Raw genomic sequence first — 55,179 nt, 5'->3', positions numbered from 1 at the left:
TTCATCGCGGGCGTTATGATGGCCGACACCGAGTATCGCCACCAGCTGGAGACCGATATCGAGCCGTTCCGCGGCCTGCTGCTCGGCCTGTTCTTCATGGGCTTCGGGATGACCGTGGACTGGCCCCTGGTGGCGCAGTGGTGGTGGCTGGTGATCGGCGGCGCTTTCGCGGTGTTCGCGCTCAAGGGCGGGATGCTCTATCTGCTGGCGCGGATCATGCGCTCCCCCCATTTCGACGCGCTGCGCATCGCGGCGACGCTGGGGCAGGGGGGCGAGTTCGCCTTCGTCATGTTCACCGCCGCCGCCGGCTCGGCCCTGCTGGACCGGCAGGAGGCGTCGCTGCTCTCGGCCGTGGTCACGGCCTCGATGGTGCTGACCCCCTTCGCGGTGAAGCTGGCCGAGCGGATGCGCCCCGCCGAGTCCGAGGACGGCGAGGACATCGAGGACGTGTCGAAGGCCGAGGGGTCGGCCCGCATCCTGGTGGCGGGCTTCGGGCGGGTCGGGCAGGTGGTGGCGCGGATCATGCGCATGCGCGGCTACGACGTGACGCTGATCGACAACTCTCCCCGCCTGATCAAGATGGGGTCGACCTTCGGCAACAAGGTCTATTACGGCGACGCCCGCCGGGTGGACGTGCTGCGCACCGCGGGCGCGGCGACGGCCGACATCATCTTCCTGTGCATCGACGATCGCGACGGGGCCAAGCACGCGGTGGAGAAGATCCGCGTGGCCTTCCCCGACGCCGGCATCTTCGCGGACACCTACGACCGGTTCTCGGAATGGGAGCTGCGGGAGGCGGGGGCGCACGAAGTGGTGCGCGAGACCTTCGAGTCGGCCGTCGAGCTGGCCCGGCGCGGCTTGCGCCGGCTGGGCGACGGCGAAGTGGCCGAGGAGCTGATCGAGGAGTTCCGGCGGCGCGACGCGGAGCTGGCGCGCTTGCAGAACAAGTACGGCGTGGCCGAGGGGCTGGAGAAGCTTCGCGAGAAATACACGCTGGATTCGCCCGGCTGAGAGGGGCGTGACGGGGTGGGCCGGGGGCGGACTCCCGTCCGCTGCGCGTCCGGATCGCCCGCCCGCCGGCCCCGCATCGGGCGGGGCGCTGCCGAAGACGCCCGCGGACCGTCTGGGTCGGCGCCGGATTTCGCCCGACATGCTCTGCGCGCCGCGCGCTCCCGCTCCATCCGAAGATCACGCCGGAGCGGTCCGCCCAAGCCCGTATCGGCGTCATCCGACCCGCGACGCGAACCCGCACATCACCAGGGGAAGCGGAACCTGCGCCGGCGCCTCGGTCAACGCGTCGATTTCGATGAGGGCGGGGGAGCCGAGGCTGGCTCTGGTCCCGAGAAACCCGAACGGCAGATCGGCGGCGCCTGACCCGAACATCCCGCCGCCGCTGTCGAAGACACGGGTCGGAACGGAGCCGGCGAAGTCTCCGCCCTCCGCGCCAAGGTCGAAGAACCCCGACCCGTTATCCCTGCTGTGTTTCTGCTCGGAGCAGGTGTCGGGGTCCGGGAGAAGCCCGGATCTCGCCAATGCCGATCCCGCCCAGGCCGTCCCCGCCCTGACGTCGGAGACGGCGCTGGCGATATTCCGGTGCAATTCGTCTTTCGGCGCTGCGCCGGTTCATGAGCTGAAACGGTTGCCGGTCCCGATTGGGATTTGAAGGCGGCACGGCGACTTGAAGATGCGGGGATTCCAGTATCACGGCGTCAATGCGCACTTCTGAGCGAAATCAGCTTGCCCGCCCGGTCCGCGGCGGCGGTTTCGGCGTGGGCCGGGCCCTGGAGCTAGGGGCTCCAGGCCCGCGCCGTCTCCGCGTAGATGCGGGCGGCGGTCGCCACGTCGGCGAGGACCACGCTCTCATCCGCCTCGCCCGAGCCGCCCAGCCGCCCCGGTCCCAGCGTCGCCGTCTCCAGCCCGAAGGCGGGGGCGAGAATGCAGGCGTCGGTGAAATAGCGCGCGCCCCGCGGGACCGCGGCCGCGCCCCGCGCCCGGCTCGCGGCGGCGAGGCAGGCGCGGGCGAGCGGGGCGTCGGGCGCCGTTTCCTGCGCCGGTTTCCAGTCGAGCCGGGTCAGCCGGATCCCCGGTCCCAGACGGGCGGCGAGCGCGGCCTCGGCCGCCTTCGCCGTCACGCCGGGGGGCAGGCGCAGGTCCAGGTCGGCGGCGCAGCGGTCGGGCATCAGGTTGATCGCCGACCCGCCCTCGATCCGGCCGATGTTCAGCGTGGCGCCGCCCAGAAGCGGATGCGTCGCGTCGGGCAGGGCGGTTTCCAGGCCGTCCAGCGCCCGGGCCAGCGCGACGATGGCGTTGACCGCCGGGCCCCCGGCCCCGCCCGCCGCGTTCGCGCCGTCCGAGCCATGCCCCACGGTTCCCCGCGCCTCGGCCCGCAGCCACAGGGCGGAGGTCGTGGCGGTCACCAGGTCGAGCGAGGTCGGCTCCCCCACCAGAATCGCGCCATGGCCGGCCAGCGCCCCGGTTTCGACCAGGCGGCGGGCGCCGATAAGGTTGGCGCTCTCCCCCCCGGTGACGGCGAGGGTGACGTCGCCGGGCGGGGGCGAGTCGCGCAGGGCGGTCAGGGCCGAGATCAGCGCCGCCAGCCCGGATTTCATGTCGCAGGCGCCGCGGCCGTGGAGGCGGGCGCCGTCGTCCTCGCCCGAGAACGGGTCGCGGCGCCACCCCGCCGGGTCGCCGGCGGGCAGGGTGTCCATATGAGCGGAGAAGACCAGGCCGGCGCGCGCGCCGGCGCCCTTGAGGCGGACCAGAAGGTTGAAGCGGCGGGGGGCGAATTCCTCGACCTCGGGGGCGAAGCCGAGGCCCCGCAGGCGGTCGGCGAGCACCGCGCAGATCTCGGCCTCGTCGCCCGGCGGGTCGGGGCTGCGGGCGCGGATCAGGTCGGAGAGCAGGGCGGACAGCGCGGCGCGGTCCAGCATGCGCGGGCTCCTTGCGGGGAGGGGGACGCCCGGGGCCGCCCGAGGGCGGGCGGGCGGGGAGGCGGGGGGCGAGCGCCTCCCGCGCGCCCCCGGGGCTCACCCGATCAAACCCGCATGGCGCTGGCAAGGAAAAGCGGCGGGCCGCCGGCCGCGCCTCGCCCCCGCCACGCCCTGCGCCGGGGCATCGGCCCACCGGCCTGCGTCGCCATTTCGGCGCGACCGGCGAAGGCGGCGGCGGCGCGGCCAGGCGCCTCCGTCGCCGGGCGCGGCGAGCGGGCGGGCGCAATCCGCGCGCGGTCCGCGCCGCGCCTGCGAAGCACCCCCTCCGCCGCGGCCCCTCCGTCGCGACCCCTCCGGCGAGGGCGGGGCGTTCAATGCGCCATCAGCACCGGGATCGGGCTGTCATCCAGCACCGTGCGCGTCACCCCGCCGACCAGGTCCTCGGAGAACTTGGAGTGCTCGTAGGCCCCCATCACCAGCAGCCCGCAGTCATTGGCCGCGGCCACGTCCAGCAGCGTCCGCCCGATCGAGCGCGCGTCCCGCGGCATGTGCCGCCATTCGGTCTGCACGCCGTGGCGGGCCAGCTGGGCCACCACGTCGCGCCCTTCATGGCGCACCGCCCTGCGGTCGTCGCCGATGGCGCAGACCAGCGCCTGGCCCTGCGCCTCCAGCAGCGGCATCGCCTCCGACAGCGCCCGGGCTGCGGCGCGCCCGCCGTCCCAGGCCACCAGCGCCTTGCGGGGCAGCGTCTCCAGCGTCACGCCCCGGGGCGCGATCAGCACCGGCTTGCCCGAACGCAGCGCCACCACGTCGGCGTTGACCGCCAGATGCGCGGTGTCGGCGGTGGAGCTTTCGCAGGCCGCCAGCACCACCATGTCGTAGACCCGCGCCGCTTCCATCAACGAGCCGTCGGCGTGCCCGCCCAGCTCCATGAAATGCACCTTGGCGGGCCGGTCCGCGGCGAGCTTGCGGCTGGCCTCGGCGAAGCTGCGGGCGACGTCCGCGCGGCGGGCGGTCTCGGCCTCCAGCGCGGCGTCGAGCATATGCGGCGTGATCCAGGGCCCAAGCGCCGCGACCGAGCGGCTGGGTCCGTAGCTGAGCAGCCCGGTGACATGGGCGTCGAAGCGCCGGGCCAGCAGGCCGGCCAGCGCCAGCGCCTCGTCCGAGCCGGGCAGGCCGTTATAGGAAAGAAGTATGTTGCGGATGGCCATGGCGTCGCCTCCTCGTGCCTGTGTCGCGGCTGTGGTGCGCCTGCGGGCCGGTCGCCGCCTTGATCCAGGTCAGCCGCGGGACGGATTCGGACGGGGCGGGGCGGGCGGGAGGGGCGGGCGGGCGGCGTTTTCAGGGGAGGCTCGGCCCGGGGATGGGGCGGCGGCGCCGCGGGTTCCGCGCGCCCGCGCTTGACAGCCGGCCCCCGCCGCGTAAAAGGCGCGGGTCCGGCGGCGGTGGCGTCGCGGGATTCCGGCGCCCATGGGCGCGCGCCTCCTCGGGGGAGCGCCCCTGTCGCCCCGAAGGCCCCTCGCCCCTGCGGCGCGGGATCCCGGCGGGAAAGGAGGGCGCCTTGTCGCGAGATCTTATGAAGGAGACGGGGCGATGACCAAGCGCACCTCCGCGAAATACAAGCTCGACCGCCGCATGGGCGAGAACATCTGGGGCCGTCCGAAGTCCCCGGTGAACCGTCGCGAATACGGCCCGGGTCAGCACGGCCAGCGCCGCAAGGGCAAGCTGTCGGATTTCGGCACCCAGCTGCGCGCCAAGCAGAAGCTCAAGGGCTACTACGGCGACATCACCGAGAAGCAGTTCCGCCGCGTCTTCGACGAGGCCGAGCGCCGCAAGGGCGACACCGGTGAGAACCTCATCGGCCTGCTGGAGCGCCGGCTGGACGCGGTCGTCTACCGCGCCAAGTTCGTGCCGACCGTCTTCGCCGCGCGCCAGTTCGTGAACCACGGCCATGTGCTGGTGAACGGCCGCCGGGTGAACATCCCCTCCTACTCGGTCAAGGAAGGCGACGTCATCACGGTCAAGGAGAAGTCCCGCCAGATCGAGCTGGTCATGGGCGCGGTCGACTCCTCCGAGCGCGACGTCCCCGACTACCTGGACGTCGACCACTCCAAGATGACCTGCACCTTCGTGCGCGCCCCCGCGCTGGGCGACGTGCCCTACCCGGTGCAGATGGAGCCGAACCTGGTCGTCGAGTTCTACGCCAAGAACTGATCCCGACCGGATCGACGCGTTTCGGAAGGGGCCGCGCCGCGAGGCGCGGCCCCTTCGCGTTTCGGGCCCCGTCCGGCGCGTCCTTCGCCCGCCGGCGACGGTTCCGCCGGGCGCCGACCTTCCCGCGCCGCGCGGGCGGACCCGTGCCACACGCGCCTTGGTCGACGCGCGGCTCCCTCCCCCCGGTCCTTCGCGCCGCCCGCCGGGGGGGAGCCGCGGCCCCGAGCGTCCGAGAGCCGCGCCCGCGCGCCCGCCGCGGCCGGCGCCGGGGATGCGCGCGGCGCCGTCTCTTCGCCCCCGCGCTCCGCTCGCCCCGCCCGGGCGAGCGCCTCCCGCGTCCTGTCGCGAATTCGTCGCCAGCGCCCTCCATGCTCGTCCGCGCGCCCATCGCGCCGCGTCGCCCTTGCGTTCGAACCCCGAACCCGCGCAGGCTGACCGTCACATAACCGACATGGAGCGTCCCATGACCACCCGCACCTTCCTCGCCGGCGCCGCCGCGCTGGCGCTCATGGCGCCGGCCGCCGCGCTCGCCGATTTCTCGATCTCGATTCTGCACACCAACGACGTGCATTCGCGGCTCGAGCCGATTTCGAAATACGACAGCGGCTGCTCCGCGGCGGACAATGCCGAGGGCAAGTGCTTCGGCGGCTCCGCCCGCCTGATCACCGCCGTGGAGGCCGCGCGCGCCGAGGCCCCGGTCAACCTGCTGGTGGACGGCGGCGACCAGTTCCAGGGCACGCTGTTCTACACCTTCTACAAGGGCAAGGCCGCGGCGGAGATGATGAACGCCATGGCCTATGACGGCATGACCGTCGGCAACCACGAATTCGACGACGGCCCCGAAGTGCTCGCCGGCTTCATGGAGGCGGTGTCCTTCCCGGTGCTGATGTCCAACGCCGACGTCTCCGCCGAGCCGGCGCTGGCCGGCAAGCTGATGCCCTCCGCCATCGTGGAGAAGGGCGGCGAGAAGATCGGCCTGATCGGCCTGACCCCCTACAACACCGATGAGCTCGCCTCGCCGGGCAAGAACATCACCTTCGAGGACCCGTCCGCCGCCGTCGCCCGCGAGGTCGAGAAGCTGACCGCCGAGGGCGTGAACAAGATCGTGGTCCTGTCCCATTCCGGCTACGGCGTCGACCAGCGGGTCGCGGCCGAGGTCGCGGGCATCGACGTGATCGTGGGCGGGCACACCAACACCCTGCTGTCCAACACCTCGGATCGGGCCGAGGGCCCCTATCCGACCATGGTCAAGGGACCGGACGGCGGCGACACGGCCATCGTCTCCGCCTATGCCTACGGCAAGTTCCTGGGCAAGCTGGACGTGGTCTTCGACGACGCGGGCAAGATCGTCACCGCCTCGGGCGAGCCGCTGCTGCTCGACGGGTCGGTCGAGGAGAACGCGCGGATCAAGGGCCGGCTGGAGGAGCTCGCCGAGCCGCTCCAGTCGATCCGCGAGGAAGTGGTCGCCGCCACCGACGCGCCGATCGGCGGCGACAAGTCCATGTGCCGCTCCGGCGTGTGCGAGATGGGCGTGCTGGTCGCCGACGCCATGCTGGACCGGGTCAAGGACCAGGGCGTGGACGTGGCGATCACCAATGGCGGGGGGCTGCGCGCCTCCATCGACGCCGGCGAAGTGACCATGGGCGAGGTGCTGACCGTGCTGCCCTTCCAGAACACGCTGGCCACCTTCAACCTGAAGGGCGCGGACCTGGTGGCGGCGCTGGAGAACGGCGTGAGCCAGGTCGAGGAAGGCGCCGGGCGCTTCCCGCAGGTCGCGGGCATGAGCTTCGTGTGGGATCCGGCCGCGGAAGCGGGCGCGCGCATCGTGTCGGTCGAGGTCGGCGGCGCGGCGCTGGACCCCGAGAAGGTCTACGGCGTGGTGTCGAACAACTACATGCGCTCGGGCGGCGACGGCTACAAGATCTTCGCCACCGCCGCCGCCGACGCCTATGACTTCGGCCCGGGGCTGGAGGAGGTGGTGGCCGATTACCTCTCGGCCAACGCCCCCTACACGCCCTATGTGGATGAGCGCATCTCGAAGAAGTGAGCCGCGCGGGGCGGGGGCGGGCCGCCGCGCCCGCGCCCCCGCCCGCTTTCGCTCCGATCCGATGCGATCCCCTTCGCCCCGTCGCGGTTCGTCCGCGGCGGGGTTTTTCGTCTCCGCCTCCGGGCGGGGACCGTGCTAGCCTTGCCCCCGATATGGGATGCAGGGAGACCGGCCATGCTGCGCGACCGCTATGACAACGCCCTGACCACCGGCTCCGCCGCGGCCCGGGACGCCTATGCGGAGGGCATGGACCTGTTCCTCGCCGCGGATGCGGGGGCGGAGACCGCTTTCACCCGCGCCGCCGGGGAGGACCCGGATTTCGCGCTCGCGCATCTGGCCCTGGCCCGCGATCGTCAGGCCCGCGGCGCGCCCGGCCCGGCGCGCGAGGCGCTGGCCGCCGCCCGCGCCGCCGCCGGGGCGCGGCCCGTCACCCCGCGCGAGGCCGGGCAGCTTCACGCGCTGGGCCTGCTGATCGAGGGTCGCGGGGCCGAGGCCATGGCCGCCATCCGCGCCCAGGCCGCCGCGCATCCGCGCGACGCGATGACCGTGCAGACCTGCACCGGGGTGTTCGGGCTGATCGGCTTTTCCGGCCAGCCGGGGCGGGAGGCGGAGCAGCTGGCCTTCACCGCCGCGCTGGCGCCGCATTACGGCGACGACTGGTGGTTTCTCGCGCAGCACGCCTTCTCGCAGATGGAATCCGGGGCGACCGGGCCGGCGGAAGCGACCATCACGCGGTCGCTGGAGGGCAATCCGCGCAACGCCAACGGGGCGCATATCCGCTCCCACCTGCATTACGAGAACGGCGAGACCGAGGCCGGCTACGCCTATCTCGACGCCTGGCGGAAGGACTATGCGCGGGGCGGCATCCTGCATTGCCACGTGAACTGGCATATCGCGCTCTGGGCGCTGGAGCGGGGGGACGAGGCGACCATGTGGGCGGTGGTGGACGCCGACATCGCGCCGGAGACCGGGGCGGGGCCGGCGCTGAACGTGCTGACCGACATGGCCGCGATCCTCTACCGGGCGGAGCTGGCGGGGGTGCGGGTGGACCCGGCGCGGTGGCGGGCGATCAGCGCCTACGCGTCGGAGCGGTTCCCGAAGCCGGGCATCGCCTTCGCCGACGTGCACGCGGCGCTGGCCCACGCCATGGCCGGGGAGGGCGAGGCGCTGGCCCGCATCCTGCGCGACGCCAGGGGGCCGGCCGGGGACCTGGTGCGGCTGCTGGCCGAGGCCTTCGGCGCCCTGGCCGAGGGCCGCTGGGCCGACGCGCTGGACCCGTTGGCGAAGGCGATGACCGATCACGCCCGGATCGGCGGCAGCCGGGCGCAGCGGGACCTGATCGAGTTCGCCATGGCGGGGGCGCTGCTGAAGCTGGGCCGGGGGGAGGAGGCGAAGCGTCTGCTCGCCATCCGTCGGCCGCTGGCGCCTGCGGGTTCGGTGAAGGGGCTGGTCTGAGGGGCGGCCCGGGACGGGACTCCCCCGCGCTGACGCGCGAGGTTCGCCCGCCCGGGCCGCCCGCCCCATTCCCTTCCCCGCCGTCGCCGCTTACAAAACCCCCATGTGCGGACGTTTCGCCCTGACCACGCCCCAGACCGCGGTGCTGGAGCATTTCTCGGCCGCCCCCAGCCCGAAGCTGGCGGAGCGGCTGGGCAATCTCGGCCCGCGCTGGAACGTCTGCCCGACCACCGACATTCCCGTGGTGCTGAACCATGACGGCGACCGGCTGCTGGCGCCCCTGCGCTGGGGCTTCATCCCGCGCTGGTACAAGGCCCCGAATGGCGGCCCCCTGCTGATCAACGCCCGCGCCGAGACGATCGCCGAGAAACCCGCCTTTCGCGACGCCGCCCGCGCCCGGCGCTGCCTGATCCCGGCCGACGGGTTCTACGAATGGCTGCGCGACGCCGAGCCCAAGCGCCCGTTCTGGCTGCGCCCTGCGGCCGGCCCGCCCGAGGGCTCGCTCTTCGCTTTCGCCGCCGTGTGGGAGATCTGGCGCGGGCCCGAGGGCGCGCCGCCCATCGCCGCCTGCGCCATGGTCACCACCGCCGCTTCCGAGACCATCGCCGGCATCCATCACCGCGAGCCGGTGACCATCGCCCCGGAGAACTACGGGTTGTGGCTGGGGGAGGAGGGCCGCGGCGCCGCGCGCCTGATGCGGGCGGCCGAACCGGGTTTCTGGGCGTTCCACGAGGTCTCGCGGCGGGTCAACGGCGTGAAGGACGACGATCCGCAGCTGATCGACCCGATCGATCTCCCCGACGCCTGACCCGAGACGCCTGACCCGAGACGCCGGAGCGCCCAGGCCTGATCGTCGCAGCCTGAGCGCCGAGGCCTGATCGCCGCGGACGGACCGACGCCGCCCGGCCCCGGTCCCGCCCTCGGCCCCGGTTCCGCGCCGCGCGGGCGCAAGGGCGCCGCTCTCGTCCGGGCGGACGCGCGGCTCCCGTCGCGCGGGGTCAGCGCCAGCGGGCGGCGGCCTCGTCGTCGGCCTCGCGGGCGTCGACCCAGCGGGCGCCCTCGGGCGTCGTCTCTTTCTTCCAGAACGGCGCGCGGGTCTTGAGGTAGTCCATCACGAACTCCGCCGCCTCGAAGGCCGCCCCGCGATGCGGCGAGGCGCAGGCCACCAGCACGATCCGCGCGGCCGGCGCCAGCGGCCCGTAGCGATGGATCACCGTCACCCCCTGCAGGGGCCAGCGCGCCCGCGCCGCGTCGGCGATGGCGCGCAGGGCGGCTTCGGTCATGCCGGGATAGTGCTCCAGCTCCATCCCCGAAATCGGAACTCCGCCGGCATGATCGCGCACCAGCCCGGTAAAGGTCGCCACGGCGCCGATATCGGCGCGGCCCGCGGTCAGCCGGTCGATCTCCGCGCCGATGTCGAAATCCGCCGCCTGGACCGAGACATGCACCACCGGCGCGGGCCCCTGCGCAGTCGGGGGCGCGGTCGGGGGCGCGGGCTCCGTCATCCGCCGGTCACCGGGGGGAAGAAGGCCAGTTCCCGCACGCCGGCCAGCGGCGCGTCGAACTCCGCCGCCTCCTGGTCCACGGCGACGCGCACGGCCGACAGGTCCTCGAAGGCGAGCGCGTAGCGTTCGTCCTTCGCCCGCAACTCCTCCACCAGCGCGGCCACGGTGGGGGCGTCGGAGGCGATCTCCTCCCGCCCCGCGCCCACCCGCTCCCGCAGCCAGGCGAAATACAGCACCTGCATCAGCGTTCTCCCGTCATCGCGTGGCTCGCGAGCCCCCGCCGGAAATAGTCCCAGCCGGTGATCAGCGTCAGCGCGCCGGCGAGCCACAGCAGCGCGATCCCCGCAGCCTCCAACGGCCCCGCCGCCGCCGGCCAGCCGCCGGCGCCCGCCCAGAAGCCGCCCATCAGCACGCCGATGGCCGCCATCTGCACCGTCGTCTTCCATTTGGCGAGCTTCGTCACCGGAATCGAGACCCGCCCCGCCAGATGTTCGCGCAGGCCCGACACCGCGGTCTCGCGCAGGAAGATCGCCGCGGCGGGCGGGATCATCCAGGGATCGGGCCCGGCCAGCATCATCACCACCGCGAGCGCGGTCATCACCATGGCCTTGTCGGCGATGGGGTCGAGCATCCGCCCGAACTCGGTCTGCTGGTTGAAGCGCCGCGCCAGCCAGCCGTCGAGGAAATCGGTGAAGGAGGCGCCGAGGAACAGCCCCAGCGCCCACAGGTCCGCCGCGGGTCGGGGCAGGGCCACGAAGACCAGCGCCACCGCAGGGGCGGCGAGCAGGCGGAACACGGTCAGCAGGTTGGGAATGGTCAACGGCATGCAGGCTGCATCCTCCGCGGAGGGCGGGACTGTCAAGGCGCCGATGGGCGCCGATGGGCGACGAGGGGCGCCCGGGGGGGGGCGTGACGAGGAGGGGCGCTCGGGTCTCGTCCCCGCGGGTTCCGCCCGAAACCGCGCCTCCGGGCGCCCAGGGAGACGCGCCGCGCCGGCGCCCGGGCGCGAATGGCGCGACGGTCGCGGCGCGGCTTTCGGTCCGGCGCGGCCGGGCGATTGACCTGCCTCAAGGCGCGCCGGTCCGCGGGGCGCGATCGTGCCGCGGATCAATCATATTCGAATGCGAGATACCGACTCATGGACTGGCCCGCCTTCCTCAACGACACCAACCGCCAGCTCGCCAAGTTCCGCGAGGCCCAGCCCGGCGCCCAGCAGGGCTTCGCCCAGCTCGCCCGGGCCGCGACCCAGCCCGGCGCGATCGACCCGATGACCAAGGAACTGATCGCGCTCGCCATCGGCATATCCGCCCATTGCGACGGCTGCATCGGCTTTCATGTCCGCGCCGCCCGCCGCCATGACGCGACCCGCGAGCAGATCGCCGAGACGGTGGCCATGTGTCTCTACATGGGCGGCGGGCCGTCGCTGATGTACGGGGCCAAGGCGCTGGACGCCTTCGACCAGTTCGAAGCCGCCGAAGCCTGAGCGCGCGCCCCTCCCCGGCGGGGACGGGCGCGCGCGCGTCCTCACTCCGCCGGGCGGGCCGCCTTCATCGTGTCCAGGTCGCCGGCCGAGGCCTTGCGCATCGCCGCCGTCGGCCGCCCGCCGGGAACGAAGGGATGGGTCGAGCTCAGCCCCCCGTCCACCGCCATCGCCTGGCCGTTGACGTAGCTCGCCAGGTCCGAGACCAGGAACAGCGCCATCCCCGCGATCTCCTCGGGCTCGCCGCCGCGCTTCATCGGGTTGAGCTGGCCGATCTTGTCCTCCCGACCCTTGGCGCGGGCGTAGTCATAGGCGTAGCGGGTCATGCCGGTCTCGATCAGGCCGGGGCAGATGGCGTTGATGCGGATGTTCTTGCCGATCAGCTCCTGCGCCGCGGTCTGCACCAGGTTGATCACCCCGGCCTTGGAGGCCGAATAGGGCGTCGGCCCCGCATTGGCCCGCAGCCCCGCCACCGAGGCCGTGGCCACGATCGCGCCGCCGCCCCGCGCCTCCATCGCCGGAACCGCGTGCTTGATGGCCAGGAACGGGCCGATCAGGTTGATGCGCAGGATCTCGGACCACTGCTCGGGCGTGTGGTCGAAGAAATCCGTCGGCCCGCCGAAATTGGAGATGCCGGCATTGGCGTAGAAGATGTCGAGCCCGCCGAAGCTGTCCGTCGCCAGCGCCACCGCGGCGGCCACGTCGGCCTCCGCGCCCGCGTCCATGGTCATCGACACGGCGCGGCCGCCGGCGGCGCGGATCTCGGCCTCGGTCTCGGCCACCGTCTCGGCCTTGTCGCAGCAGACCACCGCGGCGCCGGCGGCCGCGTAGAGCTTCGAGGTCGCCCGTCCGATGCCCGAGGCGGCGCCGGTGACGATGGCGACCTTGCCGGTCAGGTCGATGGCCGGGCTCTTGGGCGCGGGGCTCTTGGATTCGCTCATGTTCGGTCTTCCTCCCTTGGGGCGCGGCTCTGCGGCCGTCGCCATAGCTCGGTTCCGAATATCGGGTTTCGCCGCGCCCGAACAGGGCCGCGCGCCGGTCCGGGTCCGTCGCCAGGTCCGCGGGGGCGGCGCCATGTCGGCATAGCGGAAAATTTTCATCCGGATAAAAATGAGCCAAGGGGCTTCCTTGGCCGCCTGTTTGACATTACCACCGACGCGATGGCCCGGCGAACCGGGCCGCGGGGGAGGAGAGGACGACCCATGCCCAGCATCCAGGCCAACGGCATCGAGATTTTCCATGACGAAACGGGGCCCGCCGGCGGCGAACCGCTTCTTCTGATTTCCGGGGTGGGCATGCAGATGACCCGCTACTCGGACGCCTTCTGCGCGGCGCTGGCCGACAGGGGCTTCCGGGTGATCCGGATGGACAACCGCGACATCGGCCTGTCGCAGGGCTTCGACGCGGCCGGGATCCCCGACTTCAAGGCCCTGGTGGCGGAGCGGATGGCCGGCCGCACGCCCTCCGCCCCCTACACGCTGGTCGACATGGCCGACGACGCGGCGGGGCTGATCGAGGCGCTGGGGCTGGGGCCGACCCATGTGGTGGGCTCGTCCATGGGCGGGATGATCGTGCAGTTGATGGCGATCCATCACGCGGACAAGCTGCGCTCGGTCACCTCGATCATGTCGACGACCGGCCATGGCGATCTGCCCCAGGCGACGCCGGAGGCGATGGCGGTGCTGACCGGTCCGCGGATCGATCCGTTCGAGGATCGCGAGGCCTATCTGGCGCAGTCCGTGGTCTCCGCCGGCGTCATCGGCAGCCCCGGCTGGCCGGAGGACGAGGCCCTGATCCGCGCCCGCGCCGTGGCGGATGTGGAGCGCGCCTATCGTCCCGCCGGTTTCGCGCGCCAATACGGCGCCATCCTCGCCACCCCGGACCGTCGCGCGGCGCTGGGCGGCGTGGACCTGCCCTTCCTGGTGATCCACGGGACCGACGACCCGCTGGTGCGGGTGGAGGGGGGGCGCGACACCGCCGCCTCGGTCCCCGGCGCGGAGATGCTGGAGATCCCTGGCATGGGCCACAACATTCCCGCCGGCCTGATCCCGCGGATCACCGACGCCATCGCCCGCATCGCCGGGCGGATCCCCGCCTAGGGGCTCGGCGGGGCGCCTCCCCGGCCTGGGGCGGGGGGCCGATCCGCGGCTCAGTTCAGCGCCACGATCCCGCCGGGGCCTTCGATCTCGGCGCGAAGGGCGCCGCCGCCGGTCTCGCCCTCGGGCGCCAGCGCGGCCAGACCCATGGCCTCCAGCGCCGCGTCGGCCTCCGGGTCGGGGCGGCGGGCGAAACCGGTCAGGGTCAGGCCCGAGCCGGCCAGCGTGTCGGAGGGCGTGGGCCCCTCCGGCCATTCGATCACGAAGGGCAGGGCGCCGCCCATCAGCGGCACGCCGTCGGCCGGCGAGGCCAGCCGCCATTCCAGGTCTCCGCGCCGCATCGGGCGCAGGGGGCCCATCGCCGCCGGCCCGCGGGCGAGCAACGCCGCCGCGTCCGGGTCGCGCGTCACCCAGGTCAGCAGCCGGGGTCCGTCCGTCAGCCGCGCCTGCGTCGCGGGCAGGCCGAGGCCGAAGGGCGTCGGCCCCTCCGCCGGCCAGTCCTGGCCCGGATCGGGGGCGATCAGCTCCAGGTAGCAGCGCCCGCCGCCCGGCCGCGCCAGGCCCCAGAGCGCGTTATGCGTGCCCAGTCCCGCATGCGCGCCGCCGCCCTGGGCCTTCACGCCGAACGTCTCCTCCAGCCGCGGCCTCCATTCGGCCAGCGACAGGCAGCCCACGACCAGGTGATCCAGTTCCGCCATGCGATTCTCCTTCGCCTTCGCGCCGGTTGCTCCGGCTTGCCGGCGCCCCGCGCCGCGCGGCATAGAGGACCCGTCCCCGCGCCGCGGATCAAGCGAAAGCGCGGTCCCGCGGCGGCCCGTCACGCAACGCCCGAGCCCCCATGACCGACACGCCCCCCGGCCTCGCCGTCGCCCCCGCGCCTCCGGATTTCGCGGAATGGGAGGCGCTGCTCGCGCTCCTCCGCCGGGCCTTCGCCTATATGGAGGGGCGGGTGGACCCGCCGTCGTCGCTGACCCGCATGGACGCCGCCGCCCTGCGCGACAAGGCGGGGGCGGAGGCGCTGCTGCTCGCCCATGACGCGGCCGGCGGGCTGGTCGGATGCCTGTTCGCCGCGGACCGGGGGAACGCGCTGCATATCGGGAAACTGGCGGTGGAGCCGGCCCGGCAGGGCGAGCGGATCGGCGCCGCGCTGATGGCCGCGGCCGAGGCGCTGGCCCGCGGCCGCGGCCTGCCCGCGCTGGAGCTGGAGACGCGGGTGGAGCTGACCGGCAACCATCGGGCCTTCGCGCGGATGGGGTTCGAGACCGTCGGGGAAAGCGCCCATGCGGGCTATGACCGGCCCACCAGCTTCACCTTCCGGCGCGCGCTGGACTGAGCCGGCGCGTCCGCCCGCGCCCGCAACCCCGTCTCACACGTCGTCGTCGGGGGGCGTGTCGTCCTGGCTCAGCCCATGCAGCGTCGCCTGCGCGGCCCGTGCCGCGGCGCCCGTGGCCGGATCGTTGACCGGCGGGGTCTCGGGCGCCGGAGAGGACGCGATCGGCGCCGGCTGCAACGGCGGCGCAGGGGGGGCGGGCGCCGCGTCCGCGGGGTCGGGGATCAGGGCGGCGTCGCGCTCGGCCTCCAGTTCCTCCAGCGAGGCCACGTCCACCGAGACCGACAGCATCTGCCCGCCCGAGCCGACCACCAGCCCGGTCACCGGCGCGCAATCGGCGTAGTCGCGGCCCATGGCGGACATGACGTGATCCGCGCCGGGCTGCATGTCGTTGGTCGGGTCGAACTGCACCCAGCCCACCGACGGGTCCCAGACCGAGGCCCAGGCATGGGTCGCGTCCGCGCCCACCAGCCGCGCCCGTCCCGGCGGGGGCAGGGTGCGCAGGTAGCCCGAGACATAGGCGCAGGGCAGGCGCAGCGCCCGCATCGCGGCCAGCATCACATGGGCGAAGTCCTGGCAGACGCCTTCGCGCGCCGCGAAACTGGCGCCGGCCGGCGTTTCGGCGGTGGTCGAGCCGGGGAGATACTTGAAATCCTTGTGGATGCGCGCGCAAAGCTCCCGCGCCGCCTCCAGCACCGGGCGCCCGGGCTCGAAGCTTTCGCGGGCATAGGCCTCGATCTCCGCGTCGGCGTCGGTCAGCGGCGTCGGATAGGCGTAGAGCGCCGCCTCCAGCCCCGCCGGCGCCATGGCCATGCGCGCCGCCTGCTCCCACGGGGTCGAGGCGCCCAGCATCGGCTCCTCGCGCTCCAGCCGCTCGACCACGCAGCGCAGGGTGATCTCCAGCGTCTCGTGGGGCTCGGTGACGGTCGCGGTCTCCAGCGCGTTGCCGAAGGCGTCCGTATAGCCCGCCCGCTCCTGCGGGTGGGGGGAGACGGTGACCTCCGCCTCCAGCACGGTCTGCTCGGCGTTGGACGGCGGGGTCAGGCGCAGCAGGTGCTGCGAAAACGCCGCCGGCGCGCCGTAGGCGTAGCGGGTGGAATGCAGGATGCGCAGCGTGCTCATCCCTCCAGCCTCCCGCGCAGGCCCACCCGGCTGGGGGCCTGGGTATGGGCGAAGAAGGACCGCGCCAGTTCGTCCGACAGCTCCGCCAGCGCGGCGCGGACGTCGACGATCAGGGCGCTGAGCGCGGGACGGCGGCCGTCCTCGTCCTCCTCGGCCAACTGCTCGGGATCGGCGAGCCGCACGTCCATCAGCACCCGCATCGCCAGCCGCAATTCGCGGGACCGGCGCGGGCCGGGATTGGGCAGGTTGTTGAGCGCCTCCTCGATCCGCATGAGCTGATAGACCAGCGACCGCGGGTTGTGTTCGTCCAGCACCAGCAGGTCCATGCAGGGCGCGGGGGCGGGCACGGTCATGTAGCGGGTCCGGTAGGCGGTGCGGCTGTCGAGCAGGGTCAGCCAGGCGCGCAGCCAGCTTTCGTCGGGCTCGTTGCGGCGGCCGGCCAGCGCCTCGGCGGCGCGGGCGAAGGACAGGCCCCGCTCGATCGATCGGCCCAGCTCCAGGAAGCGCCAGACATGGTTGCGGGTCAGGTTCTCCTGCGTGGTGCCGGCGAAGGCGGCGAGCGCCAGCAGGCTTTCGTCGATCAGCCGCAGCAGGGCCGAGGCGTTCTGCGGCGGCGGCGGCGACCGCCAGCCGGTGTCGGTGGTCAGCCGGTCGATGGAGCGCCAGCTTTCCTCCGACAGATAGGGCCGGGCCCGCTGTCCGGTGCGGCGCAGGGCGCCCAGCAGGGGCGCGAGGCCCATCGGTTCATGGTGATCGCTGGTCAGCCGGGCGATGGCGTCGCGGACGCGGGCCATGCCGGCGCGGTTGTCGTTGGGGCCGGCCTGGATTTCGAGGATGGCGGCGAGCACTTCGGGGCTGTCGTCCTCCTCCTGCCCCGAGACCATGCGGTCGATCACGCCGCGCAGCGCGCGCAGGGTGACGTCGGCGCGCTCCGCGGTGCGGCCCAGCCAGAACAGGTCGTCGGCCACCCGGGACAGGAGATCGCCGCCGGTGCGCCGCAGGTGGGTGCGGGCGAGCCTGCGCTCCAGCGTCGGGGCCGGGCGGGCCTCCTCGGCGGTGCGGGCGGGGATCCAGACATCCTTGCCGAAACCCAGCGGCGGCGGGGCGCAGCCGGGTTCGACCAGCGTGGCGACGCCGCCGGGGGCGACGGACCAGCCGCCCGGCGTGAGGCTGGCGAAGACCCGCATCATCCATTGCCGCGGGGCCAGCGCGCCGGATCGCCAGGCCGGCGTGGTGGACAGCGGCGGCGTGGCGACGGCGGCCAGCCGTTCCCCGTGCCGGCGCAGGAAGCCGGCCAGCGCGTCGCGGTCGCTCTGGATCAGGGTCGGCGCGTCGCGGTTCTGCAGGGGACCGCGGCTGATCCGCTCCAGCCGCCACAGTTCGGGCTCGTCCATCGCCTGTTCGCGCGCCGCGGGGTCGCCCATCCACAGGCAGGGCGCATCGGCGATGCGCAGGTCCTCGTCCAGGAAGAACTGGCTGAGCGCATGGGCGAAGGGCGCCATGGCCCGGTAGGCGAAGGCCGAGGCGCCCAGCCCGTTCGCCAGCCGCAGCCGACCGGCCCGCTGGGCCAGCGACAGCGCCGGGGCGCCGACCGTGGCGGTGGCGGGCTGGAACAGCGCCTCCAGGTGATGCGAATGCACGCCGCGCAGCAGCACCGACAGGGGCTTGAGCCCCTCGACCGTCTTCACGAAGGCCCCGCCCTCGCGCACCGTCACGTCGGCGGGCTCGATCAGGGCGGCGCCCATGTAGCGGGCGAAATAGGCGTGGGAGAAATAGCGCGGATCGCGCGCCCCCCCGGACATCAGCGCCAGCCGGCCGTCGAGCCCGGTGGCCTCCTCCAGCAGTTGCTGGAGCCCCTGGTAATGCCCCGCGATGCGCCGGATGCCGCCCGAGAGGAACGGCTCGGCGAAGCTCTGCGACGAGGCCACGCGGTTGGCGACCATCCAGCCGTCGCCCAGCGGCGCGTCGACCCGGTCGGCCAGCACCATCCAGCGCCCGTCGGCGCCGCGGGCCAGATCCATTTCGTAGAGCGTCAGCCAGGGCGCGTCCTGTTCCGGCCAGCCGGTGCGCCACAGCGCGAAATCGGGGTTGCCGAAGGCCATGCCGGGGGGAAGCATCCCCTCCTTCAACGCGGTCCGGGGGCCGTAGAGGTCGGCCAGCGCGGCCTCGATCAGCCGGGCGCGCTGCATGACGCCGGCGGAGATCCCGGCCCATTCCTCGGGCGAGATCACCACCGGGAAGGCGTCGGCCGCCGCCGCGGCGACATCGGCGCCGCCGGTCGGGTCGAAAGCGACGCCGGATTCCAGCCGCAGGCGTCGGGTTTCGCCGACCACCGCCTCATAGCCGTCGGGGCCGGCGCGGCGCGCCCAGTCCATCAGGCCGCGCCAATGCGGGCGCAAGCCTCCTTCGCCGTCCAGCGCCTCGTCATGAGCGCGGTCGGTGCGATGGGCCGAATAATGGGCGAACAGGTCCCGAAGATCTTCTTCGAGACGGGCGACGGCGGGCATGAAGCTCCTTCGAAGTCCTTGAGACGCTGGCGAAGTCCTTGAGTCGCGCGGCGTTTCAAACGCGCATGCGGCCGACATCGCGGCGGCCGCGCAGCGCGGTCGCCGGTTGCGCGGCGCGCGAAGTATGACGGCGGGGGGGCGGGTTGCCAAGGCTGCGGGTCGTTCGAGCGCGACCGGGCTTTCGCCTGACGTCGCGCGCCATGGGGCGCGGGGCGCGGGACGTTTCGGCGCGGGGGCCGCGGGAAACCGCTGCGGCGCGTGGATTTCGTTGCGTTTCGCGATCATCAGCGAGGCGAAGCGGCTTCCGGCGGCCGGATCGGAGCGCGAAGGGAAACGGCGCCGACGCCGGGGAAGGCCGCGCGCCCGCGGCGCCGGGCCGCGGGTTTCGGGCGCCGGCCCCATGAAAAAGGCGCCCGGAACGGGTCCGGGCGCCTTGAGATCGGGGGTCGCGGAGGCTCAGCGCTGGCGGCGCAGGTCCAGGGTCAGCGGCTGGTCGGGGCTGATCCGCGGGGACAGCGGACGCATCCGGCCCGGCGTATGGCCGATGGTCTCGAACCGCGACAGGCGCCGGCCCTCGGCCTCCAGGTCGTTGATCGGCTGGGTGTCGAAGGCCCGCCCGCCCGGATGCGCCGAGTGCAGCACGCAGCCCCCGACCGAGCGGTCGGAGAAGCTGTCCCACAGGTCGAAGACCAGCGGCGTGTGCACCCCGATGGTCGGGTGCAGCGACTCCGCCGGCTGCCAGGCGCGGTAGCGCAGGCCCGCCACCTTCTCGTCCTTGCGGCCGGTCTCGCGCAGCGGCATCTCCCAGCCGTTGCACGACACCACGTAGCGGTCGGCCAGATCGCCCTCCACCCGCACCTGCAACCGCTCCAGCGAGCTGTCGACGTAGCGCACGGTGCCGCCGATGGCCCCGGTCTCGCCCAGCACATGCCAGGGCTCGATGGCCGAGCGCAGCTCCATCGTCACGCCCTGGTGCTTGACGTCGCCGGCGAGCGGGAAGCGGAACTCGAACTGCGCGCGGAACCATTCGGGGTCCATGCGCACGCCGAGGAACCCCTCGATGTCGGCGAGCACCTCCAGGAAGTCCTCCCAGACGTAATGGGGCAGCATGAAGCGGTCATGCAGCGCGGCGCCCCAGCGGCGCAGGGGGCGTTCATAGGGCTTCTGCCAGAACCAGGCGATCAGGGCGCGCAGGATCAGGGACTGCGCCAGCGCCATGCGCGGATGCGGCGGCATCTCGAAGGCGCGGAACTCCACCAGCCCCAGGCGGCCGGTGGGGCCGTCGGGGGAATAGAGCTTGTCGATGCAGATCTCGGCCCGGTGGGTGTTGCCCGACAGGTCGGTCAGCAGGTTGCGGAAGATCCGGTCCACCAGCCACAGCGGCATGTCCCAGCCGGGCTTGGGGGCCTGCTCCAGCGCGATCTCCATCTCGTAGAGGATGTCGTCGCGGGCCTCGTCCATGCGCGGCGCCTGGGAGGTCGGGCCGATGAACTGGCCCGAGAACAGGAAGGACAGCGCCGGATGCACCTGCCAGTAGCGCACGATGGAGGCGAGCAGGTCCGGCCGGCGCAGGAAGGGCGAGACATCGGGGCTCTCGCCCCCGACCACGATGTGGTTGCCGCCGCCCGAGCCCGCCTGCCGCCCGTCATAGAGGAACTTGGTGGTGGCGAGATGGCAGTGGCGCGCGTCCTCGTAGAGCCCTTCGGAGATCGCGACCAGCTCCTCCCAGCTTTCGGCCGGCTGGACGTTGACCTCGACCACGCCGGGGTCGGGGGTGACCATGATCTTCTGCATGCGGTGATCGGTGGGGGGGGAATAGCCCTCCATCTGCACGGGCAGGCCGGTGGCCTCCGCGGCTTCCTCGATGGCGGCGACCAGATCCACGAAGCTGTCGGCGGAGGGCAGGGGCGGCATGAAGATGTGCAGCACGCCGTCGCGCGGCTCCACCGTGATGGCGGTGCGCACCACGGAGGCGTAGATGGCGACGCCGGGATCGGGCTCCCAGGTCGTGTTCATCGCGGCTTCGGGATGCACCTCGCCGGGGACGGGCATGGGCGTGTGGCCGGGCTGGGCGGGGGAGCCGCCGGGGCCGTGACCGGGCGCCCACTGGCCGACGGCGCCGGCCTGCGGGTTCACCCCCGTGCCGCCGCGCCCCTGCATCGCCGTGCGCCGGGCCAGCGGGGCCCGCGCGGCGAAGGGGTCGAGCGGGTGCATGTAGGGGCGGTCCTCCTCCAGCAGCCAGCGCAGGGAGGACAGCGGCAGCCGGTAGCCCGCCGCCGAGTCGCCCGGCGTCAGGTAAAGCTTGCCGCGCCGGGTCTTCCACCGCTCCGAAGCCCAGAAGAACCGCCGCCGGTCGGCCCGCGCCCGCGCCTGCTGGGCCTGGATCGGCAGCACCACGCAGGTCGGCTGGCTCAGCCCGCGCTCGAACACGCGGGCGAGCCGCTGACGCTCCATCGGATCGTCGAGCTTGTTGTCCACGGGGTCGAGATTGATCGGCAGCTCCGCCTCGCGCAGCAGGAAATGCGCCGCGTCCTCGTAGGCCGGGGCGATCATGTCCGCGTCCACGTCGAGCGCGTCGCAGAGCGCGGCGGTGAACTTGTGCGCCTCGGCGTAGCCGGCGCCGGACGAGGTTTCGGGCGCGATCAGCTCGGGATTGTACCAGAGCGGCTCCTCGTCCTTGCGCCAGTAGAGCCCGAAGGCCCAGCGGGGCAGCTGCTCGCCCGGATACCATTTGCCCTGACCGTGATGGATCAGGCCGCCCACCGGGGCGAAGCGCTGGCGCAGGCGGCGGATCAGCTTGTCGGCATAGGCCTTCTTGGTCGGGCCGACGGCGGCCTCGTTCCATTCCGGCGCGTCGCGGTCGTATTCGGCGACGAAGGTCGGCTCCCCGCCCATGGTCAGCTGCACGTTGGCGTCGCGCAGCTTCTCATCCACCAGCTTGCCGGCGGCGTCGATCTCGGCCCAGGCGGCGTCGGTGAACGGATAGGTGACGCGCGGCTCCTCGCGGACGCGGCGGATCTCCATGAAGAAGTCGAACTCCACCTCCGCCTTCTCATGCCCGCCGTTGATCGGCGCGGCGGAGCGGGGCGAGGGCGTGGCCGCCAGCGGGATATGCCCCTCGGAGGTCAGCAGACCCGAAGTGGCGTCGAGCCCGATCCACCCGGCGCCGGGCACATAGACCTCGGCCCAGGCGTGCAGGTCGGTGAAATCCGCATCTGGGCCCGAGGCGCCGTCCACCGATTTCACATCCGGGGTGAGCTGGATCAGGTAGCCCGACACGAACCGCGCCGCGAGCCCGCGGTGGCGCATCAGGTGCACCAGCAGCCAGGCGGAGTCGCGGCAGGAGCCGGAGCCGATCTCCAGCGTCTCCTCGGGCTCCTGCACGCCGGGTTCGAGGCGCACGAGGTATTCGACCGCGTTCTGCACGATCTGGTTGACCGCCACGAGGAAGTCGACCGTGTGCTCCTGCGTCTCGGGCAGGGTCTTGAGGATCTTGTCGAACAGCGGCCCCTGCGGCCCGGTTTCCAGGTAGGGGGCGAGGTCCTTCTTGTCGTCGGCGGAATATTCGAAGGGCACCGACTTGGCCGAGTCCTCGACGAAGAAGTCGAACGGGTTCACCGCGGCCATGTCGGCCACGAGGTCCACGCAGACCTCGAAATGGTCGACCTTCTCGGGGAAGACCAGCCGGGCGAGCCAGTTGCCGAAGGCGTCCTGCTGCCAGTTGATGAAATGCGGCTCGGGCGAGATCTTCTGGCTGTAGGCGAGGATCTTGGTCCGGCTGTGCGGCGCCGGGCGCAGGCGCACGACCTGGGGCCCCATGCTGATCGGTTTGTCGTACCGATAGGTGGTCCGATGCGTGATCGCCGCGTTGATGCTCATCTGATCCGCCCTTTTGCGTCGCCGGTTCGCCGGCCCCTGTGCAGCGCAGCATAGTCGCAGGCGGTTTCAAATAGAAAGGGGGGGCGGCGCGGCGTCCCCGCGCGGGCCGCTCATGCGCCCCGGGGAATGGCGCGGCGGCGCGGCCGTTTCCGGTTTCGACGCGCGTCGGCGGCGTCGCCCGGTTGCCAGCGCGCGCTTCCGCCTGTCCACTGGGCGCGCACCGTGACACCGCCCGGAGGACGCCCGCCCATGTCTGGAAACGCCTATGACGCCGGGCGGCTGAATCTGCCCTTCACCGGCATCTGCACCTTCGGCAAATACCCGTTCCGCACGCCCGACGCGCCCATCGACGCCGATGTCGCCATTCTCGGGGCGCCCTTCGACGCGGGCGCCCAGTGGCGGGCCGGCGCGCGATTCGGCCCCCGCGGCGTGCGCGAGGCCTCGACCCTCTTCGCCTTCGGCCATGGCGGCGCCTATGACCACGAGGACGGCGTGACCTACCTGGAGGGCGCCCGCATCGTCGATCTGGGCGACGCCGACATCATCCACACCGACACCCTCGGTTCGCATCGCAATATCGAGACCGACGTCCGCCGCATCCTCGCCGCCGGCGCGCTGCCGGTGGTGATCGGCGGGGACCACTCGATCAACATCCCCTGCATCGAGGCCTTCGAGGATCACGGGCCCATCCACATCCTGCAGCTCGACGCCCATCTCGATTTCGTGGACGAACGCCACGGCGTCACCCGCGGCCATGGCAACCCGATGCGCCGGGCCGCCGAAAAGCCCTGGGTGACCGGGCTGACGCAGGTCGGCATCCGCAACGTCTCCTCCACCGCGAAGGAGGGCTACGAGGCCGCGGAGGCCATGGGCTCGAAGATCGTCTCGGTCCGACAGGCGCGGGCGCTGGGGGTCGAGGGCGTGCTGGCCCTGATCCCCGAGGGCGCGCGGCTTTACGTGACCATCGACATCGACGGTTTCGACCCCTCGATCGCGCCGGGCACGGGCACGCCGAGCCATGGCGGGTTCCTGTATTACGAGGGGCTGGAACTGCTCGCCGCGGCGGCGAAGCGGCATGAGATCGTGGGACTGGACCTGGTCGAGGTCGCGCCGGATTACGACCCGACGGGCTCGACCTCGGTGCTTGCGGCGCAGCTTCTGCTGAACGTCATCGGCCGGATCCTGCACGCCCGCGGAGGCGGCTGACGCGGATGCGATGATCCCGGCGGCGTCGGCGGCGGCGGCGGCGGGGGGGGGGGGGGGCTGGCGCGGGGGGGGGCGCGGGGCCATCTGCACGCGCGCCGCGTCGGACCCGCCGGTCCCGCATCCTCCGACGCCGCAGGGCGCTCCCCATGTCCGAAATCTCCACCCTGCTCGCCGATCCCGCCGCCTGGGCGGCGCTCTCGACCCTGATCGTCATGGAACTGGCGCTGGGCGTCGACAACCTGCTGTTCCTGTCGCTGCTCACCAACCGTCTGCCGCCCGAACGGCGGGCGCAGGCGCGGCGCATCGGGCTGACGCTGGCGCTGGGCCTGCGGCTGGCGCTGCTGGCCGCGGCGGCCTGGATCATGCGGCTCGACGCGCCGCTGTTCGCGCTGGGCGGGCTCGATTTCTCCTGGAAGGACCTGCTGCTGCTGGGCGGAGGCCTGTTCCTGTGCTGGAAGGCGACGGTCGAGATCCACGACCGGGTCGCCGCCATCGCCCATGACGCCGGCGCCGCGCCGCGCCCGCATCCGGGCTTCGCCGCGGCGGTGGCGCAGATCCTGGCGCTGGACCTGGTGTTTTCGGTGGATTCGATCATCACCGCGGTCGGCATGACCCCGCATCTGCCGGTGATGAGCGTCGCCATGGTGGTCGCCGTCGCCGCCATGTTCCTCGCCGCCGGGCCGCTGGCCGGCTTCGTGGAGCGGCATCCCGGCGTCGCCATGCTGGCGCTCGCCTTCCTGCTGATGATCGGGCTGGTGCTGATCGCCGACGGGCTCGGGTTCCACGTGCCCCGCGGGTATCTCTACGCGGCGATGGGGTTCTCCATGGCGGTCGAGGCGCTCAACATCCTCGGCGCGCGGCGCAGGTCCGGCGGGGTTACGACCTGTTAACCAAAGTTTCCTAAAACTCGGGCTTTCCGGAACGGAGGCCGCGAATGAAGGCGAGGGATCCCGTCGACGCGCTCGAAGCGCGCCATCGCCGCCCGGCGGCGGTGGGGATGGGCGCGGGCGGCCTGCGGCGGTCCGCGGCGCGCCATCGGGGGGGCGCGCGTTCCCCCCGGGCGGCGTGGCGGCGACGCCGGGGGCTGATGCTGCGGGTCGGGCTCGGGGTGGCGGCGCTGATCCTGCTGGCGCTCGACCTCATCCCCGACCGCTACGCGGCCGAAACCGTGATCCTGCTGCCGTCCCCCGCGGCCGAGGCGGAGGCGAAGGCCGGCGGGGCGCCCGCCTCCCGCGCGATGGCGGAGGCGGAGATCGGTTGCCTGCTGTCCCCGGCCCTGCTGGCGCGGGTCTCGGACGGGCTGCGCCTGGAAACCACCGAGGAATTCGCCGCCCTCGCCGATCCGCTGAGGCTCGACGCGGCGCTGGCGGGGGCGACGGAGCGGGTGGCGGCCGGGCTCGGCGACGCGGCCCGCGCCGCGCTGGGCTGGTCGCCCCCGACGCCCGCCCCGGAGCCGGCGGAGGCCCTGCGCGGCCGCGCCGCCGCGCGGTTGGTCGGCCGGGTCTCGGCGGCCCCGGCGGCGGGGGGGGCGGGGGTCGCGCTGCGGGTCGAGGCGGCCGATCCCGGGCTCGCCGCGCTGATCGCCAACAGCCTCGCCGATCTCTACGCCCGCGACCGCCTGGCCGAACGCATCGCGGCCGAGGAACGCGCCGCCCGGCTGCTCGCTCATCGGCTGGAGGGGCTGACCGCCCGTCTCGCCGCCGCCGAGGCCGCGGCCGAGGCGAGACGCGCGGCGCTGCGCTCGGCCTCGGCCGCGGAGCTGGCGGAGGGCGAGCAGCGGCTGCGGGCGCATGAAAGCGCGCTCGACGCCTATCGGACCCGCGGGGTGGGCGAGCCCCTGGCCGCCGCCCGCGCCGACGAGGGTCGGGCGCGCCGCGAATGGCGGGCGGCGCAGGACCGGCTGGAGGCGATGCGCGCCGAGCTGGCCGACAGGCGCGCCGCCGCCGAAACCCGCGCCCGCGAAGACCCCGACCTGCTGGCCCGCGCCGGGGAGGCCCGCGCGCTGGGCGCCCTGCGCGACGCCACGCTGAGCCGTCTGCAGGCGGTGGCCGGCGCCGGCGCCGAGGCGCTGGGCGACGAGGCGGGGCCGGAGCGGTCCGATATCCGCCTCGCCGGCCCGGCCCTGCCCCCGGCGATGCCGGAACGCCTTCCCGCCGCCGCCGCGCTGCTTGCGGCGCTGGGCGGGGGGCTGGCCGCGGCGGGCATGGCGGGACTGGCGGCGGAGGCCTCGGACCGTGCGCTGCGCAGCCTGGAGGACGCCGCCGCCGAGGCCCGGATCCCGGCGCTGGCCGCGCTGCCCCGCACCGCCGTGACGCGGTTCGGGGGCGCGGCGCGGTCGGGACTGGCCGGGCGCGGCGGGTTCGAGGGCGATGGCGGCGCCGCGGCCGGCCTGCTCGCCCAGGTCCGCGCCCGCCCCGCCGGGCCGCTGGCCGAGGCGGTGCGCGGCCTGCGCGCGCGGCTGATCGCGCCCGTCTCCGCCGCCGCGGGCTTCGCCGAAACCGCCGCCCGCCCGCCGTTGGTGATCGCCGTGACCTCTCCGGGCCCGCGCGAAGGCCGCTCGGAAACCGCGGCGCTGCTGGCCGAGAGCTGCGCGCGCATCGGGTTGCGCACCGCGCTGGTCGACGCCGATATCCGCGCCCCGGGCCAGGCCGCCCGCTTCGGGCTGGAGGGCGCGGTGGACCTGCTGGAGACGCTGGAGGGCGCCGCCCCGCTGGATGAGGTGCTGTGGACCGACACGGCCACCGGCCTCTCGGTCCTGCCGGCCGAGCCCGCCCCCGCCTGGCGCGCCGACCTGCTGGCCGGGCCGGCGATGACGGCGCTGCTGGCCGCCCTGCGGCGGCGGTTCGACGTGGTGGTGCTGGACACGCCGCCCCTGCTGACGGCGGCGGACGGCTTCCTGCTGGCCGCGCGGGCCGACCGGGTGCTGCTGCTGGCCCGCGACGGGGTCACGCGCCGGGAATCGCTGCGCGCCGCCGCGCGGATGCTGGCCGAACATGACATCCGGCCGGCGGGGGTGGCGCTGACCGACGCGATGGCGCCCGAGCCCTCGCCGGTCCGCGCCCGTCGCCCGACCTCTCCGCGCGACCGCTTCGGCCGGTTTTCGGAGGGGTTCGGCGACTGACGCCCGCGCCGGTGGTCCCGAGGATCAGCCGGGGATCCGCGGAGGATCAGCCTGGGATCAGCGGTCGAAAACCTCGTCTACCTCGCCGTAGCCGTCCTCCAGCGCCAGGCGCAGGCGGCGCACGCCCTCGACCTCGACCACCTGCGGATGCACCGTCCGCCCTTCCCGCACCGAGGCCGCCAGCGCCGCCGCCGCCAGCGTCTCCGAGCCCAGCAGCGCGCGCAGGTTCATCCGGGTCGGGAACACGATCGCCCGCTCCCGCGTCTCCCACAGCCGCAGCGCCTCGGAAGGGGCGATCCACTCGGTCATCACCGTTTCGCGCCCGTCATGGACCGGCTCCTGATCCTCCGGCGCCTTGGCGATGTAGAAGAACGTGTCGAAGCGCTTGGGGGCCGAGGACGGCGCCAGCCAGCGCGCGAAGCGGGTCAGCCCGCCCAGGTCCGGGGTCACGCCCTTCTCCCGCACATAATCGAGGAACGGGATTTCTCCATGCTCGACCGCGTGGCGTTCCTCCGCCGTGCCGGACCTGCCGCCCTCGGCCAGCAGCATTCCGGTTTCCTCGAAGGTCTCGCGCACCGCGGCGATGCGGGGGGCGCGTTCGTCCTCGGGCACGTCATGCCAGCCCAGCGCATGGTCGGCCCAGGCGGGAGAGGCGTCCTCCTCGGTCAGCTTGCCGCCGGGAAACACCATGGCGCCCGAGAAGAAGTCGATCATCTGGTTGCGCCGGACCATCAGCACCTCCAGCGACGGGGTCTCGCGCAGCAGCATGATGGTGGCGGCCATGCGGATCGGCTTGGCGTCGGACATGTCGGGGTCTCCCTCGGGCTTTTCTGAACGGGGCCGTCGGGGCGCCCGGCATATTTGTAAGGAAGGATTAGCAGCGCGGCTTGCGCCGCGATACCGGATAACGGCGGGAAGGGGTGCGAAATCGAAACGGTTCGTCGGTCCGAAACCGCGCCCCGCACACGCAACGGCCCCGCCGCGGGGCGCGCGGCGGGGCCGGAAGGGGGCCGGGACGGGCGCGGGCGCGCGGCGGCGGGTCAGCCGGCCAGCGCTTCCATCACTTCGTCCGACATCTCGAAATTAGCGGTGACGGTCTGCACGTCGTCATCGTCCTCGAGCGCGTTGATCAACCGCATCACCTTCTCGGCCCCTTCGAGGTCGAGGTCGTTGGTGATGTTCGGCTTCCAGATCAGCTTGGTCGAATCGGCCTCGCCCAGCGCGGCCTCCAGCGCGGTCGAAACCTCGTTCAGGTCGGTCCCGGCGCAGAGGATGACATGGGTCTCCTCGTCGGATTCCACGTCCTCGGCGCCGGCCTCGATGGCGGCCTCCATGACCGTGTCCGCATCCCCGACCGAGGCGGGGTAGACCACCTGGCCCATGCGGTCGAACATGAAGCCGACCGAGCCGGTCTCGCCCAGGTTGCCGCCATGCTTGGTGAACAGCGAGCGCACGTTGGACGCGGTGCGGTTGCGGTTGTCGGTCAGCGCCTCGACCACCACCGCGACGCCGCCGGGGGCGTAGCCCTCGTAGCGGATCTCGTCATAGCTTTCCGCGTCGCCGCCGGTGGCCTTGCTGATGGCCCGGGTGATCACGTCCTTGGGGACGGACTGCGACTTGGCCTCCTTCACCGCGAGGCGAAGGCGGGGGTTCTTGTCGGGGTCGGGGTCGCCCATCTTCGCCGCCACGGTGATTTCCTTGGCGAGCTTGGAGAAGAGCTTGGAGCGGACAGCGTCCTGGCGCCCCTTGCGGTGCTGGATGTTGGCCCATTTGGAATGGCCGGCCATGACGCGCCTCGCGAGTTTTCTGAGTTTCCCGAATGCGCGAGCTTATAGGGGAGGCGCGCCGCGCTCTCAAGTCGCGCGGCGCGCGCGGCCCGCGTCAGAGCGCGACGAAGGCCAGCGCGGTCAGCGGGGTCAGGATCACCAGGCCGAGGCGCAGCTTGCGCTCCCGCCCCCCCAGCCGGAGGAGATCCGCGTCGCCGGCGGCGGAGCCGGGCAGGGGCTCGCCCCGACCCAGCGCCTTCTGCAGCTCGCGCGAGGCGGCCATGCGCACCGGCAGCCGGGGCGAGCGGGCGGCGAGGTCCAGATAGGCGTCGCGATGCGCCCGCTCCAGCCGCCGGACCATGACCTGAACGGTCACGCCCCAGAAGGCCAGCACCGCCAGCAGCGCCGGCGCGGCGACGGCGAACAGCCAGAGCCACATCAGAACGTCCCCCTCACAGCGGCCAGATCAGCGGGATCAGCAGGCAGGCGACGATCCCCACGATCAGGTTCATGCCCAGCCCGATGCGCAGGAAATCGGTGAACTTGTAGCCGCCCGGCCCGTAGACCAGCGTGTTGGTCTGGTAGCCGATGGGGGTGGCGAAGCTCGCCGACGCCGCGATCATCACCGCCACCACGAAGGCCCGCGGGTCCACGCCCATCGTATGCGCCAGCGCGATGGCGATGGGCGTCATCACCACGGCGACGGCGTTGTTGGACACCAGCTCGGTCAGCGCCGAGCACATCAGGAACAGCACCCAGAGCGCCGCCTCGGGCGGGAGCTTCATCAGGAAGGGCGCCAGGGCGTCGACCACCAGCCGCACGGCGCCCGAGCTTTCCAGCGCCGCCCCGATGCCCAGCATGGCGAAGATCAGCGCCAGCAGGCGGCCCTCGACGCTGTCGAAGGCCTCGTCCGCGTCGATGCAGCGGGTGAACAGCACCACCGCCACCCCGATCACCGCGGCGGCCACGATCGGCACCACGTTCAGCGCCGACAGGCCGACCACCCCGGCCAGCACCGACAGCACGATCCAGGCGCGGTCGCGGCGATAGGGGCGCTCGGTCGGCTGGGCCACGTCTACCAGGCCCACGTCCTCGGCCAGGCGCTTGATGTCCTCGGGGTCGCCCTCCAGCAGCAGGGTGTCGCCGATCCGCACGAAGATGTCGTCGAGCTGGCGGCCGAGGTTCTGGCTCCGCCGATGCACCGCCAGCGGATAGACGCCGTAGCGCCGGCGCAGGCGAAGCTGGCCCAGCGTGCGGCCCACCAGCCGGCAGTTCGGCCCGATCAGGGCCTCCACCGTCACGGTCTTCTTCTCCGACAGGCGGTCGACCATGTGCAGGGCGCGGGTCTCGCGCAGGCCGAGCAATTCGTTGACCCCGGTGCGCAGGACCACGCGGTCGCCTTCCTGCATCACCACGCCGGCCATGTTGCGGCGGAGCGATTCATCCCCGCGCAGCACGTCGATCACCCGCATGCCCTGGCGGCGGAACAGCTCCACCTTCAGCACCTCCTGCCCGATGATCGGAGAGCCGGGCGGCACCGCGACCTCGGTCATGAAGGACAGGCGTTTGCGCTCGCCCAGGAAGTCGCCCATCGCCTGGCGCTCGGGCAGCAGATGCGGGGCGGCGATGCGCAGGTAGAGGATGCCGGTCAGCGCCACGGCGATGCCCAGCGGCGTGACCTCGAACATCGAGAACGGCTCCATCCCCGCGCCGCGGGCGACGCCGTCGACCAGCAGGTTGGTGGAGGTGCCGATCAGCGTGCAGAGCCCGCCGAGGATGGCCAGATAGCTCAGCGGAATCAGCAGGCGCGACCCGCTCATGCCCATCTTCTGGGCCAGCCGCATGGCGATGGGGATCATCACCACCACCACCGGCGTGTTGTTCATGAAGGCCGAGGCCCCGAGCGTGAAGGCCGCGAAGCCGGCGAGCGTCGCCTTGGGGCGTTTCTCGGCCCGCTCCAGCGCGAAGCGGGTGAAGGCGTCCAGCGCGCCGGTGCGCACCAGCGCGCCCGACAGGATGAACATGGCCGCGATGGTGATCGGGGCGGGATTGGCGATGGCGCCCATCAGGGCGTCGGGTTCCAGCACCCCGCAGGCCATCAGGATGGCGACGCCGCCGATGGCCACGACCTCGGGCGGGAACCGCTCCAGGCAGAACAGGGTGAACATGCCGACCAGCACGCCCAGGGTCACCAGGGCGGGCAGGTGGTCGAGGGCCAGCTGTATCATGCGCTCGCCTCCCTCGGCTCGGTCGCGGACGGCCGGCGCCGCGGGATGCGGCGGGTCACGTGTCGGGGCGCTCGGGGCGGTCGCGCGGTCATCGTCGCGGCTGCACCAGCGCCATGCCGGCGATCATCGCCGCAAGCGCCGCCCAGAGCCAGCCCGAATGACGCTCGCCCAGCAGGACGACTGACCAGAGCACGGCGGAAAGCGTCACCAGGTAGGAGATCAACGAGGCGTAGACCGGTCCGAAGGCGCGGTTCATGCGCAGATATCCCAGATAGCAGAGGCAGGACAGTGCGGCGCCGGCGACCATCGCCTGTTCGGCGGGGCCGAAGGGGCCGGGCAGGGGAACCCAGGCGCCCGGCGTCAGCGCCACCCAGGGGGCCAGCACGGCGAGCCCGCAGAGCGAAGCGCCCAGCAGCGCCGAGACCGGGTCCATGTCGCGCGGCATCAGCAGGGCCACGAACAGGCCCTCGGCCGCGTAGCAGATCGGGGTGGCGAGCAGCACCACCACCCAGGGCCAGGCGTCCGGGTCGGGCAGCGCCGCCTCGGGGCCCAGCAGCAGGACGATGGCCAGCGCGCCCAGCCCGACGCCGGCGAGCCGGCGCAGCTCGGGCCGCTCGACCCGGAACAGCAGCGCCAGCAGCAGCGCGAAGATCGGGGTCATGGCGACCACCAGCCCCAGCACGCCGGCGGGCAGGTGGCGGGCGCCGTGGAATTCCGACAGCGCCGGCAGGAAGTTGCCCAGCGCGGCGACGCCGACATAGAAGCCCAGCGCCCGGGGATGCAGCGGCATCGGCCGGCGCCGGATGGCCTGCGCGGCGCCGAGGAACAGGCAGAACAGCGCGAAATGCCAGAACATCAGCCCGCCGACATCGTGGCCGGTGGACACCGCGACCTTCACCGCGACCGTGGCCGCCCCCCAGCCGGTCCCGACCACGAGCAGCGCCGTGGCGGCGCGCGCGGCTTGCGCCGGGGACGGGCCGGGGCGTGGGGCGGTGACGTCGGGGTTCATGCGGCGGCGGGCTTTCCTGCTTGCGACGGCCCGGGCGGGAGCGGGCCTGCGCGGGGCGGACGGGGTTTCGCGAAAGGATGATCAGCGCAGGGGCGTCGGGCGGCGCAACGGTTTCGGGGCCGCCTCGCCGCGGCGCGAGGGGGACGGGGCGTGGGGCGTGCGGCGCGGGGGCTCGTGAAACTGGCGCGGTGGTCTGGCTCCGATCGCGGTTCCGGGGGCGGGCGGGCGCGCCGCTCGGGGCGCCTGCCGTTTCGGCGCACGATGCCCCTGCGGGACCGCCGAGGGAAGCGTCTCGCCCCGCGATGCGAAGCCGCGGGGGCGGCGCGCCTTCGCGCCCCGCGCGTCTCCGTCATCTCCTCCGTTATCGGGCCTCTGTTACCGGGCTGCGGAAACGGCTATGAGCGCCCCATGAGGCTCATGTTCCTGGGAGACGTGGTCGGCCGTTCCGGTCGGACCGCGGTCGTCGACCGCCTGCCCGCCCTGCGCGCGGCCTGGGCGCTGGATTTCGTCGTGGTGAACGCGGAGAACTCGGCCTCCGGCATGGGGCTGACCGGGGGCATCGCCGCCGAGATCCTCGCCGCCGGCGCCGATTGCATCACGCTGGGCGACCATGCCTTCGACCAGAAGGAGATGATGTCCTACATCTCCTCCGAGCCGAGGATCATCCGCCCCCTGAACTTCTCGCGCGCCGCGCCGGGCGCCGGGGTGAAGGTGTTCCCCGCCACCCGCGGCCGCAAGGTTCTGGTGGCGCAGGCGCTGGGCCGGGCCTTCATGAGCCGCCCCTATGACGACCCTGTCCCGATGCTCGACACGGCGCTGAAGACCGCGCCGATGCCCGCCGTGGCCAACGCGGTGATCGTGGATTTCCACGCCGAGGCGACGTCGGAGAAGATGTCGATGGGCCGGATCCTCGACGGCCGGGCGAGCCTGGTGGTGGGCACCCATACCCATGTGCCGACTTCCGACGCGGTGCGGCTGAACAAGGGCACCGGCTACATGACCGATGCGGGCATGTGCGGCGACTATGATTCGGTGATCGGGATGCAGGCGGAGGAGCCGATTCGCCGCTTCGTCACCGGTATGGCCAAGGGCCGTTTCCAGCCCGCGCTGGGCGAGGCGACGCTTTCGGGCGTGGTGGTGGACACCGACGACGCGACCGGCCTGTGCAAGGCGATCTGGCCGGTCCGGGTCGGCGGCCGGCTCCAGCAATCCGCGCCCGAGGGCTGCGCGATCCCCGCCTGAGGCGCTAGCCCAGCTCCGTCACCACCCGGTCCAGCGGCCGGTCCGTCGCCTCCGACGGCAGCGGGACGGTGCTGCGCTGGGCGGAGAAGGCGAAGCCGATGGCGGGAACCGGTGCGCCCGCGGCCTCGGCCAGCGCGGCCAGCGTGCGGTCGTAGAAGCCCCCCCCGTATCCCAGTCGCATGCGCGCGTCGTCATAGGCGACCAGCGGGGCGATCACCGCGTCGGGCGTCAGCCAGGCCCCCGCGGCGGGGACCTGCGCGCCGAACGGCCCCGCTTCCAGCGCCGCGTCCGGGGACCATTCGCGGAAGGCCAGCGCCAGCCCCTCCCCCCGCACCACCGGAACGCAGATCCGGACCCCCTCCGCATGCAGCGCCGCCATGGCGGGGCGGGGGTCGATCTCGGTCCGGATCGGCAGGAAGCCGGAGACCGCGCCGCCTTCCGGCAGGGCGTCGCGGATCGCCTGGATCAGCGTGCCCGTCGCCGGAGCGGGCGCGGGGCCCAGCGCCGCATGGGCCTCGCGCCGCCGGGCGTAGGCGGCGCGGCGGGCGTCGGCCTTGGCGACGGCGAGCGGGATGGGGGCGGAGGTCATGGCGGCTCCGGCGCGGTCTCGGGACGGTGAGAGAAGGCCAGGCCGCCGATGAAAGCAAGGGTCGGACCGCGTCGGATCTCCAGCGGCTCCGCCGGCGCGCGCCGCTCCCCGGCCCGTTCGCCCGCCGCCGCACGGGCGCCGGCCTGCGCAAGCCGCGTCAGGCGCCCGCGTCCGGAAATCGGTCCGCGGATGGCGCGCCGGGCTTGCGCCGCGCAGCCGTCGCGGGGTTGGATCGGCGGGGGCCGACCCCCGGCCCGCAACGAGAGCCCCCCAACGGGGCCGCCGACAGGGAGCGCCCATGAACAGCCCGGATTTCAACCGCCTTCTGGCCCGTTTCACCGCCGCCGCCGAGACCGGCGACGGCGCCCGTTTCGCCGCGTGCTTCACCGAAGACGCGGTTTATCACGACTATATCTACGGCCCCCACACAGGCCGCGCCGAGATCGCGGAGATGATGCAGGGTCTCTTCCACCGCGACGCGGCGGACTATCGGTGGGAGATGTTCGACGGCGTATGCGACGGGAACATGGGCTACGCCTGGTCGCTGTCCTCCTTCACCTCCACCGTCCCCGAATACGCCGGGGCGAAAGTGGTGATCGACGGCATGTCCCGCTTCGTGCTGCGCGGAGACCTGGTGGCGGAATACCGCGAATCCGTGAATGGCGGCGTCGCCATGTCCCAGCTCGGCGTCGCGCCGGATCGCATGGCCGGGGTCATGCGCCGCTGGTCCCGCTGGCTGGGCGAGCGGCCGGAGACGCAGGCCTATCTCGCCAGCCCGCCGGGCGCCCATGCCGCCGCCCGGATGCGGGGCGGCTGAGGCGGGACGTCCCGCGCGGGCGAGGGGGGGGGCGCCCCCCCCGCCTTCCCGGATCAGGTCAGCGCGGCCAGCGAGGCCGGGTCGTAGCCCCCGACCGGCTCGCCCTTGCGGATCTTCTCGGGCCAGGCCGGGTCGGTCAGCAGGATGCGGCCGACGGCGATCAGGTCGAACTCGTCGCGCTCCATCCGCGCCAGCAGCTTCTCGATCCCCGCCGCCGCCGCGCCGTGCCCGCGGAACGCCCGGAAGAACTCGCCGTCCAGCCCCACCGAGCCGACCGAGCACGTCATCCGGCCGGTCAGCTTCTTGGCCCAGCCGGCGAAATTCAGCCCGTCCTCGCCGTCGATCCCGGGGAACTCCGGCTCCCAGAACCGGCGCTGGGAGCAGTGGAAGACGTCCACGCCGGCCTCCGCCAGCGGGGTCAGCCAGGCCTCCATCTCGGCCGGGGTCTCGGCGAGGCGGGCGTCGTAGTTCTGCTGTTTCCACTGGCTCAGGCGCAGGAAGATCGGGAAATCGGGGCCGACGGCTGCGCGCACCGCCCGCACGATCTCCGCCACCACGCGGGCGCGGTCGGGCAGGGACGGGCCGCCCCAGTCATCGTCGCGCCGGTTGGTGCCGTTCCACAGGAACTGGTCGATCAGGTAGCCATGGGCGCCGTGCAGCTCGGCCATGTCGAAGCCCACGCGCCTGGAATCCGCCGCCGCCGAGGCGAAGGCGGCCACCAGGTCCGCCACGTCCTCCTCGGTCATGGCCTTGCCGCGGGGATCGTCCGGGGCGACGAGGCCCGAGGGGCTCTCGACCTCCACCCCCGGATCCCAGCCGACCGAGCCGCGGGTGGAGCCGGTATGCCAGATCTGCGGGCCGATCTTGCCGCCCGCCTTGTGGACCTCCTCCACCACCCCGCGCCAGCCGGCCAGCGCCGCCTCGCCGTGGATGAAGGGGATGTTGGGCATGTTGCGCGATCCGGGGCGGTCGATGACCGTGCCCTCGGTCAGGATCAGGCCGACGCCGCCCTCGGTGCGCTTGCGGTAATATTCGGCATTGGCCGGGCCGGGGATGCCCTCGGGCGCCATGTTGCGGGTCATCGGGGCCATGACGATGCGGTTGGGCAGCGACAGCGGGCCGATTTCGAGCGGGCGGAACAGCGTGTCGGCGTTGGGGGCGATGAGGGCGTCTTCGGGCATGGGCGGGTCCGGCATGGTTGACTGACAGCCGTCAGCTCTGCCCCGAAGCGTTCGGTTTCGCAAGCCGCCGCGGCCCGTCCCGCCTTGACCCCGGCGGCCGGGCGGCGAAACATCGCCGCCGACCCCAGCGCAGGAGACGCCGCCATGACCGCCCCCGAAATCTTCGACCTCGGGCCGCTGGTCCTGCAATCGGGCATGACCCTGCCTTCGGCGCATCTGGCCTACCGCACCTACGGCACGCTGAACGCCGCGCGGTCCAACGCCATCCTTTACCCGACCTCCTACGGCGCCCAGCATTCGGACATCGACTGGCTGATCGGTCCGGGGCGGGTGCTGGACCCGGAGCACTGGTTCATCGTGATCCCCAACCAGTTCGGCAACGGGCTGAGCACCTCGCCCTCCAACCTCCCCATGCCCTACGCGGACGGGCGGGCGCCGAGGTTCACCCACTGGGACAATGTCCACGCCCAGCGCCGCCTGCTGTCCGAGGCCTTCGGGATCGAGCATCTGGCGCTGATCTACGGCTGGTCCATGGGCGGCCAGCAGGCGTTGCATTGGGGGGCGCTGTTCCCCGACCGGGTGGCGGCGATCTGCGCGGTCTGCACCTCCGCCCGCACCAGCCCCCACAACAAGCTGTTTCTGGAGGGGCTGCGCGCCACGCTGACCGCCGACGCGGCCTATCAGGACGGTCGGTTCGTTGAAAAACCCCTGCGCGGGCTGCGCGCCTTCGCCCGCATCTACGCCGGCTGGGCGGTGAGCCAGACCTTCTACCGCGAGGAATCCTGGCGCGGCGTCGGCTACGCCTCGATGGAGGACTGGCTGGTTCGCGGCTGGGAGGGCAATTTCCTGCGGCGCGAGGGCGAGGATCTGCTGTCGATGCTCGACACCTGGACCGTCTCCGATATCTCGGCCAACCCGGTGTTCGAGGGCGATCTGGACGCGGCGCTGGGCGCGATCCGGGCGCGGACCCTGGTGATGCCCTGCACCACGGACCTGTATTTCCAGGTGGCGGACAACGCGATCGAGGTTCCGAAGATGCCCAATGCGGAGCTGCGCCCCATCGTCTCGGACTGGGGCCACCGGGCCGGCAACCCGCAGCTTTCCCCGCCCGACGAAGCCGTGCTGCGCGACGCGGTGGCGGAGCTGCTCGCCGGCTGAGCCCGTTCGCGCGGCGCCGTAGGGCGGGTGCGAACCCGCCTTCCGACGCCGGAGGCCGGCGCTAGACCCGCCCCTCCGCCACGATCCTCACCAGCAGGTCCGCGTCCCCGAACCCGCCGGACTTGGTGAGCATCTCCACCCCGTCGAGCCGCCCGCCGCGGATGCGGGACAGCGGCAGGCCCGGCCCGACCTCGCCCAGGCAATCCAGCCCCACGGCCCCGCAGGCCTCCAGCAGGGCCGAGAGCGTGTCGCCGCCGATCACCATCAGCGCCCGGTCGGGCCCGGCGTCGATGCCGGCGGCGGCGGAGGCGATGGCGTGCAGCGTGGCCTCCGGGGTCGCGGCGCGCGGGACCGGGTCGACCAGCGTGCAGCGCGGGCCGAACAGGCCGCGGGCGCGCTCGATCTGGGCGCGGCTGGCCTCGGTGGCGGTGCCGTTGATCACGGTGGCGATGCGGGGCAGGGGCAATGGGGCGCCTTCGCCCTGAAGCGCGCGCGACAGCGCCTCCGCCAGCCCCCGCGACCCGGCCCAGAGCATCGAGGGCGCGTCGCGCAGGGCGGCCACGGCGCGGCCGAGATCCTCGGGCGTGGTCACGTCGCCGATCAGCAGGCCGGTTCCGGGGGCGTCGGGGGCGTCGGGGGCCAGCGGCCGGGCCTGCGCCCCCAGCGCGGCGAATGCGGCGGCGAGGTCGTGGACCGGCGCCGGCGCCCAGCCGGCGGGGCTGCGCACCTCGTGCATTCCGGCGCGGGTGCGGCGGCCCATCTCGGGGAAGGCGGGGGCGAACAGGCAGGTCTCGAACCCGCCCAGCCGCATCGTCTCCAGCGTGTCGGGCAGGGAATTGCCGCGCAGCACGCTGTCCACCTTCTTGAACCAGACCGGCGGCGTGTCGGCCCCGTCCGCGGCCTCCAGCGCCGCGAACGCCCGGCCCACGGCGGCGCGGGCGGCCGCCTCCGGCACGTCCCGGCTTTCGGAGCTGATCGACAGCGCCGCGGCCCCGCCCCCCGCCGGCGTCGCGCCCATCAGCAGCCGCGCGGGCGCGCCGGGACGCGCGAAAGGGGCGGCGGCGTCAAGCGCGCCGGTCAGGTCATCGGCCAGGATGCGGACGGTCATGGGGCGGTGGGCTCCGTGAGAATCAGGTGAGGGCCGGCGGCCTCGACCCAGGCGCAGCTCGGCGCCCCGAGCCGGCGGTCGCTGACCACCGTCTCCACCTGGTCGAGCCGCCCGAACAGGCGGAAGGAGCGCATGTCGAACTTGGTGGCGTCGGCCACCAGCACGACGCGCCGCGCGGCGCCGAGGATCGCGGTCTTGACCTGCGCGAGCTCGGACGTGGTGTCGGACATCCCCTCCGCCGCCACCGCATGGGCGCCGATGAAGGCGATGTCGGCGCGCAGGGCGGCGAAGGCGGCGGCGGTCCCCGCCCCGATCAGGGTGCAGGAGCCGGGCCGCACGCGGCCGCCGGTCAGCTCCGCCTCGCGCCCGGTTTCGGCCAGCAGGCCGGCGATGGCCATGTCATTGGTGACGGAGGAGAAATCCAGCCCCGCCTCCACCGCCGCCCGCGCCACCGCGGCGGTGGTGGAGCCGCTGTCGAAGATCACCGTCGCCCGCGTCCCGATCAGCGGCGCCGCGGCGCGGCCGATGGCGCGCTTGGCCGGGGCCTCCAGCTCGGCGGAGATGTCGGCCTCCACTTCGCGCGCGTCGAAGGCGCCGGGGGCGAGCATGGCCCCGCCCCGGGTGCGCACCAGATGGCCGTTGGCGTCCAGATACTCCACGTCGCGCCGGATGGTGGAGACCGACATCTCCAGCCGCTCGGACAGGTCCTGGAGCGTGGCGAAGGTCTCGGCCCGCAGATGTTGCAGGATCCGCGCGCGGCGCTTGGCTGGCAGCATTCGTCCCTCCCCCCCGGTTCCGCAGGTTTTCCGGAACGTCGGCCCGGCCTGCTTCGCGCCCATGATCCAACGTCGGTCAGATTTTGTCAAAATATGCCATTAATGTGGAATCAAGTGACCGTTAAGTTGCATTATCTGCCAACTTCTGCCACGTCTTCGCCCCGAACCTGGCGGACCTGCGCGACTCAGGCCCGTTCGCGACGGAGAAACGGTTGGGGCCGCAGCGCCCCCGAGGGAGACGACCAATGCGGATCAAGGACACGCTGGAGCGCATTCCGGGGGGCATGATGGTCGTGCCGCTGCTGCTGGGGGCGGTGATCAACACCTTCGCGCCCGGCCTGCTGCGCATCGGCAACTTCACCGAGGCCCTGTTCGTGAACAGCGCCGGCGCCCTGATCGCGCTGTTCCTGCTGTGCGCCGGCGCGCAGATCAACCTGCGCTCGGTCGGCCCGGCGGCGGCCAAGGGCGTGACCCTGCTGGCGGTCAAATGGGTGGCGGGCGCGGCGGTGGGGCTGGCGGCCTACGCCTTCGCCGGGGTCGACGGGCTGTTCCTGGGCATGGTTCCGCTGGCGATCGTCGCGGCCATGACCAATTCCAACGGCGGGCTCTACGTGGCGATCGTCGGCCAGTACGGACGCGCCGACGACCGCGCCGCCTATTCCATCCTCGCGCTCAATGACGGGCCGTTCCTGACCATGATCGCGCTGGCGGTGTTCGGGGCCATGGGCTTCGTGGACGGGCTGTTCTCCATCGTCTCCTTCATCTCGGTGCTGCTGCCGGTGGTCGTGGGCGCCATCCTGGGCAATCTGGATGAGAAGATGCGGGACTTCCTGTCGTCGGGCGCCTCCATGCTGATCCCTTTCTTCGCCTTCGCGCTGGGCATGGGCATCGACTTCGGCGCCATCATCGAGGGCGGGCTGGCCGGCGTGCTGATCGGCTTCCTGTGCACGCTGGTCACCGGCACGCTGGGCTATGTGGCCTTCAGGGCGCTGGGCTGGAACCCGATCGTGGGCGTGGCCGAGGGCTCGACCGCCGGCAACGCGGTGGCCACGCCCATGGCCATCGCCGGCGCCAACGCGGCCTTCGCCCCGGTGGCGCAGCTCGCCACGGTGCAGGTCGCGGCCGCGACGGTGACGACCGCCATTCTGCTGCCGCTCTATGTATCCTTCCTGGTCAGGCGCACCGACCTGAGCGGCTTCGCGCCGGACGCCCGGCCGGACGCCGACCCCGCCGCGGCGCGAGGCTGAGCGGGGCGAAACCATGGAGAGCACAGCGATGAAACCCCTGATCGCCATCACCATGGGCGACGTCTGCGGGATCGGGCCGGAGATCGCGGCCCGCACCCTCGCGGATCCCGAGACCCACGCCATGGCGCGCCCGGTCCTGGTCGGCTCCGCCGCCCGGCTGGCGCAGGCCCGCGACCTGGTGGGGGCGGGGTTCGAGATCCTGACCGTCGCCCCCGGCGCCGCCTTCCCGGCGGAGCCGACCGAAGCGCGCGTGATCTGCGTGGACCCGGCCCTGGGCGACCCGGCGCTGGAGGTGGGCGACCTGCCCTTCGGCCAGGTCTCCGCCGCGGCCGGGCACGCGGCTTACGAATATCTCCGCGTGGCGATCGAGCTCAGCCAGGCCGGTCAGGTCGGCGCCATCGCCACCGCCCCCCTGAACAAGGAGGCCCTGCATGCCGGCGGGCACCTCTATCCCGGCCATACGGAGATCCTCGCCGACCTGACCGGGACCGAGAGCTATTCGATGATGCTCGCCACCCCGAAGATGAAGGTCATCCACCTGACCACCCATGTCGGGCTGATCGAGGCGATCCGGCGGATCAACCCGGAGCGGACCTATCAGGTCATCAGGCTCGCCCATGACACGCTGACCGCCGCGGGGCAGGCCAACCCCTCCATCGCCGTGTGCGGGATCAACCCCCATGCCGGCGAGAACGGTCTTTTCGGCGAGGGCGAGGAGGAGGAGAAGCTGATCCCCGGCATCGCGCGCGCCCGCGCCGAGGGCATCGACGCCCATGGCCCGCTGCCGGCCGACACGCTGTTCTACCGCGCCTCGCGCGGGGATTTCGACGTGGTGGTGGCCTGCTATCACGATCAGGGCCATGCGCCGGTGAAGGTGCAGTCCATCGACGAGGGCGTGAACATCACCGTCGGCCTGAAGGGCGGGGTGGTGCGGACCTCGGTGGATCACGGCACCGCCTTCGACATCGCCGGCCAGGGGATCGCGCGGCACGAAAGCCTCGTCGCCGCCATCCGCTACGCCGTCCAGCTCGCTCCGGAGGGCCGCGGCGCGGCCCCGGTGAGCGCCGGATCGGGCGCGGTTCCGGTCAGCTGACCGGGGGCGCGGGTCCGGAGCGCTCCCCGGCCCCCCGCTTTCACGCCCGAGGCTCGCCCGCCGCCTCTCTCCCCCTCCCGCCGGTCCGGTCCCTCCCGGCCGCGGGAACCGACGCTCAGTCGGGCAGGTGGCGGGCGATCGCCTTTCTCATGGCGGCGAGAATGCCGGCCTGGTTGTCCTCCAGCCGCGACACCGGCCCGCCGACGCCCAGCACGAAGGTCCGTCCGAAGCTGCGCTGCGGCAGCGGCATGGCGATCACGCCCGCGTCCTGCACGACGATGTGGCGGGAGAACAGGTAGCCGTCCCGACGGATGCCGTTGACGACGCCCATCAGCTCGCCCAGCTCCATATGCTCTTCGGGCGGGCAGGCGGCGTGGACCCGGCGCATCAGCCGCTCGATCTCCGCGTCGGTATGGGTGGACAGCAGCACCCGACCCACGCCCGAGCGCGCCAGCGGCCGGATATCCCCGGGCCGCACCTCGAAACGCAGGCGCTTGGTGGTCTGCACGCAATGGATGTACTGGGCGTGCAGGTCGGACTGGGTGGAGATGCTGACCAGTTCGTCGACCTCCTCGAACACCTGGTCGACCACCGCCAGCACCGCGTCCTCTCCGAACAGCTCGGATTTCAGCCAGCCGCCCATCTGCGCGATGCGCATGGTGGGCATGTAGGTGCGGTTGTAGTTGTCGTAGAACAGGTAGCCCAACGCCACCATGCTCTTGAGCAGGGTCGAGGCGCTGGAGGCGGGATAGCCGTAGGTCTTCTGGATCTCCTTGAGCGAGACCGGGCGGCGCACCGCCTCGAAATGCTCAAGGACCTCGAAGATCCGGCGCGCCGTCTTGATGGTGCTGTCAGTCACAAACTTTCACATACATGGAATTCGAGGCTCCCAAATCCCTAGCCGCCGGGTTGCGTCCGCGTCAACTCTCTTGGCCAGGGGGCGGGGCTGTTTCCGGATTGCGGGCGCGATGGCGGGCGCGCGTGGCGGGCGGACGAGGCGCCGTTCCCGCATATTCAACAGGAAAACTTCGGGTCCGTGGGAGAATGCCGGCCGCCGCGCCGCTCCGCGACGGGGGCGGGCCGGGAATCCGCGGGGCTTCGGGACTCTGTATAATTCACGGATGTGAAAACAGAAACACTTATACGAAAAACATGGACGTCGCGAAATCGGGCGCCTTACGGTCCTGCGGCGGGCGGAGAGGCGGCGACGTCTTTCCGAACCCGCGCAACGCGCCGCGCGCAAAGCGGCCGGGAACAAGCCGCAGGGCGGCGAAAATCGACTGGGAGGTCACATGAAACTTCGTGCGAAAGCGGCGCTCGCCGCGCTTGCGGTGCTGGTCGCGACCCCCGCCGCCCAGGCTGCGGACCCTGTGAAGATCGGCATGGTCCTGCCCCTGACCGGCCCCACCGCCGGCTACGGCAAGGACGGCAAGCTCGGCGCCGACATGGCCGCGGCGGAGATCAACGCCGCCGGCGGCATCCTCGACGGACGCGAGATCGAACTGGTCTACGAGGACGAGAAGGGCGCCCCCCAGGACGGCGTCGCCGCGGTGCAGAAGCTGATGACGCGCGAGCGGGTGCAGGCGATCATCGCCGGCATGAACAGCTCGATCACGCTGGCCGAAAGCGCGATCACCAAGAACCGCATCCTGCATGTGAACCCGGCCGCGCAGGCCGACGCGATCACCGCGCAGGGCTCGCCCTGGCTGTTCCAGATCAACAACACCGCCTCGACCAACGCCACCATCTTCCACACCTACCTGACCGAGCAGATGGCGCCGAAAGCCATCGCGGTGATGGGCGAGAACACCGAGTTCAACAAGGCCGTGCTCGAAAACCTGCGGGAGATCGTGGGCGAGAGCTCGGTCGAGCTGGCCGAGATCGCCACCTATGACGGCGCCACCACCGACTTCACCTCGATCATCACCCGGCTGAAATCCACCGGGGCCGACATGATCTACGTGATCGACGCCTACCCGGCGCGCACCGCGCAGATCTGGAAGCAGATCCGCCAGCAGGGCGGCTTCCCGATGGAGGCCCACGCGGTCGGCACCGTCCAGCGTTCGGCCATCGTGCCGGCGGAAGGGGCGATGGAGGGCGTGATCACCGCCGACATCTTCATCGCCGAGGGCGCCACGGGCGACATGGCCCGGTTCATCGACCGCTTCACCGAACAGAACGGCGTGGCCCCCAACAAGGTCAGCCTCGTGGTCTACGAGGCGGTGAAGGTCGTCGCCGGCGCCATGGACAAGGCCGGCAGCGCCGACGACTACGCCCTGATCTCCGACACCCTGCGGGGGAATGTCTGGACGACGCCGCGCGGCGCGCTGTCCTTCGACGATAACGGCCGGGCCAAGGCGCCCTATTTCTACATCCACAAGGTGACCGGCGAGGATGTCGGCCTGCTCGACACCTTCGAGGTCGAGTGAGCCGGGGCTCGCGCGCGCCATGGACCTCCTGATCCAGACGCTGATCAACGGTCTGATCCTCGGGGCGGGCTACGCGCTCGTCGCCGTGGGTCTGACGGTGATCTTCGGCACCCTGCATATCGTGAACTTCGCGCATGGGGCGTTCTTCGCCCTGGGCGCCTACGCCACGCTGCTGATCGAGCGGGCGGGCGCGCCCTACCTGCTCGCCATTCCGCTGGCGGTGCTCTGCGTCGCCGCCATCGGCTTCGCGCTGGAGGCGACGATCGTGCGCCGGGCGCTCTATGATCAGGGCGAGCACGGCTCGATCATCGTCACCTTCGCGATCAGCCAGGCGATCGTCGCGGCGATCATCCTGGTGGTGGGGCCGGACCCGCTGCCGGTGCCCTCGCCCTTCGGGCAGACGGCGGTGTCGGTGGGGGGCTTCTTCCTGTCGGCGCAGCGGATCTTCATCGCCGCGGCCTCGGTCGCGGTGCTGGCGGGCTTCGCGCTGTGGCTCCGGCGCTCGGTGAAGGGTCAGCAGATCCTCGCGGTGTCGCAGAACGCGCGCGGGGCGCTCTATTCGGGGATCAACGTGCCGCTGATCCGCTCGCTCTCCTTCCTGCTGGGCATCGCCGCGGCGGGGCTGGCGGGGGCGCTGATGGGGCCGATGATCTCGGCCTTTCCGACCATGGGGGACGCCAACGTCATCGTCGCCTTCACCGTGGTCATCCTCGGCGGGCTCGGCTCCATCGGCGGGGCCATGCTGGGGGCGCTGGTCATCGGCCTGGGGAACGCGCTGTTCGAGACCTACGTGTCGGTCTCCTGGACGCCGGCCCTGGGGTGGGTCCTGGTCATTCTCGTGCTGCTGCTGAGGCCCCAGGGGCTGATGGGCCGCGCGCAACTCGACAGGCATTGATCCCATGACGGACATCACCACAGGCGCGCCCGCGGGCCGGGCGCGGGGGGGCTCCGCGTCCCTGAAGGGGGCGGGGCTGCTGGCGCTGGGGATCGCCGCGGCGCTGGCGGCGGGGTTCGGGCTGGGCGGAGACCCGTTCCTTCTGAACCTCGCCGGCTACACCTGCGGCTTCGCCATCTTCGCGCTGAGCGTCAACGTCATGCTGGGCGGACTGGGCGAGGTGCCGCTGGGCCATTGCATGTTCTACGGCATCGGGGCCTACGCGCCGGCGATGGCGATGAACCATGCGGGCCTGCCCTATGAGGCGGGGGTGGCCATCGGCATGGTTGTGGCGGCGCTGATCGCGGCGCCGATCGGCTGGCTGACCCTGCACCTGACGGGCGCCTATTTCTCCATCGTGTCCTGGGGGCTGTCGGGGGTGGCGATGGTCACCGCGCTGAACCTCGACGTCACCGGCGGGCCGCTGGGGCTGTTCGGCTTCTCCCGGCTGGCGGTGGGGCCCTTCGACCTGTCGCGCCCGCAGACCTATTTCTTCGTGGCCGCCGCCATCCTGCTGGCGGTGCTGGTCGTGCTCTACCATGTCCGCGGCTCCCGCTTCGGGCGGGCGATGGAGGCGATCCGGCAGGGGCCGCACCTGGCGCGCTCGCTCGGCATCGACGTGTTCCGCGAGCGGCTGAAGGCGCTGGTGCTGAGCGCGCCCATCGCCGCGCTCGCCGGCGCGCTGTCGCTGCCCTACACCCAGATCGTGACGCCCGAGGTGATGTCGGTCCTGCGCACCGTGGACGCGCTGCTGGCCGCCCTGATCGGCGGCGTCGGGCTGATCTTCGGCCCGGCGGTGGGGGCGGTGATCTTCACCATCCTGCCCCAGTTCCTCGACCTCGACCCCAATGTGAAGGTGCTGGTGTTCTCGCTGCTCATCATCCTGGTGATGGTGGCCGCGCCCGGCGGGCTGCACCAGTTGTGGAAGGCCGCCGCCGCCCGTCTGAGCCACGCCCGCAAGGGAGACGCGCCATGACCGGCTGGGCGGTGGAGGCCGCGGGCGTCGAGAAACGCTATGGCGGCGTGACCGCGCTGAAGGGCGTGGACCTGCGCATCCCCGAGGGCGCGATCCACGGGCTGATCGGCCCCAACGGCGCCGGCAAGTCGACCCTGTTCGACATCCTGTGCGGGATCACCAAGCCCTCGGGCGGGCGGGTCTCGGTGCTCGGCATGGACGTGGCGGCGCTGCCGGCCCACCATGTGGCGCGGCGCGGGGTCGGGCGCACCTTCCAGCGCACCGCCACCTTCCGCGACTCCACGGTGCGCGAGAACCTGCTTTTCGCCAGCTACGGCCGGATGCGCCATTCGGTGCTTCAGCGCATGGCCCGCGCCCCCGCCTGGCGCGAGGACATGGCGGCGTTCGAGACCCGCGCCGACGCGGTGCTGGAGACCTGCGGCCTCGCCCATCTGTCCGACCAGCCCGCCGCCGCGCTCGCCTACGGCACCCAGCGCCGGCTGGCGGTGGCCGTCATGCTGATGAACGATCCGAAGATCCTGTTCCTCGACGAACCCGTGGCCGGCATGAACGACGCCGAGACCGCCGAGTTCATCGCGCTGGTGCGCGACATCGCCCGCGGCCGCACCATCGTGATCGTGGAGCATGACATGGCCGCCATCGGCGCGCTCTGCTCCGAGGTGCTGGTGATGGTGGACGGGGCGCAGGTGGTGTCCGACACGCCGGAACGCGCGCTGGCCCATCCCGACGTGGTGGCCGCCTATCTGGGGACCGACGCCGATGATTGAGACCCTGCTCGAGGTCTCGGACCTCACCGTGGGCTACGGCCGCGTCACCGCCCTGCGCGAAGTCTCGCTGACCGTGCGGGCGGGCGAGACGGTGGCCATCCTCGGGGCCAACGGCGCCGGCAAGACCACCCTGCTCAACGCCATATCGGGCGTGCTTCCGGTGCGTTCCGGCGCGGTCCGCTATGCGGGGCGCGGGATCACCGGCATGAAGCCCTGGGCGACCGCCCGGCTCGGCGTCAGCCATGTGCCGGAGGGGCGCGAGATCTTCCCCGGCATGACGGTCGAGGCGAATCTGCGCCTGATCGACGTGCATGGCGGGGGCCCGGATTTCTCCATCGACGACGTGCTGGAGATGTTCCCGCGGCTTGGCGAGCGTTTCGGCCAGCTCGCCGGCGGGCTGTCGGGGGGAGAGCAGCAGATGCTGGCCATCGGCCGCGGGCTGATGGCCTCGCCCCGGCTTCTGCTGCTGGACGAACCCTCGCTGGGCCTGTCGCCGATGCTGTCGCGCGCCGTGCTGGGGGCGATCGCCGGGCTGAAGGCGCGGGGGATTTCGGCCCTGCTGGTCGAACAGAACATGCGCGCCGCGCTGAAGGTCGCGGATCGCGGCTACGTGCTGCGCGTCGGGCGGATCACCGCCGAGGGCTCGGCGGCCGAGCTGGAGGCGTCCCCGGACATCCGCCGCGCCTATCTGGGCGTCTGAACGCGGGCCGCGCCGCGACCACAGGGAGAAGACCCGACATGCAAGACGACACCGCCCCGCTGCGCCTGCCCGAAGGCAGTTGCGACTGCCATTTCCACATCTACGGCCCCTTCGACCGCTTCCCCCAGCAGCAGGAGGGCAGGTTCACCCCCTCGCAGGTGTTCTCGGCGGAGGACGCCTTCGCCATGTGGGAACGGACCGGCGCCACCCGCGGCGTGATCGTGCACGCGGTCGGCTCGGGGGAGGACAACGCCGTCACCTTCGACGCGCTGAAACGCTTTCCCGACCGGCTGCGCGCCACCGCGATCCTGGATCCCGACGTCTCCGACCGCCGGCTGGACGCGCTGACCGACGCGGGTTTCCGCGCCGTGCGGGTCACCATGATCCGCCAGGACGGCAAGCCGGTCTCCACCCAGGGGACGATGTTCGAGGACCTGGTGAAGCTCGCCCCCCGCATCGCCGAGCGCGGCTGGCACGCCCAGCTCTGGATCGAGTGCTCCGACCTCGCCGAAGCCGCCCCGGCGCTGGAGAAGCTGCCGCTGGATTTCGTGGTGGATCACATGTGCCGGACCATGGCCGACAAGGGGGCGGAGCATCCCGACTACCTCGGCTTTCTCGACCGGCTGAAGACCGGGCGCTACTGGACCAAGATCTCGGGCGCCGACCGCAACACGCGGACGGGCGCGCCCTATGCCGACACCGCGCAGTTCATGCGGGCGATCGTCGCCGCCGCGCCGGATCAGGTGGTGTGGGGCAGCGACTGGCCGCATGTCGGCCACACGGAGGCGACCACGCCCGACCTGCAGGTCCTGCTGCGCCTCCTGCATGACTGCGTGCCCGACGCGGAGACCCGGCGCAGGATCCTGATCGACAACCCCGCGAGGCTCTATGGTTTCTGAGACCCAATCCGCGCCCCTCGCGGGGATCACCGTGCTCGACCTCGGGCAGGTCTACCAGGGGCCCTATGCGGGCTTCCTGCTGGCCCAGGCCGGCGCCGACGTGATCAAGATCGAGCCGCCGCGCGGCGAGCCGGTCCGCCACCGGGCCCGCATCTCACGCGGGAACGCCGTGCCCTTCGCCATGCTCAACGCCAACAAGCGCAATGTCAGCCTCGACCTGAAGACCGAGGAGGGGGCCGCGCTGCTGCGCGCGCTGGCCGCCAGGGCCGACGTGCTGCTGGAGAACTACGCCCCCGGCGTGCTCGACCGGCTCGGCGCCGGCTACGAGACCCTGCGCGAGATCAATCCGGGGCTGATCTACGCCTCGGCCTCCGGCTACGGGCTGTCGGGGCCGGACCGGGACAACCTCGCCATGGACCTGACCATCCAGGCGGCGTCGGGGATCATGTCGGTCACCGGCTTTCCGGACGGACCGCCGGTGAAGGCGGGGCCGGCGATCACCGATTTCATCTCGGGCGTGCATCTCTATGCCGGGATCCTCACCGCGCTTTACGAACGCAAGACCACCGGCCGCGGCCGGCTGGTGGAGATCGCGATGGTCGAGACCGCCTATCCCGCCATGGCCTCCAACCTCGCCGACGTGTTCAACAGCCAGGCCCCGGCGCCGCGCACCGGCAACCGGCACGGGGGGCTCGCCGAGGCGCCCTACAACGTCTACCCGGCCGCCGACGGCCATGTCGCCATCATCTCGGTCAACGAGAACCACTGGACCGGCCTGACCCGCGCCATGGAGCGGCCGGAGCTGGACGACGACCCGCGCTTCGCCGCCGTGCGCGACCGGCTTGCCCATATCGACGCGCTCGACGCGCTGGTGTCGGCGTGGACCGAGACCCTGCCGCGGGCCGAGATCGTGGCCCGCTGCAAGGCCGCCAAGGTGCCCTGCGCCGCGGTGCGCGACCTGCTGGAAGTCACCCGCGACCCGCATCTGCATGCCCGCGGCATGCTGCGCGAGATCGCCCATCCCGAATACGGCGACATCCTCGTGCATCGCAGCCCGGTGATCCTGCACGACGCGGCCGTGCCCGATTACGTCCCCTCGGCCCGGCTGGGAGAGCACAACGCCGATGTGCTGGCCTCGGTCCTCGGCCTTTCGTCCCCCGAAATCGAGGCCCTGGCCCGCGCCGGGGCCATCGTCTCTTCGCAGGAGCCCCAGACGTGGTGAAACTCTTCGAACCGGCGACCTTCCGCGGCGTGGAGCTGCGCAACCGCATCGTGGTGTCGCCGATGGGCATGTATTCGGCCGAGAACGGCTATGTCACGCCCTTCCACCTCGTGCATTACGGGCAGTTCGCCATGGGCGGCGCCGGGCTGGTCTATGTGGAGCAGACCTCGGTCTCGCGTCCCGGGCGGATCACCAACGGCGATCCGGGATTGTGGGAGGACGGCCAGATCGAGGGCATGGCCGCCATCGCCCGCGGGATCAAGGCGCACGGGGCGAAGGCCGCGATCCAGATCAACCATGGCGGCCGCAAGTCCGGCCAGCAGCGGGCGTTCCGCGGCAACGGCCCCCTGACCGACCGCGACCGGGAGATGGGGGAGGAGAGCTGGCAGGCCCGCGGGCCCTCCGACCGGCCGTTGGGGGAGGGGTGGCCGACGCCCGAACCCCTGACCCCCGACGGTCTCGTGGGCGTGCGCGACGCCTTCGTGGCGGCCTGCCGGCGCGCGGTGCTGGCCGGCTTCGACGTGATCGAGCTGCACATGGCCCATGGCTATCTGCTGCAGAGCTTTCTCAGCCCGCTGGCGAATTTCCGCACCGACGACTACGGCGGCGGCCTCGAAAACCGCATGCGCTTCCCGCTGGAGGTGGCGCGGGCGGTGCGCGCGGCGCTGCCGTCCGCGACCCCGCTGTTCGTGCGGATCTCGGCCACCGACTGGATCGACGGCGGGTGGGAGATCGAGGACAGCGTGATCTTCGCGCGGGAGCTGAAGGCGCTCGGGGTCGACCTGGTGGACTGCTCGACCGGGGGCAATCTGGTGGCGGGGGCCACCAATTCCAACCTCAAGCGCGGCCCGGCCTACCAGGCGCCCTTCGCCGCCCAGGTGAAGCGGGAGGCCGGGATCGCCACCGGCGCCGTGGGCATGATCCGCACGCCGGACCTTGCGGAGAAGCTGCTGCAGGACGGGGACGCCGACCTCATCTACCTCGCCCGCCAGATGCTCTACGACCCCTACTGGGCCCGCCACGCCGCCGAGCATTTCGGCCTGACCGGCGATTTCGAGGACTGGCCCGAACAATACGGCTGGTGGCTCGCCAAGTGGGGCGGCGCCCTGCGGGCGGCGGGCGAGACGCTCTAGACGGCCGGAGGGCGGCGGGTCGGCGGGGCGGCGCCCGCCCTCGGTTCCGGGCGAAAAAAAGCGCGGCGCTCCGGGGGGAGCGCCGCGCTTCGCGTTTCGGCGCAGGAGCGGCCGGGCGGCCGCTCCTGCCCGGATCAGACCCGCTCGATGATCAGCGCGGGGGCCATGCCGCCGGCGGCGCACATGGTGACCAGGCCGCGCTTCTTGTCCTGACGCTCCAGCTCGTCGATCAGGGTGCCGATCAGGATGGCGCCGGTGCAGCCGATCGGGTGGCCCAGCGCGATCGCGCCGCCGCAGACATTGACCTTGTCGCGGTCCAGCTTGAAGTCGCGGATGAACTTCTCGGCGACCACGGCGAAGGCCTCGTTGACCTCCCACAGGTCGATGTCGTCCGGGGTCAGGCCGGCCCGCTCCAGCGCCTTGCGGGCGGCGGGGACGGGGGCGTTGAGCATCAGCTCCGGGCTGTCGCCGATATTCACCGCGGTCACGATCTTGGCGCGCGGCTTCCAGCCGTTGGCGTCGCAGGCGGACTTGGAGGCGATCAGGATCGCCGCCGCGCCGTCGACCACGCCCGACGAGTTGCCGGCATGGTGGATATGCTCGATCTTCAGGTCCGGGTAGGCCTTGCGGATCAGCTGGCCATGGGTGACGCCGGTGTCGTCCAGCGGGTAGTCCATCATCGCCTCGAAGGACGGCTTCAGGGCGGCCAGCGTCTCCAGCGTGGTCTGCGGGCGGGGGAACTCCTCATGGTCCAGCGCCAGCGTGCCGTCGGCCTTGTGGACCTTGATCAGCGACTTCTCGAACCGGCCGTCGGCGATCGCGGCGGCGGCGCGCTTCTGGCTCTCGACCGCCAGCTCCTCGGTGGCGCGGCGGGAGATGCCCTCGATCGAGGCGATGGCGTCGGCGCACACGCCTTGGGCCACCTGCGGGTGGACGTCGCGCAGGCGCATGTTGCCGCCGTCGAGCCCGACCTTGCGGCGGCCTTCGGGGGAGAAGGAGAAGGACATCATCTCGCAGCCGCCGGAGATCACCACGTCCTGCAGGCCCGACATCACGGTGGCCGAGCCCAGCGCCGCGACGGTGAGGCCCGAGCCGCAGAACCGGTCCAGCGTCACGCCCGAGGCGCGCACGTCATAGCCCGCGTCCAGCGCCGACATGCGGCCGAGATCGCCGCCCTGGCTGCCGGTCTGGTTGGAGGTGCCCCAGATGATGTCGTCGACCTTGGCGGTGTCGATGTTGTTGCGGTCGCGCAGGGCGGACAGCACCGCGGCCCCGAGATGCTGGGGATGCATGTCGGCCAGCGCGCCCTTGCCGACCTTGCCGATGCCGCGCGGGGTGCGGCAGTGATCCACGATATAGGCTTCCGACATGACGAATCCTCTCCGGTGTTCCTTGGCCTTCGCGGCCGGGGTTCGGCGCGAGACTAGTCCGCTTAAGCGGTCGGTTAAAAGCGTCGCAAGCGTCGCGCCTGTTCCGCATGTCGGAACTGTGGCCGGGGGAGCGCGTCGCTCTTGGCGCGGATCATGCGTCGGGGGACGGGGCGAGTCTTGCGTGGAGCGCCAGTGCCGGCGCGCCGAGGGGCGCGCGCGGAGGAGAGGGGGGCGGGTCCGGGAGGCGCGGGGCCGTCGACGAGGACGGGGGGCCGAAACGCAACGGGCCGACGCCTTTCGGCGTCGGCCCGGGATCGCAAGCGAGGCGAAATTGGTATCCCCAAGGGGAATCGAACCCCTGTTTTCACCGTGAGAGGGTGACGTCCTAACCGCTAGACGATGGGGACTTGCGGCCTCGCTTGCGTTGCGGCGGGGAGTAATGCCTTGCGGGGGGGACTGTCAATAGCGCCCGGAAGGGTTCCCGCGAGGTTTCCGAAATACGGCGCCCGCTTTCGCTGATCGGCCGGGAGCGCGGCCGGAAGACATGGAAAAACGGGCGCTTGCCGCGGCGGAACGGCGCCGCGCCAACCCCGATGGCGATTCGCGGATCGGCGCCGGCGGGCCTGGTCTCAGTCCTCGCGACGGATCGGGGTCTCCGACAGGCGGTTCCCGTCGGCGCGGCGGAAGACGAACAGCCGCTCCGCCCCGTCCGCGTCGCGGGTGGTCACCAGGATCTCCGCGGGCGAGGCGCCCAGCGCGGTGATCTCCTGGCCCGCGGGCAGGTCCAGCGCCTCGGCCCGCACCGGAACCGGGGCCGGCGCCGAGGCCACCAGCCGGAAGGCCACGGTCGAGGCGATGACCACCATGCCCAGCCCCATGGTCACGGTCAGGCCCATCACCGTCCGGCGCAGAAGCTTCAGGCGCGGAGGTTCCGGAAAGTCGTTCTCGTCCTCGTCTTCAGGTCCGGATAGGTTCGCGGCCATGACAGAGCCCCTCGATGATTTCGACGACGACGATGACGCCCCGGCGGCCCCCGCAGGTCCCCCCGCCGCGCCCTCCGTCGCGCCCCCCGCCGCACCCGATGCGGCCCCTGCGCCGCCGGACGCCGGCGGCCCGCTGGAATTCCGCGTCGACGCGGCGCTGGCGGGCGCCCGGCTCGACAAGGCCCTGGCGGCGGCGGCGCCGCCCTGGCTCAGCCGTTCGCGCCTGCGCGCGCTGACCGAGGCCGGGGCGGTGACCCGCGCCGGGACCGGGGAGGCGGTGCGCGACGCGCGGACCAAAGTCAAGGCCGGGGAGGTCTTCGTGGTGGCCCTCCCGGCCCCGGTCGCCGCGACGCCGCAGCCCGAGGCGATCCCGCTGAACGTGGTCTACGAGGACGACGCCCTGCTGGTGGTCGACAAGCCCGCCGGCATGGTCGTGCACCCCGCCCCCGGCGCCTGGGACGGCACCCTGGTCAACGCGCTGCTGCACCATTGCGCGGGCCGTCTGGCCGGCATCGGCGGCGAGGTGCGCCCGGGCATCGTGCATCGCATCGACAAGGACACGTCGGGCCTTCTGGTCGTGGCCAAGACCGACGCGGCGCATCAGGGCCTGTCGGCGCTGTTCGCGGCGCATGACCTGGAGCGGGAATACCTCGCCGTGGCCTGGGGCGCGCCCTCGACCGCCGATCCCCGCGCCGTGGGGCTGCCGGGGGTGGAGGACGCGGGCAGCGGCTGGCTGCGGATCGAGACGCATCTGGATCGCCATCGCGGCGACCGCAAGCGCATGGCGGTGACCCGGACCGCCGGCCGCCGGGCCGTCACCCATCTGCGGGCCGAGGCGCGCTTCGGGCCGGAGCTGCGCCCCGTCGCCTCCCTGATCCGCTGCGTGCTGGAGACCGGGCGCACCCATCAGATCCGCGTGCATCTGTCGTGGCTCGGGCATCCGCTGGTCGGCGACGCGACCTATGGCGGGCGCTCGCGCAAGGCGGCCGCGGGGCTGGAGCCCGAGGTCCGCGCCGCGCTGGACGACTTCCCCCGCCAGGCGCTGCACGCCGCCGTGCTGGGCTTCGCGCATCCGGTGACCGGCGAGGTGATGCGGTTCGAGAGCGCTCCGCCCGCCGATTTCGCGGCGCTGACCGGGGCGCTGGGGCTCTGAGGCGGGCGCCGGTTCAGGACTGTCCATGTTTCGGCGCCTCACCGTCTCGTAACCGGCGTAAACGTTGTATTCACAGGTACGGGCGACCATATCGAAAAGTTCGGCGGGCGTGACGTGTCCGCCGCAAGACATCGCGCGCCCGCGTGAACCGCATCTCCGTTCGCCGCTTGTCGGGGACGGTCGCCGGTCCGGACGCTCCGAAGGAGGGACGAGACATGAGCACCTACGCCAGACTGCCGGCCCCGTCGCCGGAACAGGGCCTTTCGCGCTACCTGCAGGAAATCCGCAAGTTTCCGATGCTGGAGCCGGAAGAGGAATACATGCTCGCCAAGGCCTGGACCGACCACGAGGACAAGGATGCGGCCCACAAGATGGTGACCTCGCATCTGCGGCTCGCGGCCAAGATCGCCATGGGCTATCGCGGCTACGGGCTGCCGACGGCCGAGGTGATCTCGGAGGCCAATGTCGGGCTGATGCAGGCGGTCAAGCGCTTCGATCCCGAACGCGGCTTCCGGCTCGCGACCTATGCGATGTGGTGGATCCGCGCCTCGATCCAGGAATACATCCTGCGGTCCTGGTCGCTGGTGAAGATGGGCACGACCGCGGCGCAGAAGAAGCTGTTCTTCAACCTGCGCAAGGCCAAGAACCGCATCGGCGCGCTGGAAGAGGGCGACATGCGGCCCGAGAACGTGGCGACGATCGCCAAGAATCTCGGGGTGAACGAGACCGAGGTGATCGCCATGAACCGGCGGCTCTCGGGCGGGGACGCCTCGCTGAACGCGCCGCTGAAATCGGACGGGGAGGGGTCGGCCGAATGGCAGGACTGGCTCGCCGACGACGACGCCGACCAAGCCGCGGAATACGCCGAGCGCAATGAGCTCGAAAGCCGCCGCAGCCTGCTGATGGAGTCGATGGAGAGCCTCAACGAGCGGGAGCGCCATATCCTGACCGAGCGTCGGCTGAAGGACGATCCAGTGACGCTGGAGGACCTGTCCAAGGTCTATGGCGTCAGCCGCGAGCGGGTGCGCCAGATCGAGGTGCGGGCCTTCGAGAAGCTGCAGAAACGGATGCGCGACCTGGCCGCCGAGAAGGGCATGATCCGCGAGGTGGCCTGACCCGCGCGGCCCTTTCGGGGGCGTATCGGACGAAAAAGGCCGGGCCCGGGCGCCCGGCCTTTTTCGTGGCGCGAGGCGGCGGCTTCGGAGGCGGCGCGTCGGGCCGGACGCGTGCTTCGACGCCGCGCCCGCGCCGCGCTGAACCGGGGGCGCCCGGCGGCGCCGGGGCGAGCGGCGCGTGGTTGGCGATCCGGCGAGGCCTTCGCCGTGCCCCCGGGGGGCGGCGGGGGGCTCGTCGCGGCCCTAGGGCGCGTCCCCAAAAACGGGATTCCCATGACCTCGAATCTTTGATTCAACCTCCGAAAGAAGGAGGTATCGATGCGCCGTCACGAACTGACCGACCGGGAATGGGCGATCATCCAGCCGCTGCTGCCGCAGAAGTCGCGGGGCGT

General features: G+C 72.4%; 49 protein-coding genes and 1 tRNA gene (1 of these 50 only partly in view). 26 read left to right on the top strand and 24 right to left on the bottom strand.

The annotated features are described in order from the left end of the window. Nucleotides 1-1,011 carry the 3' portion of a monovalent cation:proton antiporter-2 (CPA2) family protein gene (locus BLV24_RS09775; RefSeq protein ID WP_092681165.1) on the top strand. 741 nt of this gene lie to the left of the window's left edge, so 1,011 of the gene's 1,752 nt are visible here — the last part of the coding sequence; its start codon lies beyond the left edge, outside the window; the stop codon is at nt 1,009-1,011. 213 nt (nt 1,012-1,224) lie between these two features. On the opposite strand, the gene BLV24_RS09770 is transcribed toward BLV24_RS09775, so the two are convergent. The 3 genes from BLV24_RS09770 to BLV24_RS09760 all read right to left on the bottom strand — a co-directional run bounded on the left by BLV24_RS09770 (nt 1,225) and on the right by BLV24_RS09760 (nt 4,141). Beyond that, nucleotides 1,225-1,533: a hypothetical protein gene (locus BLV24_RS09770; protein ID WP_143040276.1), complete on the bottom strand. Its 309-nt coding sequence runs from the start codon at nt 1,531-1,533 to the stop codon at nt 1,225-1,227. Between the two features lie 254 nt (nt 1,534-1,787). Continuing rightward, nucleotides 1,788-2,930: a M20/M25/M40 family metallo-hydrolase gene (locus BLV24_RS09765; RefSeq protein WP_092681160.1), complete on the bottom strand. Its 1,143-nt coding sequence runs from the start codon at nt 2,928-2,930 to the stop codon at nt 1,788-1,790. Nucleotides 2,931-3,301: 371 nt separating this feature from the next. Continuing rightward, nucleotides 3,302-4,141 (bottom strand): universal stress protein, encoded by an 840-nt coding sequence (locus BLV24_RS09760; RefSeq protein WP_092681158.1) that lies wholly within the window; start codon nt 4,139-4,141, stop codon nt 3,302-3,304. A gap of 382 nt (nt 4,142-4,523) precedes the next feature. On the opposite strand from BLV24_RS09760, the gene rpsD reads away from it, so the two are divergent. The 4 genes from rpsD (at nt 4,524) to BLV24_RS09740 (ending at nt 9,454) form a co-directional block, all read left to right on the top strand. After that, a complete protein-coding gene (rpsD, locus tag BLV24_RS09755; RefSeq protein ID WP_092681156.1) occupies nt 4,524-5,144 on the top strand; it encodes a 30S ribosomal protein S4 in 621 nt (206 codons plus the stop codon). Nucleotides 5,145-5,607: 463 nt separating this feature from the next. Beyond that, nucleotides 5,608-7,191, top strand: coding sequence for a bifunctional metallophosphatase/5'-nucleotidase (locus BLV24_RS09750; protein WP_092681154.1), 1,584 nt, complete (start codon nt 5,608-5,610; stop codon nt 7,189-7,191). Nucleotides 7,192-7,365: 174 nt separating this feature from the next. Continuing rightward, nucleotides 7,366-8,646, top strand: a complete 1,281-nt coding sequence (locus tag BLV24_RS09745) for a tetratricopeptide repeat protein (RefSeq protein WP_092681152.1) — start codon at nt 7,366-7,368, stop codon at nt 8,644-8,646. Between the two features lie 103 nt (nt 8,647-8,749). Further along, entirely contained in the window at nt 8,750-9,454 is a 705-nt protein-coding gene (locus BLV24_RS09740; RefSeq protein WP_092681150.1) for an SOS response-associated peptidase, read from the top strand. 190 nt (nt 9,455-9,644) lie between these two features. Here BLV24_RS09740 and moaE read toward each other — a convergent pair whose 3' ends face one another. Genes moaE through pgsA form a run of 3 tightly spaced genes read right to left on the bottom strand, consistent with a single transcriptional unit; the run spans nt 9,645 to nt 10,977 of the window. After that, nucleotides 9,645-10,151, bottom strand: coding sequence for a molybdopterin synthase catalytic subunit MoaE (gene moaE / locus BLV24_RS09735; RefSeq protein ID WP_092681148.1), 507 nt, complete (start codon nt 10,149-10,151; stop codon nt 9,645-9,647). Then, nucleotides 10,148-10,393, bottom strand: coding sequence for a molybdopterin converting factor subunit 1 (moaD, locus tag BLV24_RS09730; protein WP_092681146.1), 246 nt, complete (start codon nt 10,391-10,393; stop codon nt 10,148-10,150). Before moaD ends, moaE begins: the two co-directional genes overlap by 4 nt. Beyond that, nucleotides 10,393-10,977, bottom strand: coding sequence for a CDP-diacylglycerol--glycerol-3-phosphate 3-phosphatidyltransferase (pgsA, locus tag BLV24_RS09725; protein WP_092681144.1), 585 nt, complete (start codon nt 10,975-10,977; stop codon nt 10,393-10,395). The genes moaD and pgsA overlap by 1 nt, the downstream gene beginning before the upstream one ends. 312 nt (nt 10,978-11,289) lie before the next feature. Here pgsA and BLV24_RS09720 point away from each other — a divergent pair, with 312 nt between their 5' ends. Beyond that, nucleotides 11,290-11,634 (top strand): carboxymuconolactone decarboxylase family protein, encoded by a 345-nt coding sequence (locus BLV24_RS09720; RefSeq protein WP_092681142.1) that lies wholly within the window; start codon nt 11,290-11,292, stop codon nt 11,632-11,634. Between the two features lie 41 nt (nt 11,635-11,675). On the opposite strand, the gene BLV24_RS09715 is transcribed toward BLV24_RS09720, so the two are convergent. Then, the gene (locus BLV24_RS09715) at nt 11,676-12,572 is read right to left on the bottom strand and encodes an SDR family NAD(P)-dependent oxidoreductase (RefSeq protein ID WP_092681139.1); all 897 of its coding nucleotides are present in this window, start codon (nt 12,570-12,572) and stop codon (nt 11,676-11,678) included. 261 nt (nt 12,573-12,833) lie between these two features. Between BLV24_RS09715 and BLV24_RS09710 the strand changes: the two genes are divergently transcribed. Beyond that, nucleotides 12,834-13,730 (top strand): alpha/beta fold hydrolase, encoded by an 897-nt coding sequence (locus BLV24_RS09710; protein WP_092681137.1) that lies wholly within the window; start codon nt 12,834-12,836, stop codon nt 13,728-13,730. Between the two features lie 50 nt (nt 13,731-13,780). Here the strand turns inward: BLV24_RS09710 and BLV24_RS09705 are convergent, their stop codons facing one another. Continuing rightward, nucleotides 13,781-14,425 carry a VOC family protein gene (locus BLV24_RS09705; RefSeq protein ID WP_176954698.1) on the bottom strand — a complete coding sequence of 215 codons (645 nt, stop codon included), beginning with the start codon at nt 14,423-14,425 and terminating at the stop codon, nt 13,781-13,783. Nucleotides 14,426-14,565: 140 nt separating this feature from the next. Here BLV24_RS09705 and BLV24_RS09700 point away from each other — a divergent pair, with 140 nt between their 5' ends. Further along, complete coding sequence (locus BLV24_RS09700) at nt 14,566-15,060, top strand: GNAT family N-acetyltransferase (protein WP_092681133.1); 495 nt, start codon at nt 14,566-14,568, stop codon at nt 15,058-15,060. A 33-nt stretch (nt 15,061-15,093) separates the two neighbouring features. On the opposite strand, the gene BLV24_RS09695 is transcribed toward BLV24_RS09700, so the two are convergent. The 3 genes from BLV24_RS09695 to BLV24_RS09685 form a co-directional block, all read right to left on the bottom strand. Beyond that, nucleotides 15,094-16,179 carry a transglutaminase family protein gene (locus tag BLV24_RS09695; protein WP_092681131.1) on the bottom strand — a complete coding sequence of 362 codons (1,086 nt, stop codon included), beginning with the start codon at nt 16,177-16,179 and terminating at the stop codon, nt 15,094-15,096. Next, nucleotides 16,176-18,686: a circularly permuted type 2 ATP-grasp protein gene (locus BLV24_RS09690; protein ID WP_176954697.1), complete on the bottom strand. Its 2,511-nt coding sequence runs from the start codon at nt 18,684-18,686 to the stop codon at nt 16,176-16,178. Before BLV24_RS09690 ends, BLV24_RS09695 begins: the two co-directional genes overlap by 4 nt. A 456-nt stretch (nt 18,687-19,142) precedes the next feature. Then, on the bottom strand, nt 19,143-22,565 hold the full coding sequence (locus BLV24_RS09685) for a transglutaminase family protein (protein WP_092681127.1): 3,423 nt from the start codon (nt 22,563-22,565) through the stop codon (nt 19,143-19,145). Nucleotides 22,566-22,814: 249 nt separating this feature from the next. Here BLV24_RS09685 and speB point away from each other — a divergent pair, with 249 nt between their 5' ends. The 3 genes from speB (at nt 22,815) to BLV24_RS09670 (ending at nt 26,892) form a co-directional block, all read left to right on the top strand. Next, complete coding sequence (speB, locus tag BLV24_RS09680; protein WP_092681125.1) at nt 22,815-23,771, top strand: agmatinase; 957 nt, start codon at nt 22,815-22,817, stop codon at nt 23,769-23,771. Nucleotides 23,772-23,917: 146 nt separating this feature from the next. After that, nucleotides 23,918-24,661, top strand: coding sequence for a TerC family protein (locus tag BLV24_RS09675; RefSeq protein ID WP_092681123.1), 744 nt, complete (start codon nt 23,918-23,920; stop codon nt 24,659-24,661). 44 nt (nt 24,662-24,705) lie between these two features. Further along, nucleotides 24,706-26,892, top strand: coding sequence for a CpsD/CapB family tyrosine-protein kinase (locus tag BLV24_RS09670; RefSeq protein ID WP_092681121.1), 2,187 nt, complete (start codon nt 24,706-24,708; stop codon nt 26,890-26,892). Between the two features lie 57 nt (nt 26,893-26,949). Here BLV24_RS09670 and BLV24_RS09665 read toward each other — a convergent pair whose 3' ends face one another. The 5 genes from BLV24_RS09665 to BLV24_RS09645 form a co-directional block, all read right to left on the bottom strand. After that, nucleotides 26,950-27,699 (bottom strand): NUDIX hydrolase, encoded by a 750-nt coding sequence (locus BLV24_RS09665; protein ID WP_092681119.1) that lies wholly within the window; start codon nt 27,697-27,699, stop codon nt 26,950-26,952. A gap of 233 nt (nt 27,700-27,932) precedes the next feature. Continuing rightward, on the bottom strand, nt 27,933-28,679 hold the full coding sequence (locus BLV24_RS09660; RefSeq protein WP_092681117.1) for a YebC/PmpR family DNA-binding transcriptional regulator: 747 nt from the start codon (nt 28,677-28,679) through the stop codon (nt 27,933-27,935). Nucleotides 28,680-28,773: 94 nt separating this feature from the next. Continuing rightward, nucleotides 28,774-29,097, bottom strand: coding sequence for a hypothetical protein (locus tag BLV24_RS09655; protein ID WP_092681115.1), 324 nt, complete (start codon nt 29,095-29,097; stop codon nt 28,774-28,776). Nucleotides 29,098-29,110: 13 nt separating this feature from the next. Next, complete coding sequence (locus BLV24_RS09650) at nt 29,111-30,886, bottom strand: SLC13 family permease (protein ID WP_092681113.1); 1,776 nt, start codon at nt 30,884-30,886, stop codon at nt 29,111-29,113. An 88-nt stretch (nt 30,887-30,974) separates the two neighbouring features. Further along, a complete protein-coding gene (locus BLV24_RS09645) occupies nt 30,975-31,895 on the bottom strand; it encodes a DMT family transporter (protein WP_092681111.1) in 921 nt (306 codons plus the stop codon). Between the two features lie 408 nt (nt 31,896-32,303). On the opposite strand from BLV24_RS09645, the gene BLV24_RS09640 reads away from it, so the two are divergent. Further along, nucleotides 32,304-33,137 carry a TIGR00282 family metallophosphoesterase gene (locus BLV24_RS09640; RefSeq protein ID WP_092681108.1) on the top strand — a complete coding sequence of 278 codons (834 nt, stop codon included), beginning with the start codon at nt 32,304-32,306 and terminating at the stop codon, nt 33,135-33,137. A gap of 4 nt (nt 33,138-33,141) precedes the next feature. Here BLV24_RS09640 and BLV24_RS09635 read toward each other — a convergent pair whose 3' ends face one another. Beyond that, on the bottom strand, nt 33,142-33,726 hold the full coding sequence (locus tag BLV24_RS09635) for a 5-formyltetrahydrofolate cyclo-ligase (protein WP_092681106.1): 585 nt from the start codon (nt 33,724-33,726) through the stop codon (nt 33,142-33,144). Between the two features lie 298 nt (nt 33,727-34,024). Here BLV24_RS09635 and BLV24_RS09630 point away from each other — a divergent pair, with 298 nt between their 5' ends. Continuing rightward, complete coding sequence (locus tag BLV24_RS09630; protein WP_092681104.1) at nt 34,025-34,543, top strand: nuclear transport factor 2 family protein; 519 nt, start codon at nt 34,025-34,027, stop codon at nt 34,541-34,543. Nucleotides 34,544-34,596: 53 nt separating this feature from the next. On the opposite strand, the gene BLV24_RS09625 is transcribed toward BLV24_RS09630, so the two are convergent. After that, entirely contained in the window at nt 34,597-35,724 is a 1,128-nt protein-coding gene (locus tag BLV24_RS09625) for an NADH:flavin oxidoreductase (protein ID WP_092681102.1), read from the bottom strand. A gap of 144 nt (nt 35,725-35,868) precedes the next feature. Here BLV24_RS09625 and BLV24_RS09620 point away from each other — a divergent pair, with 144 nt between their 5' ends. After that, a complete protein-coding gene (locus BLV24_RS09620) occupies nt 35,869-36,882 on the top strand; it encodes an alpha/beta fold hydrolase (RefSeq protein ID WP_092681100.1) in 1,014 nt (337 codons plus the stop codon). Between the two features lie 61 nt (nt 36,883-36,943). Here BLV24_RS09620 and BLV24_RS09615 read toward each other — a convergent pair whose 3' ends face one another. Together BLV24_RS09615 and BLV24_RS09610 are read right to left on the bottom strand one after the other, a co-directional pair. Beyond that, the gene (locus BLV24_RS09615; RefSeq protein ID WP_092681098.1) at nt 36,944-37,990 is read right to left on the bottom strand and encodes a four-carbon acid sugar kinase family protein; all 1,047 of its coding nucleotides are present in this window, start codon (nt 37,988-37,990) and stop codon (nt 36,944-36,946) included. Beyond that, nucleotides 37,987-38,766 carry a DeoR/GlpR family DNA-binding transcription regulator gene (locus BLV24_RS09610; protein WP_176954696.1) on the bottom strand — a complete coding sequence of 260 codons (780 nt, stop codon included), beginning with the start codon at nt 38,764-38,766 and terminating at the stop codon, nt 37,987-37,989. The genes BLV24_RS09615 and BLV24_RS09610 overlap by 4 nt, the downstream gene beginning before the upstream one ends. 245 nt (nt 38,767-39,011) lie before the next feature. On the opposite strand from BLV24_RS09610, the gene BLV24_RS09605 reads away from it, so the two are divergent. Beyond that, entirely contained in the window at nt 39,012-40,013 is a 1,002-nt protein-coding gene (locus BLV24_RS09605) for a 2-keto-3-deoxygluconate permease (protein WP_092681094.1), read from the top strand. A 28-nt stretch (nt 40,014-40,041) separates the two neighbouring features. Further along, nucleotides 40,042-41,106, top strand: a complete 1,065-nt coding sequence (gene pdxA / locus BLV24_RS09600) for a 4-hydroxythreonine-4-phosphate dehydrogenase PdxA (protein ID WP_092681092.1) — start codon at nt 40,042-40,044, stop codon at nt 41,104-41,106. Nucleotides 41,107-41,221: 115 nt separating this feature from the next. On the opposite strand, the gene BLV24_RS09595 is transcribed toward pdxA, so the two are convergent. Then, on the bottom strand, nt 41,222-41,965 hold the full coding sequence (locus BLV24_RS09595) for an IclR family transcriptional regulator (protein WP_092681090.1): 744 nt from the start codon (nt 41,963-41,965) through the stop codon (nt 41,222-41,224). 433 nt (nt 41,966-42,398) lie between these two features. On the opposite strand from BLV24_RS09595, the gene BLV24_RS09590 reads away from it, so the two are divergent. Genes BLV24_RS09590 through BLV24_RS09555 form a run of 8 tightly spaced genes read left to right on the top strand, consistent with a single transcriptional unit; the run spans nt 42,399 to nt 50,166 of the window. Continuing rightward, the gene (locus tag BLV24_RS09590) at nt 42,399-43,535 is read left to right on the top strand and encodes an ABC transporter substrate-binding protein (RefSeq protein WP_092681088.1); all 1,137 of its coding nucleotides are present in this window, start codon (nt 42,399-42,401) and stop codon (nt 43,533-43,535) included. Nucleotides 43,536-43,554: 19 nt separating this feature from the next. Then, nucleotides 43,555-44,430, top strand: a complete 876-nt coding sequence (locus BLV24_RS09585; protein ID WP_092681086.1) for a branched-chain amino acid ABC transporter permease — start codon at nt 43,555-43,557, stop codon at nt 44,428-44,430. Nucleotides 44,431-44,434: 4 nt separating this feature from the next. Beyond that, nucleotides 44,435-45,445, top strand: coding sequence for a branched-chain amino acid ABC transporter permease (locus tag BLV24_RS09580; RefSeq protein ID WP_092681084.1), 1,011 nt, complete (start codon nt 44,435-44,437; stop codon nt 45,443-45,445). Next, entirely contained in the window at nt 45,442-46,212 is a 771-nt protein-coding gene (locus BLV24_RS09575; RefSeq protein WP_092681082.1) for an ABC transporter ATP-binding protein, read from the top strand. Before BLV24_RS09580 ends, BLV24_RS09575 begins: the two co-directional genes overlap by 4 nt. Beyond that, nucleotides 46,205-46,912: an ABC transporter ATP-binding protein gene (locus BLV24_RS09570; protein ID WP_092681080.1), complete on the top strand. Its 708-nt coding sequence runs from the start codon at nt 46,205-46,207 to the stop codon at nt 46,910-46,912. Before BLV24_RS09575 ends, BLV24_RS09570 begins: the two co-directional genes overlap by 8 nt. Before the next feature lie 38 nt (nt 46,913-46,950). Further along, nucleotides 46,951-47,811: an amidohydrolase family protein gene (locus BLV24_RS09565; RefSeq protein WP_092681078.1), complete on the top strand. Its 861-nt coding sequence runs from the start codon at nt 46,951-46,953 to the stop codon at nt 47,809-47,811. Next, nucleotides 47,801-49,033 carry a CaiB/BaiF CoA transferase family protein gene (locus BLV24_RS09560; protein ID WP_092681076.1) on the top strand — a complete coding sequence of 411 codons (1,233 nt, stop codon included), beginning with the start codon at nt 47,801-47,803 and terminating at the stop codon, nt 49,031-49,033. The genes BLV24_RS09565 and BLV24_RS09560 overlap by 11 nt, the downstream gene beginning before the upstream one ends. Beyond that, nucleotides 49,030-50,166 carry an NADH:flavin oxidoreductase/NADH oxidase gene (locus BLV24_RS09555; protein WP_245710494.1) on the top strand — a complete coding sequence of 379 codons (1,137 nt, stop codon included), beginning with the start codon at nt 49,030-49,032 and terminating at the stop codon, nt 50,164-50,166. Before BLV24_RS09560 ends, BLV24_RS09555 begins: the two co-directional genes overlap by 4 nt. 134 nt (nt 50,167-50,300) lie before the next feature. Here BLV24_RS09555 and BLV24_RS09550 read toward each other — a convergent pair whose 3' ends face one another. The 3 genes from BLV24_RS09550 to BLV24_RS09540 form a co-directional block, all read right to left on the bottom strand. Continuing rightward, on the bottom strand, nt 50,301-51,536 hold the full coding sequence (locus tag BLV24_RS09550; protein ID WP_092681072.1) for an acetyl-CoA C-acetyltransferase: 1,236 nt from the start codon (nt 51,534-51,536) through the stop codon (nt 50,301-50,303). Between the two features lie 332 nt (nt 51,537-51,868). Further along, a tRNA-Glu gene (locus BLV24_RS09545) sits at nt 51,869-51,943 on the bottom strand. Between the two features lie 222 nt (nt 51,944-52,165). After that, nucleotides 52,166-52,519 carry a DUF6476 family protein gene (locus BLV24_RS09540; RefSeq protein WP_092681070.1) on the bottom strand — a complete coding sequence of 118 codons (354 nt, stop codon included), beginning with the start codon at nt 52,517-52,519 and terminating at the stop codon, nt 52,166-52,168. Between BLV24_RS09540 and BLV24_RS09535 the strand changes: the two genes are divergently transcribed. Beyond that, on the top strand, nt 52,518-53,672 hold the full coding sequence (locus tag BLV24_RS09535) for an RluA family pseudouridine synthase (protein WP_092681068.1): 1,155 nt from the start codon (nt 52,518-52,520) through the stop codon (nt 53,670-53,672). The two genes, BLV24_RS09540 and BLV24_RS09535, sit on opposite strands and share 2 nt — an antisense overlap. A 215-nt stretch (nt 53,673-53,887) precedes the next feature. Then, entirely contained in the window at nt 53,888-54,787 is a 900-nt protein-coding gene (rpoH, locus tag BLV24_RS09530; protein ID WP_092681066.1) for an RNA polymerase sigma factor RpoH, read from the top strand. The last annotated feature ends 392 nt before the right edge of the window (nt 54,788-55,179 follow it).

This window comes from Albimonas donghaensis (assembly GCF_900106695.1).
GTDB classification, from domain to species: Bacteria; Pseudomonadota; Alphaproteobacteria; order Rhodobacterales; family Rhodobacteraceae; genus Albimonas; species Albimonas donghaensis.
The sequence above is the reverse complement of the archived record's forward strand: the minus strand, read 5'-3'. Positions and strand labels throughout refer to the sequence as shown.

What these genes read in the sequence shown, in the direction of transcription:
- moaD (WP_092681146.1), bottom strand. Translation starts at nt 10,393, where the DNA reads ATGCAGGTGCTGTATTTCGCCTGGCTGCGGGAGCGGGTGGGCGCGGGG.
- speB (WP_092681125.1), top strand. Translation starts at nt 22,815, where the DNA reads ATGTCTGGAAACGCCTATGACGCCGGGCGGCTGAATCTGCCCTTCACC.
- BLV24_RS09645 (WP_092681111.1), bottom strand. Translation starts at nt 31,895, where the DNA reads ATGAACCCCGACGTCACCGCCCCACGCCCCGGCCCGTCCCCGGCGCAA.
- BLV24_RS09630 (WP_092681104.1), top strand. Translation starts at nt 34,025, where the DNA reads ATGAACAGCCCGGATTTCAACCGCCTTCTGGCCCGTTTCACCGCCGCC.
- BLV24_RS09615 (WP_092681098.1), bottom strand. Translation starts at nt 37,990, where the DNA reads ATGACCGTCCGCATCCTGGCCGATGACCTGACCGGCGCGCTTGACGCC.
- BLV24_RS09700 (WP_092681133.1), top strand. Translation starts at nt 14,566, where the DNA reads ATGACCGACACGCCCCCCGGCCTCGCCGTCGCCCCCGCGCCTCCGGAT.
- BLV24_RS09685 (WP_092681127.1), bottom strand. Translation starts at nt 22,565, where the DNA reads ATGAGCATCAACGCGGCGATCACGCATCGGACCACCTATCGGTACGAC.
- BLV24_RS09710 (WP_092681137.1), top strand. Translation starts at nt 12,834, where the DNA reads ATGCCCAGCATCCAGGCCAACGGCATCGAGATTTTCCATGACGAAACG.
- BLV24_RS09610 (WP_176954696.1), bottom strand. Translation starts at nt 38,766, where the DNA reads ATGCTGCCAGCCAAGCGCCGCGCGCGGATCCTGCAACATCTGCGGGCC.
- BLV24_RS09650 (WP_092681113.1), bottom strand. Translation starts at nt 30,886, where the DNA reads ATGATACAGCTGGCCCTCGACCACCTGCCCGCCCTGGTGACCCTGGGC.
- BLV24_RS09585 (WP_092681086.1), top strand. Translation starts at nt 43,555, where the DNA reads ATGGACCTCCTGATCCAGACGCTGATCAACGGTCTGATCCTCGGGGCG.
- BLV24_RS09765 (WP_092681160.1), bottom strand. Translation starts at nt 2,930, where the DNA reads ATGCTGGACCGCGCCGCGCTGTCCGCCCTGCTCTCCGACCTGATCCGC.
- BLV24_RS09625 (WP_092681102.1), bottom strand. Translation starts at nt 35,724, where the DNA reads ATGCCCGAAGACGCCCTCATCGCCCCCAACGCCGACACGCTGTTCCGC.
- BLV24_RS09740 (WP_092681150.1), top strand. Translation starts at nt 8,750, where the DNA reads ATGTGCGGACGTTTCGCCCTGACCACGCCCCAGACCGCGGTGCTGGAG.
- BLV24_RS09620 (WP_092681100.1), top strand. Translation starts at nt 35,869, where the DNA reads ATGACCGCCCCCGAAATCTTCGACCTCGGGCCGCTGGTCCTGCAATCG.
- BLV24_RS09560 (WP_092681076.1), top strand. Translation starts at nt 47,801, where the DNA reads ATGGTTTCTGAGACCCAATCCGCGCCCCTCGCGGGGATCACCGTGCTC.
- moaE (WP_092681148.1), bottom strand. Translation starts at nt 10,151, where the DNA reads ATGACGGAGCCCGCGCCCCCGACCGCGCCCCCGACTGCGCAGGGGCCC.
- BLV24_RS09565 (WP_092681078.1), top strand. Translation starts at nt 46,951, where the DNA reads ATGCAAGACGACACCGCCCCGCTGCGCCTGCCCGAAGGCAGTTGCGAC.
- BLV24_RS09640 (WP_092681108.1), top strand. Translation starts at nt 32,304, where the DNA reads ATGAGGCTCATGTTCCTGGGAGACGTGGTCGGCCGTTCCGGTCGGACC.
- BLV24_RS09635 (WP_092681106.1), bottom strand. Translation starts at nt 33,726, where the DNA reads ATGACCTCCGCCCCCATCCCGCTCGCCGTCGCCAAGGCCGACGCCCGC.
- BLV24_RS09745 (WP_092681152.1), top strand. Translation starts at nt 7,366, where the DNA reads ATGCTGCGCGACCGCTATGACAACGCCCTGACCACCGGCTCCGCCGCG.
- BLV24_RS09670 (WP_092681121.1), top strand. Translation starts at nt 24,706, where the DNA reads ATGAAGGCGAGGGATCCCGTCGACGCGCTCGAAGCGCGCCATCGCCGC.
- pdxA (WP_092681092.1), top strand. Translation starts at nt 40,042, where the DNA reads ATGAAACCCCTGATCGCCATCACCATGGGCGACGTCTGCGGGATCGGG.
- pgsA (WP_092681144.1), bottom strand. Translation starts at nt 10,977, where the DNA reads ATGCCGTTGACCATTCCCAACCTGCTGACCGTGTTCCGCCTGCTCGCC.
- BLV24_RS09575 (WP_092681082.1), top strand. Translation starts at nt 45,442, where the DNA reads ATGACCGGCTGGGCGGTGGAGGCCGCGGGCGTCGAGAAACGCTATGGC.
- BLV24_RS09750 (WP_092681154.1), top strand. Translation starts at nt 5,608, where the DNA reads ATGACCACCCGCACCTTCCTCGCCGGCGCCGCCGCGCTGGCGCTCATG.
- BLV24_RS09695 (WP_092681131.1), bottom strand. Translation starts at nt 16,179, where the DNA reads ATGAGCACGCTGCGCATCCTGCATTCCACCCGCTACGCCTACGGCGCG.
- BLV24_RS09690 (WP_176954697.1), bottom strand. Translation starts at nt 18,686, where the DNA reads ATGCCCGCCGTCGCCCGTCTCGAAGAAGATCTTCGGGACCTGTTCGCC.
- BLV24_RS09760 (WP_092681158.1), bottom strand. Translation starts at nt 4,141, where the DNA reads ATGGCCATCCGCAACATACTTCTTTCCTATAACGGCCTGCCCGGCTCG.
- BLV24_RS09590 (WP_092681088.1), top strand. Translation starts at nt 42,399, where the DNA reads ATGAAACTTCGTGCGAAAGCGGCGCTCGCCGCGCTTGCGGTGCTGGTC.
- BLV24_RS09660 (WP_092681117.1), bottom strand. Translation starts at nt 28,679, where the DNA reads ATGGCCGGCCATTCCAAATGGGCCAACATCCAGCACCGCAAGGGGCGC.
- BLV24_RS09705 (WP_176954698.1), bottom strand. Translation starts at nt 14,425, where the DNA reads ATGGCGGAACTGGATCACCTGGTCGTGGGCTGCCTGTCGCTGGCCGAA.
- BLV24_RS09570 (WP_092681080.1), top strand. Translation starts at nt 46,205, where the DNA reads ATGATTGAGACCCTGCTCGAGGTCTCGGACCTCACCGTGGGCTACGGC.
- BLV24_RS09675 (WP_092681123.1), top strand. Translation starts at nt 23,918, where the DNA reads ATGTCCGAAATCTCCACCCTGCTCGCCGATCCCGCCGCCTGGGCGGCG.
- BLV24_RS09580 (WP_092681084.1), top strand. Translation starts at nt 44,435, where the DNA reads ATGACGGACATCACCACAGGCGCGCCCGCGGGCCGGGCGCGGGGGGGC.
- BLV24_RS09655 (WP_092681115.1), bottom strand. Translation starts at nt 29,097, where the DNA reads ATGTGGCTCTGGCTGTTCGCCGTCGCCGCGCCGGCGCTGCTGGCGGTG.
- rpsD (WP_092681156.1), top strand. Translation starts at nt 4,524, where the DNA reads ATGACCAAGCGCACCTCCGCGAAATACAAGCTCGACCGCCGCATGGGC.
- rpoH (WP_092681066.1), top strand. Translation starts at nt 53,888, where the DNA reads ATGAGCACCTACGCCAGACTGCCGGCCCCGTCGCCGGAACAGGGCCTT.
- BLV24_RS09535 (WP_092681068.1), top strand. Translation starts at nt 52,518, where the DNA reads ATGACAGAGCCCCTCGATGATTTCGACGACGACGATGACGCCCCGGCG.
- BLV24_RS09550 (WP_092681072.1), bottom strand. Translation starts at nt 51,536, where the DNA reads ATGTCGGAAGCCTATATCGTGGATCACTGCCGCACCCCGCGCGGCATC.
- BLV24_RS09715 (WP_092681139.1), bottom strand. Translation starts at nt 12,572, where the DNA reads ATGAGCGAATCCAAGAGCCCCGCGCCCAAGAGCCCGGCCATCGACCTG.
- BLV24_RS09665 (WP_092681119.1), bottom strand. Translation starts at nt 27,699, where the DNA reads ATGTCCGACGCCAAGCCGATCCGCATGGCCGCCACCATCATGCTGCTG.
- BLV24_RS09540 (WP_092681070.1), bottom strand. Translation starts at nt 52,519, where the DNA reads ATGGCCGCGAACCTATCCGGACCTGAAGACGAGGACGAGAACGACTTT.
- BLV24_RS09605 (WP_092681094.1), top strand. Translation starts at nt 39,012, where the DNA reads ATGCGGATCAAGGACACGCTGGAGCGCATTCCGGGGGGCATGATGGTC.
- BLV24_RS09720 (WP_092681142.1), top strand. Translation starts at nt 11,290, where the DNA reads ATGGACTGGCCCGCCTTCCTCAACGACACCAACCGCCAGCTCGCCAAG.